Source organism: Mesorhizobium sp. M1329, assembly GCF_040318035.1.
GTDB lineage: Bacteria > Pseudomonadota > Alphaproteobacteria > Rhizobiales > Rhizobiaceae > Mesorhizobium.
Genome location: NZ_JAMYLN010000002.1, coordinates 57,226 through 112,027, shown reverse-complemented (window position 1 = coordinate 112,027; position 54,802 = coordinate 57,226). Strand labels below are relative to the sequence as shown.

General features: G+C 62.4%; 58 protein-coding genes and 1 pseudogene (3 of these 59 only partly in view). 35 read left to right on the top strand and 24 right to left on the bottom strand.

Annotation, left to right across the window (positions count from 1 at the left end; genetic code table 11):
- From NKH21_RS02340 to NKH21_RS02305, 8 genes are all read right to left on the bottom strand, one after another.
- Positions 1 to 71, bottom strand: partial view of a CaiB/BaiF CoA transferase family protein gene (locus tag NKH21_RS02340; protein ID WP_352517176.1) — the start only. 1,135 nt of this gene lie to the left of the window's left edge; only the first 71 of its 1,206 coding nucleotides appear in the window; its start codon is at positions 69 to 71; its stop codon lies off the left edge, out of view.
- A 17-nt stretch (positions 72 to 88) separates the two neighbouring features.
- Positions 89 to 874 (bottom strand): SDR family NAD(P)-dependent oxidoreductase, encoded by a 786-nt coding sequence (locus NKH21_RS02335; RefSeq protein ID WP_352862932.1) that lies wholly within the window; start codon positions 872 to 874, stop codon positions 89 to 91.
- Position 875: 1 nt separating this feature from the next.
- Entirely contained in the window at positions 876 to 1,871 is a 996-nt protein-coding gene (locus tag NKH21_RS02330; RefSeq protein WP_352862931.1) for an ABC transporter permease, read from the bottom strand.
- 30 nt (positions 1,872 to 1,901) lie between these two features.
- Positions 1,902 to 3,434 carry a sugar ABC transporter ATP-binding protein gene (locus tag NKH21_RS02325; protein ID WP_352862930.1) on the bottom strand — a complete coding sequence of 511 codons (1,533 nt, stop codon included), beginning with the start codon at positions 3,432 to 3,434 and terminating at the stop codon, positions 1,902 to 1,904.
- A complete protein-coding gene (locus tag NKH21_RS02320; protein ID WP_352862929.1) occupies positions 3,424 to 4,407 on the bottom strand; it encodes an ABC transporter permease in 984 nt (327 codons plus the stop codon). The genes NKH21_RS02325 and NKH21_RS02320 overlap by 11 nt, the downstream gene beginning before the upstream one ends.
- 140 nt (positions 4,408 to 4,547) lie before the next feature.
- Complete coding sequence (locus NKH21_RS02315; protein WP_352862928.1) at positions 4,548 to 5,579, bottom strand: sugar ABC transporter substrate-binding protein; 1,032 nt, start codon at positions 5,577 to 5,579, stop codon at positions 4,548 to 4,550.
- Between the two features lie 23 nt (positions 5,580 to 5,602).
- Entirely contained in the window at positions 5,603 to 6,454 is an 852-nt protein-coding gene (locus NKH21_RS02310) for an IclR family transcriptional regulator (RefSeq protein WP_352862927.1), read from the bottom strand.
- A complete protein-coding gene (locus NKH21_RS02305) occupies positions 6,454 to 7,590 on the bottom strand; it encodes an extracellular solute-binding protein (protein WP_352862926.1) in 1,137 nt (378 codons plus the stop codon). Before NKH21_RS02305 ends, NKH21_RS02310 begins: the two co-directional genes overlap by 1 nt.
- Before the next feature lie 613 nt (positions 7,591 to 8,203).
- Between NKH21_RS02305 and cyoA the strand changes: the two are divergent.
- The 5 genes and pseudogenes from cyoA to NKH21_RS02280 all read left to right on the top strand — a co-directional run.
- Positions 8,204 to 9,040: pseudogene (gene cyoA, locus NKH21_RS02300) on the top strand (ubiquinol oxidase subunit II); the annotation flags it as partial.
- A gap of 90 nt (positions 9,041 to 9,130) precedes the next feature.
- Positions 9,131 to 11,137: a cytochrome o ubiquinol oxidase subunit I gene (gene cyoB, locus NKH21_RS02295; RefSeq protein ID WP_352863089.1), complete on the top strand. Its 2,007-nt coding sequence runs from the start codon at positions 9,131 to 9,133 to the stop codon at positions 11,135 to 11,137.
- Complete coding sequence (cyoC, locus tag NKH21_RS02290; RefSeq protein ID WP_352663775.1) at positions 11,134 to 11,787, top strand: cytochrome o ubiquinol oxidase subunit III; 654 nt, start codon at positions 11,134 to 11,136, stop codon at positions 11,785 to 11,787. Before cyoB ends, cyoC begins: the two co-directional genes overlap by 4 nt.
- Positions 11,784 to 12,212 (top strand): cytochrome o ubiquinol oxidase subunit IV, encoded by a 429-nt coding sequence (gene cyoD, locus NKH21_RS02285; RefSeq protein WP_352862925.1) that lies wholly within the window; start codon positions 11,784 to 11,786, stop codon positions 12,210 to 12,212. The genes cyoC and cyoD overlap by 4 nt, the downstream gene beginning before the upstream one ends.
- Positions 12,213 to 12,485: 273 nt before the next feature.
- Entirely contained in the window at positions 12,486 to 13,679 is a 1,194-nt protein-coding gene (locus tag NKH21_RS02280) for a DUF3182 family protein (protein WP_352862924.1), read from the top strand.
- 147 nt (positions 13,680 to 13,826) lie between these two features.
- Here NKH21_RS02280 and NKH21_RS02275 read toward each other — a convergent pair whose 3' ends face one another.
- Positions 13,827 to 14,264, bottom strand: a complete 438-nt coding sequence (locus NKH21_RS02275; protein WP_292655471.1) for an Lrp/AsnC family transcriptional regulator — start codon at positions 14,262 to 14,264, stop codon at positions 13,827 to 13,829.
- A 128-nt stretch (positions 14,265 to 14,392) separates the two neighbouring features.
- Here NKH21_RS02275 and rocF point away from each other — a divergent pair, with 128 nt between their 5' ends.
- The gene (rocF, locus tag NKH21_RS02270; protein ID WP_352862923.1) at positions 14,393 to 15,313 is read left to right on the top strand and encodes an arginase; all 921 of its coding nucleotides are present in this window, start codon (positions 14,393 to 14,395) and stop codon (positions 15,311 to 15,313) included.
- Between the two features lie 3 nt (positions 15,314 to 15,316).
- A complete protein-coding gene (ocd, locus tag NKH21_RS02265; protein WP_352862922.1) occupies positions 15,317 to 16,384 on the top strand; it encodes an ornithine cyclodeaminase in 1,068 nt (355 codons plus the stop codon).
- Between the two features lie 16 nt (positions 16,385 to 16,400).
- Here ocd and NKH21_RS02260 read toward each other — a convergent pair whose 3' ends face one another.
- Positions 16,401 to 16,562 (bottom strand): hypothetical protein, encoded by a 162-nt coding sequence (locus NKH21_RS02260; RefSeq protein WP_352492153.1) that lies wholly within the window; start codon positions 16,560 to 16,562, stop codon positions 16,401 to 16,403.
- A 270-nt stretch (positions 16,563 to 16,832) separates the two neighbouring features.
- Here NKH21_RS02260 and NKH21_RS02255 point away from each other — a divergent pair, with 270 nt between their 5' ends.
- The 4 genes from NKH21_RS02255 (at position 16,833) to NKH21_RS02240 (ending at position 22,251) form a co-directional block, all read left to right on the top strand.
- A complete protein-coding gene (locus tag NKH21_RS02255) occupies positions 16,833 to 18,782 on the top strand; it encodes a PrkA family serine protein kinase (RefSeq protein ID WP_352449545.1) in 1,950 nt (649 codons plus the stop codon).
- Positions 18,783 to 18,801: 19 nt separating this feature from the next.
- Positions 18,802 to 20,124, top strand: coding sequence for a YeaH/YhbH family protein (locus NKH21_RS02250; protein WP_352663785.1), 1,323 nt, complete (start codon positions 18,802 to 18,804; stop codon positions 20,122 to 20,124).
- Positions 20,124 to 21,662, top strand: coding sequence for a SpoVR family protein (locus NKH21_RS02245; protein WP_352663787.1), 1,539 nt, complete (start codon positions 20,124 to 20,126; stop codon positions 21,660 to 21,662). The genes NKH21_RS02250 and NKH21_RS02245 overlap by 1 nt, the downstream gene beginning before the upstream one ends.
- Positions 21,663 to 21,759: 97 nt before the next feature.
- Positions 21,760 to 22,251 (top strand): DUF1772 domain-containing protein, encoded by a 492-nt coding sequence (locus tag NKH21_RS02240; protein WP_352663789.1) that lies wholly within the window; start codon positions 21,760 to 21,762, stop codon positions 22,249 to 22,251.
- A 115-nt stretch (positions 22,252 to 22,366) separates the two neighbouring features.
- On the opposite strand, the gene NKH21_RS02235 is transcribed toward NKH21_RS02240, so the two are convergent.
- Positions 22,367 to 22,612 carry a hypothetical protein gene (locus NKH21_RS02235; RefSeq protein ID WP_023720508.1) on the bottom strand — a complete coding sequence of 82 codons (246 nt, stop codon included), beginning with the start codon at positions 22,610 to 22,612 and terminating at the stop codon, positions 22,367 to 22,369.
- Positions 22,613 to 22,659: 47 nt separating this feature from the next.
- Positions 22,660 to 24,660: a protein-L-isoaspartate(D-aspartate) O-methyltransferase gene (locus NKH21_RS02230; RefSeq protein ID WP_352663793.1), complete on the bottom strand. Its 2,001-nt coding sequence runs from the start codon at positions 24,658 to 24,660 to the stop codon at positions 22,660 to 22,662.
- A 295-nt stretch (positions 24,661 to 24,955) separates the two neighbouring features.
- Here NKH21_RS02230 and NKH21_RS02225 point away from each other — a divergent pair, with 295 nt between their 5' ends.
- The gene (locus NKH21_RS02225; protein ID WP_352663795.1) at positions 24,956 to 27,367 is read left to right on the top strand and encodes a phosphoketolase family protein; all 2,412 of its coding nucleotides are present in this window, start codon (positions 24,956 to 24,958) and stop codon (positions 27,365 to 27,367) included.
- Positions 27,367 to 28,548 (top strand): acetate/propionate family kinase, encoded by a 1,182-nt coding sequence (locus tag NKH21_RS02220; protein WP_352663797.1) that lies wholly within the window; start codon positions 27,367 to 27,369, stop codon positions 28,546 to 28,548. Before NKH21_RS02225 ends, NKH21_RS02220 begins: the two co-directional genes overlap by 1 nt.
- 23 nt (positions 28,549 to 28,571) lie before the next feature.
- On the opposite strand, the gene NKH21_RS02215 is transcribed toward NKH21_RS02220, so the two are convergent.
- Together NKH21_RS02215 and NKH21_RS02210 are read right to left on the bottom strand one after the other, a co-directional pair.
- Positions 28,572 to 29,654: a sensor histidine kinase gene (locus tag NKH21_RS02215; protein WP_352663799.1), complete on the bottom strand. Its 1,083-nt coding sequence runs from the start codon at positions 29,652 to 29,654 to the stop codon at positions 28,572 to 28,574.
- Between the two features lie 114 nt (positions 29,655 to 29,768).
- Complete coding sequence (locus NKH21_RS02210) at positions 29,769 to 29,984, bottom strand: KTSC domain-containing protein (protein ID WP_352663801.1); 216 nt, start codon at positions 29,982 to 29,984, stop codon at positions 29,769 to 29,771.
- A gap of 129 nt (positions 29,985 to 30,113) precedes the next feature.
- Between NKH21_RS02210 and NKH21_RS02205 the strand changes: the two genes are divergently transcribed.
- A complete protein-coding gene (locus NKH21_RS02205; protein WP_352663803.1) occupies positions 30,114 to 30,719 on the top strand; it encodes an alpha-ketoglutarate-dependent dioxygenase AlkB in 606 nt (201 codons plus the stop codon).
- Between the two features lie 48 nt (positions 30,720 to 30,767).
- Here NKH21_RS02205 and NKH21_RS02200 read toward each other — a convergent pair whose 3' ends face one another.
- Complete coding sequence (locus NKH21_RS02200; RefSeq protein ID WP_352663805.1) at positions 30,768 to 31,232, bottom strand: NUDIX hydrolase; 465 nt, start codon at positions 31,230 to 31,232, stop codon at positions 30,768 to 30,770.
- Between the two features lie 127 nt (positions 31,233 to 31,359).
- Between NKH21_RS02200 and ku the strand changes: the two genes are divergently transcribed.
- From ku to NKH21_RS02180, 4 genes are all read left to right on the top strand, one after another.
- Positions 31,360 to 32,193 (top strand): non-homologous end joining protein Ku, encoded by an 834-nt coding sequence (gene ku, locus NKH21_RS02195; RefSeq protein WP_352663951.1) that lies wholly within the window; start codon positions 31,360 to 31,362, stop codon positions 32,191 to 32,193.
- Between the two features lie 93 nt (positions 32,194 to 32,286).
- Positions 32,287 to 33,687 (top strand): PAS domain-containing HWE histidine kinase family protein, encoded by a 1,401-nt coding sequence (locus tag NKH21_RS02190; RefSeq protein ID WP_352663807.1) that lies wholly within the window; start codon positions 32,287 to 32,289, stop codon positions 33,685 to 33,687.
- A 75-nt stretch (positions 33,688 to 33,762) separates the two neighbouring features.
- Complete coding sequence (locus NKH21_RS02185) at positions 33,763 to 34,134, top strand: avidin/streptavidin family protein (protein ID WP_352663809.1); 372 nt, start codon at positions 33,763 to 33,765, stop codon at positions 34,132 to 34,134.
- A 131-nt stretch (positions 34,135 to 34,265) separates the two neighbouring features.
- The gene (locus NKH21_RS02180) at positions 34,266 to 34,682 is read left to right on the top strand and encodes an HD domain-containing protein (RefSeq protein ID WP_352663811.1); all 417 of its coding nucleotides are present in this window, start codon (positions 34,266 to 34,268) and stop codon (positions 34,680 to 34,682) included.
- Positions 34,683 to 34,713: 31 nt separating this feature from the next.
- Here the strand turns inward: NKH21_RS02180 and NKH21_RS02175 are convergent, their stop codons facing one another.
- A complete protein-coding gene (locus NKH21_RS02175) occupies positions 34,714 to 35,124 on the bottom strand; it encodes a DUF427 domain-containing protein (RefSeq protein WP_352663813.1) in 411 nt (136 codons plus the stop codon).
- Positions 35,125 to 35,305: 181 nt separating this feature from the next.
- Here NKH21_RS02175 and NKH21_RS02170 point away from each other — a divergent pair, with 181 nt between their 5' ends.
- From NKH21_RS02170 to NKH21_RS02140, 7 genes are all read left to right on the top strand, one after another.
- Positions 35,306 to 36,121: an endonuclease/exonuclease/phosphatase family protein gene (locus NKH21_RS02170; RefSeq protein ID WP_473599676.1), complete on the top strand. Its 816-nt coding sequence runs from the start codon at positions 35,306 to 35,308 to the stop codon at positions 36,119 to 36,121.
- Positions 36,122 to 36,184: 63 nt separating this feature from the next.
- Positions 36,185 to 37,585 (top strand): phospholipase D family protein, encoded by a 1,401-nt coding sequence (locus NKH21_RS02165; protein WP_352663817.1) that lies wholly within the window; start codon positions 36,185 to 36,187, stop codon positions 37,583 to 37,585.
- Positions 37,586 to 38,073: 488 nt separating this feature from the next.
- Entirely contained in the window at positions 38,074 to 38,376 is a 303-nt protein-coding gene (locus NKH21_RS02160) for a hypothetical protein (protein ID WP_352663819.1), read from the top strand.
- A gap of 187 nt (positions 38,377 to 38,563) precedes the next feature.
- Positions 38,564 to 39,535 (top strand): SDR family oxidoreductase, encoded by a 972-nt coding sequence (locus NKH21_RS02155; protein ID WP_352663821.1) that lies wholly within the window; start codon positions 38,564 to 38,566, stop codon positions 39,533 to 39,535.
- A gap of 4 nt (positions 39,536 to 39,539) precedes the next feature.
- On the top strand, positions 39,540 to 41,255 hold the full coding sequence (locus NKH21_RS02150; RefSeq protein ID WP_352663823.1) for an HAD family hydrolase: 1,716 nt from the start codon (positions 39,540 to 39,542) through the stop codon (positions 41,253 to 41,255).
- Positions 41,256 to 41,363: 108 nt separating this feature from the next.
- Positions 41,364 to 41,516 carry a peptide ABC transporter permease gene (locus NKH21_RS02145; protein ID WP_352663825.1) on the top strand — a complete coding sequence of 51 codons (153 nt, stop codon included), beginning with the start codon at positions 41,364 to 41,366 and terminating at the stop codon, positions 41,514 to 41,516.
- A gap of 24 nt (positions 41,517 to 41,540) precedes the next feature.
- The gene (locus tag NKH21_RS02140) at positions 41,541 to 41,984 is read left to right on the top strand and encodes a PPC domain-containing DNA-binding protein (protein ID WP_352663827.1); all 444 of its coding nucleotides are present in this window, start codon (positions 41,541 to 41,543) and stop codon (positions 41,982 to 41,984) included.
- A gap of 10 nt (positions 41,985 to 41,994) precedes the next feature.
- Here the strand turns inward: NKH21_RS02140 and NKH21_RS02135 are convergent, their stop codons facing one another.
- On the bottom strand, positions 41,995 to 43,257 hold the full coding sequence (locus tag NKH21_RS02135) for a DUF763 domain-containing protein (RefSeq protein WP_352663829.1): 1,263 nt from the start codon (positions 43,255 to 43,257) through the stop codon (positions 41,995 to 41,997).
- 130 nt (positions 43,258 to 43,387) lie between these two features.
- Complete coding sequence (locus tag NKH21_RS02130; protein WP_352862921.1) at positions 43,388 to 44,092, bottom strand: MgtC/SapB family protein; 705 nt, start codon at positions 44,090 to 44,092, stop codon at positions 43,388 to 43,390.
- A gap of 226 nt (positions 44,093 to 44,318) precedes the next feature.
- Here NKH21_RS02130 and NKH21_RS02125 point away from each other — a divergent pair, with 226 nt between their 5' ends.
- Both NKH21_RS02125 and NKH21_RS02120 read left to right on the top strand, forming a co-directional pair.
- Positions 44,319 to 44,486, top strand: coding sequence for a hypothetical protein (locus NKH21_RS02125; protein WP_352663833.1), 168 nt, complete (start codon positions 44,319 to 44,321; stop codon positions 44,484 to 44,486).
- Between the two features lie 29 nt (positions 44,487 to 44,515).
- A complete protein-coding gene (locus NKH21_RS02120; protein WP_352663834.1) occupies positions 44,516 to 45,514 on the top strand; it encodes an ATP-dependent DNA ligase in 999 nt (332 codons plus the stop codon).
- A gap of 136 nt (positions 45,515 to 45,650) precedes the next feature.
- Here NKH21_RS02120 and NKH21_RS02115 read toward each other — a convergent pair whose 3' ends face one another.
- Complete coding sequence (locus NKH21_RS02115) at positions 45,651 to 46,178, bottom strand: YciE/YciF ferroxidase family protein (protein WP_292655403.1); 528 nt, start codon at positions 46,176 to 46,178, stop codon at positions 45,651 to 45,653.
- Positions 46,179 to 46,349: 171 nt separating this feature from the next.
- A complete protein-coding gene (locus NKH21_RS02110; RefSeq protein WP_352492201.1) occupies positions 46,350 to 47,024 on the bottom strand; it encodes a Crp/Fnr family transcriptional regulator in 675 nt (224 codons plus the stop codon).
- Positions 47,025 to 47,581: 557 nt separating this feature from the next.
- On the opposite strand from NKH21_RS02110, the gene NKH21_RS02105 reads away from it, so the two are divergent.
- Complete coding sequence (locus tag NKH21_RS02105; protein ID WP_292655400.1) at positions 47,582 to 47,779, top strand: hypothetical protein; 198 nt, start codon at positions 47,582 to 47,584, stop codon at positions 47,777 to 47,779.
- 292 nt (positions 47,780 to 48,071) lie between these two features.
- On the opposite strand, the gene NKH21_RS02100 is transcribed toward NKH21_RS02105, so the two are convergent.
- Entirely contained in the window at positions 48,072 to 48,236 is a 165-nt protein-coding gene (locus tag NKH21_RS02100; protein WP_023677107.1) for a DUF3309 family protein, read from the bottom strand.
- A gap of 324 nt (positions 48,237 to 48,560) precedes the next feature.
- Between NKH21_RS02100 and NKH21_RS02095 the strand changes: the two genes are divergently transcribed.
- Positions 48,561 to 48,872 carry a hypothetical protein gene (locus tag NKH21_RS02095; protein WP_023720549.1) on the top strand — a complete coding sequence of 104 codons (312 nt, stop codon included), beginning with the start codon at positions 48,561 to 48,563 and terminating at the stop codon, positions 48,870 to 48,872.
- A gap of 64 nt (positions 48,873 to 48,936) precedes the next feature.
- Here the strand turns inward: NKH21_RS02095 and NKH21_RS02090 are convergent, their stop codons facing one another.
- Positions 48,937 to 49,167: a hypothetical protein gene (locus NKH21_RS02090; protein ID WP_352663837.1), complete on the bottom strand. Its 231-nt coding sequence runs from the start codon at positions 49,165 to 49,167 to the stop codon at positions 48,937 to 48,939.
- Between the two features lie 245 nt (positions 49,168 to 49,412).
- Between NKH21_RS02090 and NKH21_RS02085 the strand changes: the two genes are divergently transcribed.
- Positions 49,413 to 49,967, top strand: a complete 555-nt coding sequence (locus NKH21_RS02085) for a DUF4142 domain-containing protein (RefSeq protein WP_352663839.1) — start codon at positions 49,413 to 49,415, stop codon at positions 49,965 to 49,967.
- Positions 49,968 to 50,201: 234 nt separating this feature from the next.
- Positions 50,202 to 50,444: a polymerase gene (locus NKH21_RS02080; protein WP_352663841.1), complete on the top strand. Its 243-nt coding sequence runs from the start codon at positions 50,202 to 50,204 to the stop codon at positions 50,442 to 50,444.
- 104 nt (positions 50,445 to 50,548) lie between these two features.
- Here the strand turns inward: NKH21_RS02080 and NKH21_RS02075 are convergent, their stop codons facing one another.
- On the bottom strand, positions 50,549 to 51,337 hold the full coding sequence (locus tag NKH21_RS02075) for a DUF1236 domain-containing protein (RefSeq protein ID WP_352663843.1): 789 nt from the start codon (positions 51,335 to 51,337) through the stop codon (positions 50,549 to 50,551).
- Positions 51,338 to 51,540: 203 nt separating this feature from the next.
- Here NKH21_RS02075 and NKH21_RS02070 point away from each other — a divergent pair, with 203 nt between their 5' ends.
- The 4 genes from NKH21_RS02070 to NKH21_RS02055 all read left to right on the top strand — a co-directional run.
- Positions 51,541 to 51,840, top strand: a complete 300-nt coding sequence (locus NKH21_RS02070) for a DUF1236 domain-containing protein (protein ID WP_352663845.1) — start codon at positions 51,541 to 51,543, stop codon at positions 51,838 to 51,840.
- Positions 51,841 to 52,191: 351 nt separating this feature from the next.
- A complete protein-coding gene (locus NKH21_RS02065; RefSeq protein ID WP_352663847.1) occupies positions 52,192 to 53,040 on the top strand; it encodes a MetQ/NlpA family lipoprotein in 849 nt (282 codons plus the stop codon).
- Positions 53,041 to 53,172: 132 nt separating this feature from the next.
- Complete coding sequence (locus NKH21_RS02060; protein WP_352663953.1) at positions 53,173 to 54,237, top strand: methionine ABC transporter ATP-binding protein; 1,065 nt, start codon at positions 53,173 to 53,175, stop codon at positions 54,235 to 54,237.
- Positions 54,218 to 54,802, top strand: partial view of a methionine ABC transporter permease gene (locus NKH21_RS02055; protein WP_352663849.1) — the 5' portion only. Its footprint extends 72 nt past the window's final position; the window shows 585 of its 657 coding nt (coding positions 1-585); the start codon lies at positions 54,218 to 54,220; its stop codon lies off the right edge, out of view. Before NKH21_RS02060 ends, NKH21_RS02055 begins: the two co-directional genes overlap by 20 nt.
- Positions 54,776 to 54,802 carry the 3' portion of a hydantoinase B/oxoprolinase family protein gene (locus NKH21_RS02050; protein ID WP_352862920.1) on the bottom strand. Its footprint extends 1,848 nt past the window's final position, so only the last 27 of its 1,875 coding nucleotides appear in the window; its start codon lies off the right edge, out of view; it ends in the stop codon at positions 54,776 to 54,778. The genes NKH21_RS02055 and NKH21_RS02050 overlap by 99 nt on opposite strands.

The following is a 54,802-nucleotide window of genomic DNA, read 5'->3' as shown; positions in this document are numbered from 1 at the left end:
TGTGTGGCGAACGGCCCTTGCAGCAGATGGCTGAAATCGAGAATGCGGACGCCTTCGAGGGCCTTGTTCATTTTTGTCTCGTTGGTTGTCAAAGCAGATCGGGTACGTAGCGGGGTGCTGCGGTGAGGCCGCCGTCGACGCGCAGGTCGGTGCCGGTGGTGAAACCGGCGGCGTCGGAGGCGAGATAGACGGCGGCTTCGGCCACTTCGGACGGTTTGCCGATGCGGCCGAGCGGATGCATCTTCACCCAGGCCTTGGCGAGATTGCCGCCGATCTGCTTGACCAATTTGTCGTTCATCGGCGTGTTGATGGTGCCGGGCGAGATCGAGTTGACGCGGATGTTGAGCGGGCCGAACTCGACCGCCATCTGGCGCGTCATCGCCATCACCGCACCCTTGGCGCCGGCATAGGCGGTCCAGCCGTCGAGCCCGATATGCCCTTGTGCCGAGGCCATGTTGATGATCGAGCCCGATTTCTGCGCGATCATATGCGGCAGCGCATATTTGCAGCCGCGGAAGACGCTGGTCAGGTTGACCGCGATCAGCCGGTGCCACTGCTCGTCGGTCATTTCGTGAACCGGCATGCCGCCGATGGCGATGGCGGCATTGTTGACGAGAATATCGAGATGGCCGGTCTTGGCGACGGCGCCGTCGATCAGGGCGGCGATGTCGGCCTCCTCCGCCACGTCGCAATGGATGTAGTCGGCGCGGTGGCCGGCGGCGCGCAGCTCGGCCGCGAATTGTTCACCCTTCTCGTCGGCGATGTCGCCGAGGAAGACGTGCGCGCCTTCCCTTGCCATCGCCTCGCTGATCGCATGGCCGATGCCGTCGGCGGCGCCGGTGACGATTGCGGTTTTCCCTTTGAGACGATCCATATCAGCCTCCAATGGCGCGCCGGCGCTTTGCTTCGTCGAAGGCGACGGCGGCAATGATGATCATGCCGGTGATGACCAGTTGCCACTCGGTCGGCAGGCCGAGACCACGCAGCCCGTTGGACAGGAACTGCAGGATCAGCACGCCGAGCGCCATGCCGGTCAGGCTGCCGATGCCGCCGGCAAGGCTCACGCCGCCGAGCACGGTGGCGGCGACGACCTGGAACTCGAAATTCAGCCCGGCCGTATGCTGCGCCGAGCCGACACGGGCGGCCAGAATGATGCCTGCGACCGTTGCCAGCAGCGCGCTGATGATGAAACAGATGAACTTGACGCGGCGCACATCGTAGCCTGCCAGCCGTGCCACTTCCGGATTGCCGCCGACGGCATAGATCTGCCGTCCAAACGGCCGGTGCTGCATCACGTAGGCGAAGACGACGAGCAGGACGATGGCGATAACCGCCGAATAGGGAATGACATTGAACAGGCGGCCGTCCGACAGCGCGATGAAGCTGTCGAGCGCGGCATCGTCGGGGATGGCGCGCTGGCCCGTATAGAGATAAACGCTGCCGCGCATGATAAACATCGTGCCCAGGGTCACGATGAGCGAGTTGATGCCGGCATAGGCCGTGAGATAGCCGTTCACAACGCCGATGATCAGCCCGAACAGCAGCGCACCACTGATGCCGAGCACAAGCGAGTTGGTGTCGTTCATGATGATGATCAGCGGCAGCGCGATCGTCGCCAGCAGCGAGCCGATCGAGATGTCGACCTCGCCGGAGATGAAGACGATGGCGCAGCCGATGCCGGCGGTCAGCGCCAGCGAAGCCTGACCGAGCACATTGGTGATGTTGCGCACCGAGAAGAAATTCTCGGCGGTGAAGGAAAAGAACGCGATCACCAGGATGAGGCAGAGGAGCAATGCCAATTCCTGCCGCGCGACGAGCCGCGCCAGCATGGACGGCCCAGCTTTCATGGTGTCGGTGCTTGCCAGGCTCATCGCTTGCTCCCTTTGCGAAGTGCCATCGTCTTATCCGATCGCCGCATTGAGGATCTTCTCCTGCGTGGCCTCGTCGCGAGGCATGATCGCGGTGAGGCGGCCTTCGCACATCACCGCGATGCGGTCGGCAAGCCCCAGTAGTTCGGGCATTTCGGACGTCATCATGACGACCGCCAGGCCTTCGCCTGCGAGCCGGTCGATGAGCGCGAAAATCTCCGACTTGGCACCGACGTCGATGCCGCGGGTCGGTTCGTCAACGACGATCACCCTGAGACCGCGCATCAACCAGCGCGAGATCAGCACCTTCTGCTGATTGCCGCCGGACAGGTTCTTGACCTGCTGGAACAGGCTGGGCGTCCTGATGCGAAAACGGTCGACATAGTCCTGCACCGCCTTGCGTTCCCTGGCCTTGTCGACGAAGCCCATTCTGGCGAAGGCACCGAGCGAGGCGAGACTGGCGTTCTGGTAGACCGGCAGCTCTCCCATCAGCCCTTCGCTCTTGCGGTCCTCGGTGAGCAGGCCGATGCCGAGCCGGACGCCGGTGTGCGTGTCGTGCGGCAGGAGCGGGCTGCCATCGACCGAAATGGCGCCGGAAGTGATCGGGTCGTAGCCGACGATGGCCTTGGCGAGCTCGGTCCGGCCGGCTCCCATCAGGCCGAAGAAGCCGAGGACCTCGCCGGCATGCGCCTCGAACGACACATCCTTCAGCTTCTTGGCGGTGCTGAGCCCTTCAACGGAGAGCGCGACCTTGCTGCCCGGCGCGGCGCGCTTGCGGGGGAACAGGTTTTCGATCCGCCGGCCGATCATGTCGTGGATCAGCGTGTCGTTTGTGTGTTCGCCGATCGGCCTGGTCGAGACGTGGCGGCCGTCGCGCAGGACGGTCACGGTGTCGGCGATCTCGAAGACCTCGTCGAGCTTGTGGCTGACATAGAGCACGGCGATGCCGAGCGAGGCCAGCCGGCGAATGACGGTGAACAGCAGCGAGACCTCGTTCGGCGTCAGCGAGGATGTCGGCTCGTCCATCACCACGACGCGGGCCTCGTGGGCGAGCGCGCGGGCGATCTCGACCATCTGCTGCTGGCTGACCGGCAGCGATCCCGTGCGTGCCGCCGGGTCGACATTGAAGCCGATGCGCTTGAACAGAGCGGCCGCATCGGCACGGATCTTCTTCCAGTCGATCGAGCCGCCCTTGCCGGTCGGATAGCCTTCGAGGAAGATGTTTTCGGCGACGCTGAATTCGGCGATCAGCGCGATCTCCTGGAACACCACCTTGATGCCCTCTTTCAGGCTGTCGCGCGGCGACTTGATGTCGGCCTCGCGGCCGCGCAGGCGGATGGTGCCGGCATCCTTGCCGTAGACCCCGGCCATGATCTTGATCAGCGTCGACTTGCCGGCGCCGTTCTCGCCCATCAGGGCGTGGATTTTGCCGGGTTCCAGGGTGAGGTCGACATTGTCCAGCGCCACCACGCCGGGAAAGCGCTTGCCGATGCCGCGCATCTCCAGTGCCGGCACGCTTTTGTCGACAGCCACGGTTTCGCCGGGGTGGAGGAAATCAACCGACATTGGCTCTGTTCCGCACGATGTCGAGATAGGTCGCCAGGATGATGACGATGCCCGGCACCACCATCTGCAGATCCTGGTTCCAGCCGAGGATGATGATGCCGTTGTCGATGACCTTCAGCACCAGCACGCCCAGCAATGTGCCGAGCAGCGAGCCGCGGCCGCCAAGCAGGCTGGTGCCGCCGAGGATGACGGCGGCAATCACCGTCAGCTCGAAGCCGCGACCGGCGGTCGGCTGGCCGGCATTCATCAGCGACGACAGGATCATGCCGGCAATGCCGACGCACAGGCCGGTGACGACGAAGGCGAAGAGTTTCATGCGTTGCGAGCGCACGCCGGAGAGACGAACGGCGCGCTCGTTGGCGCCGACAGCATAGAGATAGCGGCCGAGCGTGGTGAAGCGCAGCGTCGCCGCGGCCAGCGCGAAAATCACCGCTGCAAGGACCACGGGCAGCGGGATCGCGCCGATATAGCCGGCGCCGAGATCGGTGAAGCTTGCAAGCCGGTGATGGTTCTGCACCGCTTCACGCGTGAACAGATAGACGCCGCCCTGCAGCATCATCATCGTGCCGATGGTGGCGATCAGCGAGTTCACCTTGAGCCTGGTGACGACGAGGCCGTTGAAAAGGCCGACGGCACCGGAAAAGGCGAGCGCCGCCAGCAGGCCGAGCGTCAGGCTGTGCGTCGAATTGAGCACGGCCATGCCGATGCAGCCGACAAAGGCGAGCGATGCACCGACCGACAGGTCGACTTCGGCGGTGATGATCAGCATCGTCATGCCGGAGGCAACGATCAGCACCAGCGCGCATTGGCGCAGGATGGCGATGATGTTGGCCTCGGAATAGAATTGCGGCGCCGCAATCGAAATGGCGATGCAGAGCACGGCCAGGATCACGCCGAGCACCAGCTGGCTGCTGCCCAGCAGCTGGCCGCCGATGAAACGCCTTGGCGCGGAGGATTGCGTAAGCTCGCTCATGTCCATTTCATTTCCGGGCCCGTATCGGTGCCGTCGCCGTTCGGAAACCTGCCGGGTCAAAACAGGACGGTTGACCTGTTTTGCCGTCGGCATCCGATCCGATGCCCTTCCCGCCGTGCGGGAAGGGCTAGCCGGAATCCTTACTTCTTCAGGTCAGCCGACGTTTTCATGCACTTTTCCGGCGGCTGGAGCGCATTGACGGCATCCCATTTGATCGTTCGTGTGGTGCCATCGTAGTCGTAGAACTTCTTCCAGTCGTCGCCGTTCATCGGCGCGGTCGGGCTGACGATGTGTTCCGGCACCTCTTCGCCGTTGAAGAGCTTAACCGCTGCATCGATGGCGGTGTAGCCTTCCTTTTCCGGGAACATCGCGGCTTCGATGCGGTAGGACGGCTCGTTCTGCATGGCATTGATGAAGGCGAGGCCTTCGCCGCCGGTGCCGACCGTCAACAGGCTGTCCTGCGACTTGCCGGCCGCTTTCCAGGCCTGAAGGCCGCCGAGCGACGAGGAATCGTTGATGCCGTAGATGATGTTGATGTCGGCGTTCTTGGCAAGGGCCGCCGAAGAGACTTCGAGCGCGCGATCCGGATTGCCGCCGCCGTCGAGGTCGTGGACCATGACCGCGTCGGGGATGATGGTCTTCAGGCCGTCCATAAAACCCTGCGACCGCAGGACGGTGGCGGAGAGCAGCGGCAGGCCGACATTCATCACCTTGGCTTTGCCTTCGAGCTTTTCCTTGGCGTATTTGCCGGCTTCGACGCCGGCGGTGTAGCCGGTGTCGTAGTCGCAGATCGCGACCATGGTGGTCATGCCCTTGACCGGATTGCCTTCGAGCACGACTGGAACATTGTTGGATTTCGCCTGGCGCAGCAGCGGCACGACGCCTTCCTCGTTGACGGGCGTGATGATCAGGACGTCGACGCCCTTGGCCATGAAATCTTCGGCGGCGGAGACCTCCTTGGCAACGTCCAGATTGGCGTCCTGCACCTCGAGCTCGATGCCGAGTTCCTTGGCGCGGGACTGCATGCCCTTGATGACGTTCTGATACCACTCATGCGTAGCGTAGTTGGTGACGTAGCCGATGCGCTTCGGCATGTTTTCGGCGTGTGCCGCGGCGGCGCTCAGAGCAAGCACCGCCGCCGAGGCAAACAGCATCGATTTGGACCAGTTCATGTTTCTTCTCCCTGTATTTCTTGTCAGTTGCTGAACGGATAGTCCCGCCGTTCCGGGTCGGCACGTGAAGAGGCGGCAGCTTCGCCCGCGCCCAGCGCCGCCGATATTGTCTCGGCAGCCGCCTTCGTCCGCTCGAAGACGGTCTTGCGATCGAAGCGCGCGGCCTTTTGCGGCAGGAACGGGACGGTGAGCGCGGCAATGACCGCACCGGTATGGTCGCGCACCGGCATCGAGATGTTGGTGCAGCCCTCGACAGCCAGCGAGGCGCGCATTTCATAGCCGAGCCTTGCGACTTCGTTCAGCCGCGCTTCGATTTCCGCCCGGCTGCCTTGGCCTTCGCCTGCAGCGACGATCCGCTCGACGATACGGTCGCGCTCGGCGCGGCTCGAATGCGCCAGCAGCACCGCGCCGGAGCTCGTCTCGAGGATCGGGAAATGCGAGCCAAGGGCAACCGAATACCGCATCGGCAAAGGCGAATCGATCTGCAGCACGACCAGTGCGCTCTCGCCTTCGCGCACGACCAGATGGCAGCTCTGGTCGGCGTTGGCGGCGAGGCCGCGCATCACCGGCAGCGCACATTCGACCAGGCGGTTCACCGGGGGATGCATATGCGCCAGTTCGAACAGCTTCAACGACAGGCGGAAGCGGTCCGATTGGGTCCGGAAAATGTAGCCGCGCTTCTCCAGCAGCAGCAGGATGCGGTAGATCTCGTGAATGGAGCGCCCCATTCCGGTGGCGATCTCGGTCTGGGTCAGCGGCTCGCCGCTGGCAGCCATGAATTCCAGGATGTCGAGCGCCTTCTCCACCGCCGGCACGCGGTAGCCGTTGCGGCCGCTTTCGCCTTCGTCGATGGTCTGGGCAATATCGGTGGCCATTACGCGACGCTCCGTTGCGGCTGCCTGGTTTCGCGATAGAGCCGGTTCAGCCGGTCCGCGAGCTCCGCCGCCGGCAATTCGCCGGCGATGGCCGCCGCGGCATGAGGGGCGCATTGGCGGAAGAAGCTGATGAAGCCCGGATGGGTCGGGCGCAGATAGGAGGCTTCGATCGTCGCCAGCGTCGAGGCGAAGAAGCCGCCTGAGAGAGCGTTGACCTCGGCATCCTGCCAGGCCGCCAGCGATCCCGGCTGTCCGCCGGATTTCACATAGTCGCCGCGCTGATAGCCGGGCGAGCACAGAAACAGCGCGTAATCGATGGCTGCCTGCTTGTGTTTCGATTGGGCGCTGATGCCGATGCCGGCGCCGCCGAGCAAGGCGCCGGCGGATCGCGACGTCGGCACGTCGGCGAAGCGCAGAAACGGCCTGTCTGCCTTGGAGGCATAGTTCACATAGCCGAAGGCGAACGGCACGTAGACCACGTCGTCATGCGCGATCATATGATCGTAGCAGCGGATCGGGTTCCATTTCGGCGAGTTCGGGTGCGACAGCGCGGCAAGCTGGCGCAATTGCCCAACGGCCCGTTCGATTTTTTCCCTGACGATGAACTCGTCGCCGTCTTCGCTGGGCTCACCCAGCGTCAAAAGCAGGCACATGGCGTCAGTCGGCACCAACGGCAGCCCAAGCCATTTGCCGTCCTTCAAGGCGCGCCGGCCGAGATCCAGCACCTCGTCAGGGCTGCGCGGCAGCGGTCCGTAGCGCTCCAGGAGATCGGGGCGATACGAGGCAACCTGGCAGGCAGCATCGATCGGCAACGCCCATTGGCGCCCGTCCCTTGCGTAGGATTGCCAGGATGCGCCAACTGAATCCTGTTCGAAACCGCGGCGCTGCTCAGCCGACAAATCAAACGGCACCATCAGCCCGCCTTCGGCAATATCGCCGATGAACGGATGGTCGAACACGACGAGATCATAGGCGTCGAGCACCGGACCAAGCGCGCCCTCGCCGAACTCGTAGAGGCTGCGGCGGTCCCATTCGATCTCAAGACCGGGATTTGCGGCACAATACGGCCCGATGCTGGCGTCGAGCGGACCCCAGCAGCGTCGGTGATCCCACGCGAGGCCGCGCAGCCTTGTCATGCCGAAATTCCTCCCAGAGCCGGCCATGCGCCGGCCCAGCCGATTAGTAGCAACTATTTTCACCTAGACAAGTAGTTTTTACATACGCAAAGCCCGACCCCACTTCCGTTTGGCAGGAAGCCGCCCAACCGTCCCTGGTGCGCATCGCGTTGCCGCCCGGCCCTACAACCAAAGGCTGCGATGGATCCGGTTTTTTGGGAACTTTCGCGAGGAACATTCGTTCGGTTGGCGCCGGTCATCTGGAGCAGCATCACTGAAATCAGCAGCCACGTCGCAGGGAGCAGGCCAAATGGACCAACTATGGGCGCGGCCATGAACCGGTTTACCGCCTTGGCATTCGCCACGTTTCTGGCGATAACTTCGATCTGGGTACTGTTTCTGGTTTCTTAGGATTTGGCTCTGGTTGCTCGGGATTTGCCGCTGGTTTTTAGGATTTGGAGGGGTTCTCGACAGGTCGACCGCTTAACGATGACATCCGCCGCATGCGGTTCTGCCAGCCGGAACCCCGTGCGTGAAGAAACTGTCGCCAGGAGCACACCGACGCGCACATTCGGGGTTGGCAGCCACGCTGCCTGCAACGTTCCAATCGGTTTTCAGAAAACGGCGAGATCTCATGTTGCTGAGGGCGATCGTTCGAAACTGTGCCGCCATCCGTCCTGGCCGCGTCGGCGCGACGATGCTTGTTGCCGGGCTGCTTGCCGGCTGCCAGGGCGGCGTGCTCGACCCGCAAGGGCCGGTCGGCGCCGCGCAACGCACGATCCTGCTCAATTCGGTTGCCATCATGCTGGCCATCGTCATCCCGACGATCGTGGCGACGCTCGGTTTTGCCTGGTGGTTCCGTGAGACCAACACAAGAGCGCAGTATTTGCCGGAATGGGCCTATTCCGGACGCATCGAACTGGTGGTCTGGTCGATCCCCATCCTCGTCATCCTGTTTTTGAGCGGCATTATCTGGATCGGGTCGCATGACCTCGATCCCATGAAGCCGCTGGATTCCCAGCAAAAGCCGCTTGAGGTGCAGGTTGTCTCGCTCGACTGGAAATGGCTGTTCATCTACCCCGAGCAGAATGTCGCGAGCATCAACCAGCTTGTGGTGCCGGCGGGCAGGCCGGTGCATTTCTTGCTCACCTCGGCAAGCGTCATGAACGCGTTCTTCGTGCCTCAGCTCGGCGGCATGATCTACACGATGAACGGCATGACGACACAGCTTCACCTGCAGGCGGATCAGCCGGGCGAATTCTATGGGCGGTCGGCCCATTTCAGCGGCGACGGTTTTCCAGGCATGCAATTCGTGCTGCATGCCGTCGCGGCGGACGCCTTCGATGCATTCGTCAATTCCGCGCGAAACCAGGGGCAGGCACTCGACAAGGCCAGCTACCAGGAACTGGCCAGACAGAGCCTGGACGTGCCGCCTTCGACCTATCGCTCGGTCGAGCCGGACCTTTTCCATGAAATCGCGACGCAGGGCGTTCCGCCCGCGCCCGGTCCCCAGGCCAGTCGCCCCGAGCCGGGCGTATCGCCCACGACAGGAGGGCTGACAATGCTCGGAAAATTGAGCTGGGACGTCATTCCGTTCGATCAGCCTCTGCCGATGATCGCCTCGGCGGTCGTCGCCCTGGCAATCCTCGGCGTGCTGGCCTGGGTCTTCCTGGCCGGCCATTTCCCCTATCTGTGGCGCGAATGGATCACCAGCGTCGATCACAAGCGGATTGGCGTGATGTACACGCTGCTGGCGCTGCTGATGCTGCTGCGCGGCTTCAGCGACGCCGTCATGATGCGGTCGCAGCAGGCCCTCGCCTTCCAGGCACCCGGCTATCTTCCGCCCGACCACTTCAACCAGGTCTTTTCCGCCCACGGCACCATCATGATCTTTTTCGGGGCGATGCCGTTCGTCATCGGCCTGATGAACCTGGTCGTGCCGCTGCAGCTCGGCGTCCGCGACGTTGCCTTTCCAACGCTCAATTCGGTGAGTTTCTGGCTCACCGCCACCGGTGCGCTGCTGGTCAACATCTCGCTGGTGATCGGCGAATTCGCGCGTACCGGATGGCTGCCCTATCCGCCGCTCAGCGAGACCGCCTACTCGCCGGGCGTCGGCGTCGATTATTATCTGTGGGCCGTGCAGATAGCGGGCGTCGGAACGCTGCTCACCGGCATCAATTTCGTCACCACGATCCTGAAGATGCGGGCGCCCGGCATGAATTACCTCAGGATGTCGATGTTCTGCTGGACCTCACTCGCCGCCAGCCTGCTCATCGTCGCCGCATTCCCGATCCTCACCGCCACGCTCGCGATGCTGACGCTCGACCGCTATTTCGGCTTTCATTTCTTCACCAACGAAGCCGGCGGCAACATGCTCATGTTCGTGAACCTGATCTGGGCCTGGGGCCATCCCGAGGTCTACATCCTCGTCCTGCCGGCGTTCGGCATCTTCTCGGAGGTCATCTCCACCTTCTCCAGCAAGCCGCTGTTCGGCTACCGCTCGATGGTGGCCGCGACGCTCTTCATCTGCATCGTCTCTTTCATGGTATGGCTGCACCACTTCTTCACCATGGGCGCCGGCGCCGACGTCAACGCCGCGTTCGGCATCGCCACCAGCATCATCGCTGTCGGTACCGGCGTGAAGATATACAACTGGATGTTCACCATGTATGGCGGCCGCATCCGCTTCGCGACGCCGATGCTGTGGTCGCTGGGCTTCATGGTGACGTTTGTCATCGGCGGCATGACGGGCGTGTTGCTGGCCGTGCCGCCGGCCGATTTCCTGCTCCACAACAGCCTGTTCCTGGTGGCGCATTTCCACAACGTCATCATCGGCGGTGTGCTGTTCGGGGCCTTCGCGGGATATACCTACTGGTTTCCCAAGGCATTCGGCTTCCGGCTGCACGAGGGCTGGGGCAAGCTGGCCTTCTGGCTGACGCTGACCGGCTTCTACGCCACCTTCGTGCCGCTCTACGCCGTCGGCCTGCTCGGCATGACCCGCCGCATGCAGCATTTCGACGTTCCGGCCTGGCATCCCTGGGTGCTGGTTGCCGGCGCCGGCATGTTAATCACCACCGCCGGCGTGGTCGCGCAGATCGTACAGCTCGTCGTCAGCATCCGGCAGCGCGCGGCACTTCGCGACGCCACCGGAGATCCCTGGGACGGTCGCTCGCTGGAATGGGCCACGCCCTCGCCGCCGCCGGTCTTCAACTTCGCCGCGCTTCCGCATGTCGAGGGCGAAGAGCCCTACTGGAGCATCAAGCAGCGGGCACGCGAGCAAAACCGGCTGCGCGACGAGCCTGAATACGAGCCGATCGAGATGCCGCGCAACAGTCCCACCGGGTTCATCTGCGCCTTCTTTGCGACCGTGATGGGCTTCGCCCTCATCTGGCACATCTGGTGGATGGTGGCGCTCGGCGCGCTCGGCGCTTTCGCCACCTTCGTCGTATTCGCGTGGCGCGACATCCCCGAATACGTCATTCCCGCCGCCGAAGTCGCCCGGATCGACCGCGCCAATCGAAGTGCCCGCCGCGAGGCGCTGGCCACCTACACGGGGCCAAGGCCATGACCGCGATCGACGTTCGAGAGCGTGATCCCTACCGCCTCGGCCATCGCGGGCACGGCCATGCACCCGGCCATGGCGACGGCGGCCCGGCACCGATCCGGATCGTCGTCGGCTACGGCTTCTGGATCTTCCTGCTGAGCGACATCGTGATGTTCTCCGCCTTCTTCGCGGCCTATGCCGTGCTGGCGGGCAAGACGGCGGGCGGACCAAGCGGAGCCGAGCTGTTCGACCTGCGCAACGTCGCGATCGAGACGTCCGCTTTGCTTTTGTCGAGCTTTACCTGCGGTCTCGCCAGCCTCGCCGTGACAGCACGGCGAAGCTCCTGGTTCTATGTCGCGATGGCTGTCACCTTCGTGCTCGGCGCCACCTTCATCCTGCTCGAGCTGCGCGAGTTCGCGCATATGGTTGCCGGCGGTGCCGGACCGACGCGCAGCGCTTTCCTGTCGGCGTTCTTCACGCTGGTTGGATGCCATGGCCTTCACGTCACGGCGGGGCTGCTGTGGCTGCTCACGATGATGGCGCAGATCTTCGCCAAGGGATTCCGCGACGATATTCTTCGGCGTTTCATGTGCTTCAGCCTGTTCTGGCACGCCCTCGACATCATCTGGGTCGCCCTGTTCACAGTGGTCTATCTCCTGGGAGCAAGTCGATGAGCAATGCGGATGATCGCCACGCGCAACGGCGCGACACCGATGGCCTGGAGCGCTACGACATCGATACCGCGCCGGGTGACGAATACCTCGGCGACGCCGAGGTCGGATCCGGGCTACGCGGCTATGTGATCGGCCTCGGGCTGGCAACGCTGCTGACCATCGCCTCATTCTGGTTGCCCGGAACGAACCTGATATGGGCACCCGGCATTCCGGTGGCGCTGGTCGTGCTGGCGATCGCCCAGATGGGCGTGCATCTCGTCTTCTTCCTGCACATCACGACGGGGCCGGACAACACCAACAACGCCCTGGCGCTTGCCTTCGGCGTGCTGATCGTCGTTCTGGTGATCGGCGGCTCGATCTGGATCATGGCCAATCTCGACCACAATTTGATGCCGATGAACGCTAACATGAACATGAACCGCTAGGGATTATTCCGGCCGTTGGCCGCAGTTCATGCGACAGCGAGCTCGGTCTCAAGCCCGTTCGAATGTGCCGACGACCTCGGCCTCTCCCAGGGCGCGCGGCGCGGCCTCCTTGAGCACATCCATCTCCCTGTCTGAGGCTCCCGCATAAAAACCATGAGCCGCCGATGTTCCGTTCGCCGCAACTCGGTCAAACCGGATAGCCCGCCATTGCCCGGAACATTCGCCGCGGAAACGGGTTTTTCGGTTCGGACGCATCGCCGCGGAATAACGGCAATGGGCTCGGCAATGGACGAAGGGCGCGACATGACCGGGCTAAGCGGTAAGCAACCAAGCGGGGCGAAAGGTGTTGTGGTCGTATTCTCCGCGCCGGGCGGCGAGACCATCTACGCGCACGAATGGGAAACCGTCGTTGCCGTCGCGCGCACGATTGCAGCGTTGAAGGGATTTTCCTTCCGCCAGGGCCTTCGTGACGGCGGCGGTGACAGCGGCGGGCTGTATTTCGTGCCGGACGACAGCCTGCTTGCCGCCGATGCGGCCCAACTGGGCATCAACGGGCCCGACGACCTCTTCGGCGGCGTGGTGCGCTGGCGCCTCGCAACCACCAAGGCCATAACCCACGAGCTGGTGGACGGATCGGCGGCACGGCCAAAAGAATGGCCCGCCGGCTTCGGCAGCGCCGTCGCCGCAGCCGTACTGCCCGGCTACACTGCATTTTCACGCCGTGACGCGCTGCGCGCAGCGCAACGTCTGCTGGAGCTCGGGCTGGTCCGGTTCAAGCCACCGCGCGCTTCGCGGGGCCGCGACCAGCACACCGCCGCGACGGTCGGCGATGTCGAAAGGCTGCTGGACCAATATCCATCCTCTGACCTAAGCGAATACGGCCTTGTTCTCGAAACGCAGCTTCGCGACATCGTTACGCTGAGCGTTGGCAGAACCACGATCGACGAATTGTCGGTCAGCTATTACGGCACCCAGCGGACGACGACCGACAACGACGGACAGCCCGTCTACGGCGGATCCGATCTGGTTGTCGTGCGCGGCGGATGGGAGGCGCTGGATGGGCTGGGACTATCTCCGGCGCTGGGTTTGGCCGTGGCGCAGGCGAGAACCTATGACGCAGCGATGGATGGTTATCCCGGATTCTTCGCCTCGCGACGCAACTACGACATCGGCCAAGGTGTCGATTCCTCGGGCATCTGGCGATCGGGTGTGCTGGAAGCCAGCTGGCGGATCGGTGGCAGCAGCAGCGCCGAGCTGGCAGCAATGGACGCCATGAAGCGCGACCCCGACATGCAGATCGTGCATGTCTCCGCCGTCAAGCAGTTCGGCAGCACTGCCCGGCTGCCGCTGAACGCAACAATCCATTTCCACGGGGAGGACCCCGAGGAGGGTCAAATCACGCGTTATACCGTCGTCACCCAGGCGATCCGAGAGCCGATCGGGGAGGCCGGCCGATCGTCATTCTAGCCATGTCAGGTCGGGCCGAAACACGCCGCCGGCCGGGAACATCCGCCAATGGTGTTCCACACTTTTCCTGGAATTGCTCTAACCGCGGCGGCAATTGAAGGTTCCGCGGCTTCGGATTTCGTTGCCGCTACAGGTCAAGGGCGAAGATCACAGCCGCGCCTTGGTGGTGCGTGGCGTCGCCAGGAGCAGGCTTGTTTCGCTGCCGGTAATTCCGGGGATCAGGCGGATGCGCCTCAGCACCGCGTCGAACTCGCTCAGGGTCTGGGTTCCGAGTTCTATCACCAGATCCCAGCGGCCATTGGTGGTGTGGATGGTCGAGACCTCGGAGAAGCCGCCCAGCGCCCGGATGACGCGATCGGCGGCGTGGCCTTCGATCTCGATCATCATGATGCCGCGCACGCGCTGATCGACCGCGTCGGCGCGCAGAATGACGGTGTAGCCGACGATGACGCCGTCTCGTTCAAGCCGCTCGATCCGCGACCTTACCGTTGCCCGAGAGACACCCAGGCTGATGGCAAGATCGGAAATGCTGCGCCGGGCGTCGTGCCGCAAAGAGGTGATGATCTGCTCGTCGAGCTGGTCCATGATTGCTCACTACGGAAGTAGATGATGCCACTATGGTAAGGCACTTCGACAAATTTGCCAATTTGACATGTTCATTCTGCCAGCGATGCCGGCTTCAATAAAGGCATCGTAATTGGTGGGGTATGAGCATGCATTGCACGATCGTTGGAGCGCCGATCCAGGCCGGCTCGGGCAGGATGGGCTGCGAGATGGGGCCCAGTGCGCTGCGCACCGCCGGCCTGGCCAGCGCGCTGACCGAACTCGGCCATACGTTGACCGACCTCGGAACCATCGTCCCTGCCGACATGCGTCCTGTCGCACATGGCAACGCGGCGGTTAAGGCGCTGCCGGAAATTGCCGCCTGGACAGCGGCAATCAGCGAAACGGCCTATGCCGCGAGCGCCGACGCGATGCCGATCTTTCTCGGCGGCGACCACAGCATTTCGGCCGGCACGCTCGCCGGCATTGCCCGCCGGGCGGCGAATGCCGGCCGGCCGCTCTTCGTGCTGTGGCTCGACGCCCACCCCGATTTTCATACGCTCGACACGACCACCAGCGGCAATTTGCATGGTGTGCCGCTGGCCTACGCCAGCGGGCAGCCCGGCTTCGAGGGCTATTTCCCCCGCCTTGCAGCGCAGGTGGATCCGGCTCGCATATGCGCGCTGGGGATCCGCAGCGTGGACCTGGCGGAACGGGAAGCGTTGCGCAGAGCCGGCGTGACGGTCCATGACATGCGTTCGATCGACGAGCACGGCATTGCGCAACTGCTTCGCGCCTTTCTCGAACGGGTGAGCGCCGCCAACGGGATGCTGCACGTCAGCCTCGACGTCGATTTTCTCGACCCGTCGATCGCCCCGGCGGTCGGCACCACCGTTCCAGGCGGCGCCACCTTCCGCGAGGCACATCTGGCGATGGAAATGCTGCATGACAGCGGCCTCGTCACCAGTCTCGACCTGGTCGAGCTCAATCCTTTTCTCGACGAGCGCGGCCGCACCGCCACGCTTTTGGTCGACCTGACCGCAAGCCTGATGGGCCGGCGGATCATGGATCGCCCGACGAGGGGGTTCTGAGCCATGACCGTCAATTTGAACATCGTCCCGTTCGTCAGCGTCGACCGCATGATGAAGCTGGTGCTTGCCATCGGCATCGAGCGCTTCCTGCTCGAGCTTGCCGCCTATATCGAAGAGGATTTCAGGCGCTGGGAGCTGTTCAACAAGACGCCGCGGGTCGCCTCGCACAGCGTTGACGGCGTCATCGAGCTGATGCCGACCAGCGACGGGCAGCTTTACGGGTTCAAATACGTCAACGGGCATCCGAAGAACACGCGTGACGGCCGCCAGACCGTGACCGCTTTCGGCGTGCTTGCCGATGTCGGCAACGGCTATCCGATGCTGCTTTCGGAAATGACCATCCTGACCGCGCTCAGAACCGCCGCAAGCTCGGCCGTCGCGGCGAAATACCTCGCTCCCGAGGCCGCCAGGTGCATGGCGATCATCGGCAATGGCGCGCAATCGGAATTCCAGGCGATTGCCTTCAAGGCGCTGCTTGGCGTCGACAGGCTGCGGCTCTACGATATCGACCCGGCGGCCTCGGCGAAATGCATGAAGAACCTTGCCGGCATGGGTTTCGACATCAAGCTCTGCGCGTCGGCGCAGGAAGCCGTTGAAGGTGCAGAGATCATCACCACGGTCACCGCTGACAAGCGGTCGGCAACAATCCTAACCGACAACATGGTCGGATCCGGCGTGCACATCAACGCCGTGGGCGGCGACTGCCCGGGCAAGACCGAGCTGCATCGCGACATTCTGCTGCGCTCGGACATTTTCGTTGAATATCCGCCGCAGACGCGCATCGAAGGCGAGAGCCAGCAGCTCGATGCGGATCATCCGGTTACCGAATTGTGGCAGGTGATGACAGGAAAGGCAGCAGGCCGGACGGATGCCCTACAGATCACATTATTTGATTCCGTCGGCTTTGCGATCGAGGATTTTTCCGCGTTGCGCTACGTCCGCGATCAGCTTCAGCGGACCGGTCTTTACGAGGAACTAGACCTTCTGGCCGATCCCGATGAGCCGCGCGACCTGTTCGGCATGCTGCTGCGGGCCGAAAAAGCGACCGGGCTGGCGGTTGCCGGCAGCTGAGCTGCGATCCTGTCGGTCAGTCCTTCTTTTCCCGATACAGGCGCTCGGTTGCGCGCTCGCTTTCCCTGCGCTCCGCCGGGCCGCGACGGCGCTGCGTGAGCAGGGCGTAGGCGATCAGAATTGCCAGCAGCAGTGGACCGCCTGCAACGACGAGCAACCACAAACTATTCCCAGACATCGACCGTCTCCTTTCCCTCACAACCGGGAAGGACCCGAACCGTTCCTCCGTCTTGTTGGGAATCGTCAGCGGGGCGTGGTGCAATTCAGGATTTTATGCCTCGGTCAGGACGTTGCACGCCTTGTCTGCACTCAGGATGTCCTTATCTAGACTCTTATCCTTCGATCACATGCACTCTCTGCGAAGTGAAGGGAACCACAAGCGCTTTCTGACATTTGGTTGTTCAAGAGACAAACGTGCAGCCACACCGGCTCCGGGGCTAGGAATACCATGCGTGAGAATCAATCCGACGTCTTCGATCTGTTTTCCGAGGTTTACAAGAATGCGGCTCAGGAGGAGATAAGCCTCCAGCAATATCTGCTTGCCTGCCGCGAGGACAAGTCGATGTACGCCTCGGCACCCGAACGGATGGTCGAGGCGATCGGCGAACCGACCTTTGTCGATACCAGCAAGGACGAGCGGCTCGGCCGTATTTTTTCGAACCGGACGATCAAGATCTATCCAACCTTCGCCGACTTTTACGGCATGGAGGATACGATCGAGCGTATCGCCGGTTATTTCCGCTATGCCTCGCAAGGGCTCGAGGAACGCAAGCAGATCCTCTATCTCCTCGGCCCGGTCGGCGGCGGCAAGTCCTCGCTTGCGGAGCAGCTGAAAAGGCTGATGGAGCAGCGTCCGATCTATACGCTGAAGGTCGGCGGCCAGGTCAGCCCGGTCTTCGAATCGCCGCTCGGGCTGTTCGATCCAGACCGCATGGGCGACCTTTTGGAGGACAAATACGGCATCGCCCGGCGGCGGCTGAACGGCCTGATCTCGCCCTGGGCGGCAAAGCGCCTCGACGAATTGTCCGGCGACATCTCCAAATTCAGCGTCGTCAAGCTGATGCCGTCCCGGCTGCGCCAGATCGGCATCGCCAAGACCGAGCCGGGCGACGAGAACAACCAGGACGTGTCGGCCCTGGTCGGCAAGGTCGACATCAGGCAGCTGGAAAACTTCAGCCAGTCCGATCCGGACGCCTACTCCTATAGCGGCGGGCTGAACCGGACGACGCAAGGGCTGCTCGAATTCGTCGAGATGTTCAAGGCGCCGATCAAGGTGCTGCATCCGCTGCTGACCGCGACCCAGGAAGGCAGCTACAACGGCACCGAGAATTTCGGCGCTTTCCCCTATCAGGGCATCATCGTTGCCCATTCCAACGAGTCGGAATGGCTGCAGTTCAAGAACAACAAGAACAACGAGGCGTTCCTCGACCGCATCCTGGTGGTCAAGGTGCCGTATTGCCTGCGCGTCACCGAAGAGCGGCAGATCTACGAGAAGCTGTTGCGCGAGAGCGAATTGGCTAACAGCCCCTGCGCTCCGGAAGTGCTCGATATCCTCAGCCGGTTCACCGTCTCGACCCGCCTGGCCGAACACGACAATTCGCCGCTCTACACCAAGATGCGCGTCTATGACGGCGAGAACCTCAAGGAAACCGATCCCAAGGCGAAGTCGGTCCAGGAATACCGAAACGCCGCCGGCGTCGACGAAGGCATGACCGGCGTCAGCACCCGCTTCGCCTTCAAGATCCTGTCGCAGACCTTCAATTACGACACCGAAGAGGTGGCGGCCGATCCGGTGCATCTGATGTACATCCTTGAAGAGGCGATCAAGCGCGAGCAGTTCCCGAAGGAGACCGAGGCGGACTATCTCGATTTCATCAAGTCGGAGCTGGCCACCCGTTATGCCGAGTTCATCGGCCACGAGATCCAGAAGGCCTATCTGGAATCCTACAGCGAATACGGCCAGAACCTGTTCGACCGCTATATCGCCTACGCCGATGCCTGGATCGAGGATCAGGACTACAAGGATACCGATACCGGCCAGATCCTCAATCGCGAGGTCTTGGACAACGAACTGTCGCAGGTCGAAAAGCCGGCCGGCATCGCCAATCCCAAGGACTTCCGCAACGAAGTGGTGAAGTTCACGCTGCGCGCGCGGGCCAGAAACCATGGCCGCAACCCGTCATGGACAAGCTACGAGAAGCTGCGCGAAGTCATCGAGAAGCGGATGTTCGGGCAGGTCGAGGACCTGCTGCCGGTGATCAGCTTCGGCTCCAAGCAGGACAGCGTGACGGAGAAGCGGCATACCGAATTCGTGCAGCGGATGATCCAGCGCGGCTACACCGAGCGCCAGGTCCGCCGGCTGGTGGACTGGTACATGCGGGTGAACAAGGCGGGTTGAAGCCAGCCCGGGGTAACATATGCCGATCTTCATCGATCGCCGACTGAACCCGAAGGACAAAAGCCTCGGCAATCGGCAGCGTTTCCTGCGGCGGGCGCGCGAAGAGTTGAAGCGCACCATCCGCGATCAGATCCGCGCCGGCAAGATCGCCGACGTGGACGCCGAGCATGCCGTTTCGATGCCGGCGCGGGGTACCGGCGAGCCGAGCTTCAACGATGCCAGGAACAGCGGCAGCCGCCAGCACGTCCTGCCCGGCAACAAGCATTTCACCCCAGGCGACCGGCTGCCCAAGCCCGGCCAGGGCGGCGGCATGGGGTCCGCCCCGGGGAGAACCGAATCGGAGGACGATTTCCGTTTCGTGCTGTCGCGCGAAGAGGTGCTCGATCTCTTTTTCGAAGACCTCGAACTGCCTGACATGGTCAAGCTCAACCTCAAGGAGATCCTCGCCTTCAAGCCGCGCCGGGCCGGCTTTGCTGCGACCGGCTCGCCGACCAACATCAATGTCGGGCGCACGATGCGCAACAGCCATGGCCGCCGCATAGCGCTCAGGCGCCCCAAGCAGGAGGAACTCGACGCAATCGAGCAGGAGGTCGCGTCGCTGGAGGCGAAGCCGCAAAACGCCGAGCTGCGCCAGCGCATCGTGGCGCTGCAGGAAGAGCTTGAGCGGCTGGAGCGCCGCCGCAAGCGGATCGCCTTTGTCGATCCGGTCGATATCCGCTTCAACCGCTTCGACGCCCAGCCGGTGCCGAACGCCAATGCGGTGATGTTCTGCCTGATGGACGTGTCCGGTTCGATGGGCGAACGCGAGAAGGATCTGGCCAAGCGCTTTTTCGTGCTGCTGCACCTGTTCCTGAAACGGCGCTATGACCGGACCGAGGTGGTCTTCATCCGCCACACGCACGAGGCGCAGGAGGTCGACGAGGAAACCTTCTTCTACAACACCCAGAGCGGCGGCACGGTGGTTTCCACGGCGCTTGAGGAGATGCACCGCATCGTCGAGCAACGCTATCCCAGCCGCGAATGGAACATCTATGTCGCCCAAGCTTCGGACGGCGACAATTTCGTCACCGATTCCGAGCGCTGCATCGCCCTGCTCGACGAACAGATCATGCGGCTCTGCCAGTATTTCGCCTATGTCGAGATCCTCGACGAGCGCGAGAGCCACATCTTCGGCGCTACCGACAACGGCACGTCGCTATGGCGTGCCTACAGTGCGGTCAAGCTGAGATGGTCAAATTTCCAGATGAGCCGCATCGCCACGGCGGCCGACATCTACCCGGTTTTCCGCCAGCTCTTCGCCAGACAGCCGGGTTATCAAAAGCGCGGCGAAAGAGGGGGCTGATGGCGAGCAGATCCGGGCTGCTATTTTCCGGTTCCGACTGGGATTTCAGGACGCTGTCGCGCGCCTACGAGACCATCGAGGCGATCGCCACCGAAGAGCTCCACCTCGACATCTATCCGGTGCAGATGGAGATCATCTCGTCCGAACAGATGCTCGACGCCTATTCCTCGGTCGGCATGCCGCTGATGTACCGGCACTGGTCCTTCGGCAAGCACTACCTCTACCAGGAACTGCTCTATCGCAAAGGCGGACGGGGGCTGGCCTATGAACTCGTCATCAATTCCAATCCCTGCATCGTCTATCTGATGGAAGAAAATACCATGGCCCTGCAGGCTCTGGTGACGGCGCACGCGGCACTTGGCCACAACCATTTCTTCAAGAACAATTATCTGTTCCGGCAGTGGACGGACGCCGGCGCCATCCTCAGCTATCTCGACTTCGCCAAGGGCTATATTGCCCGCTGCGAAGAGCGGCACGGCGTCGATGCGGTGGAAGAGATCCTCGATGCCGCACATGCGCTGATGGAACAGGGCGTGTTCAGATATCACCGACCGCCGAAGCTGTCGTCGGAAAAGCAGCGCGAGGGCCTTCGCGAGCGCCTGGAGTACGAGGAGCGTTCCTACAACGATCTGTGGCGCACGCTGCCGCCTTCCAAGGACGGCACCAAGGTCCGCGAGACGGATACCATGACAGAGCGCAAGAAATCGCTCAAGCTGCCCGAGGAGAACCTGCTCTATTTCCTGGAGAAGAACAGCCTGATCCTGGAACCATGGCAGCGTGAGGTCATCCGGATCGTCCGCGTCATCGCGCAGTATTTCTATCCCCAGCGGCAAACGCAGGTGATGAACGAGGGCTGCGCCACCTTCGTGCATTACACGCTGATGAACCTTTTGTTCGACCGCGGCCTGATCGGCGAAGGTGCCATGCTGGAGATCCTGCGCAACCATTCAAATGTGATCTTCCAGCCGGGGTTCGACGATCCGCGCTTTTCCGGTATCAACCCTTACGCGCTGGGCCTCGACATGATGCAGGACATCCAGCGCATCTCGACCGCGCCGACGGCCGAGGACCGCGACTGGTTCCCCGACATCGCCGGCAACGGCGACTGGCGCCAGACCTTGCTGGACGCCTGGGCCAACCATCGCGACGAGTCCTTCATCCGCCAATATCTGAGCCCTACCCTGATACGGAAATGGCGATTCTTTGTGCTTGCCGATGCTGCCAACGACCCCCATTACGAAGTCGCCTCGATACACAATGAGCGCGGCTACGAGAGCATCCGCGGCGCACTCGCCCACAGCTACGACATCGGCGCCAGCCGGCCCGACATCCAGGTGGTGGATGTGGACCTGCTCGGCGACCGGCATCTGCGCCTGCAGCACAAGGTCAAGGACGGCATCGTGCTGGAAGGCGGCAGCCGCGACGCCACGCTGCGCCACATCCGCAAGCTCTGGGGTTACGAGGTCAGCATGGTCGCGGTCGACGCGCAGACCGGCGCCACGCTCCACGAACGGTCTACCAGCCAGATCGGGGAATGACCCTACCGGCTTGCCGCCGACGTCGGGTGTCATCGCCTTTGCCGGATCACCAACGACCCTATCTACGGGCGCACCTTGGCATGGTCGGAGCAGGAACATGCGCGCATTGATGATCGCCGCCCTTCTTCTGGTCGCCGTCTCGATGGCGCTCTCGCTCGCGCACGCTTTGGAATTGCCCGGCAAGTTGCGCCTCAACGCGGCCGCCTACAGATCAGTGCAGGCGATCTACTATCCCGGCTTCACGATCGGCGGGTTCGCCGAGATCGGCGGCATCATTGCACTCGCCGTCCTGCTTTACCTGACGCCCTATCCAAGCGCCCGATTCTGGTGGACCTTGGCGGCGCTTGTCTTCTTGCTCGCGGAGCATGCGACCTATTGGTTGGTCACGCATCCCGTCAATAATTTCTGGGTGCAAGACGTTGCCATGCCGAAATCAGCCGGGACGTTTTTTTCAATGTTCTCTCGAAAGCAGGCCGGCGACTGGAGAGATTTGCGCAACGTCTGGGAGGCTTCGCATGTCGCCAGGGCAGGCCTGGCGATGCTGAGCCTCGTCTCAATTGCTGTCGCCGCGACATTTTTTGCCGAATAGCCCCGGGATCAAGACGGCGCCCTCGTCCGCCAATTTGCGGCCGCGGACGCTGCATCCGTCAGATCAGAGAACGAACCCGGCGCCGTATTGTCTTAACGTCAAGCGATCCGGCCGCTCAGCGGTCGGCGCGATGCTTGTTGTGAGCGCTTTCCTGGTGCTCGCCGCGGATGATGTTGCGATCGTCGGGATCGGCAATATCCTTCGGGTCCGATCTGAGCTCGGCACCGCGCCGGAACGCCTCGCGCTCTTGCCTGGTCTTTTTCAAATCCGCTTCGGCGTCGAAATCCTTGCCGGCGTTTTTCGTGTTCTCGCGCTCTTCGATGATGCGCAATTGCTGCTCATGGGTCTTTTTTCCGGCCATCGGTGACCTCCTTCTTTCTATTTTCCGCTTTCCCAGGGTCCAATTCGCTACAGCCCGAAAGGATAGGTCTCGGGAAGGCCTGTCCCCACATGTTCCGGCCCAAGCGGCGTCACGGCACTGGTTTCATCGAACCAGACGAAAGCATCGAACTGGCGGGCGAGCGAGGCGTCCGCATAATGGCTGTGGAGCTCGGTTTCGGGCCGGTAGATGACGCCGATAAAGCGTTCCAGCCGGCGCTCCAGAAGCCGTTCGCGCAGCGTGTCGTCGCGCTCGAAATCGAGCAGGAAAGGCGAGACGCCGCTGTCGTGGCAAAGCCGCTCATAGCTGTCGTTGTGGGAAGGCCGCACCGGTTTCACTTCCATGTCGCCGTCCCAGTCGGTGGCGGCTGCCACCGTCCCGGAATGAGTACTGAGCCCAATCAAGGCAACCTCGTCGCCAAAACGCTGGCGACAGAGCTGGCCGATGTTCAATTCGTCCCTGACGATCCCCATCTCGGTATAGCGGGCATCGCCGATATGGGAATTATGAGCCCAGACCACCGCCTTGGCGTCCGGGCCGCGGGCCTGAAGCAGGTGCTCCAGCGTTTCGAACATGTGGGTGTCGCGCAAGTTCCAGGACTGCGCGCCGCCGTAATACATGGTGCGGTAGTAGCGCTCGGCGGAGGCGACCAGGCGGGCGTTCTGGGTGGCGTCGAGGAAATCGATGCCGTCCTGCTGGGCATAGTCGAGCTCTCTGGAAAGCAGTTCCCGGCATTGCTCGAGCACGGCCTTCTCGCATTGCCGGTAGCCGGAGGTGAGTGCGACACGGCCATAGGTGGCCGGGTCGTTCTGCCACGGGGTCAGGCAGCCGTAGCGTTCGCGTGCGATCCTTGCCGCCCGCGGATCGACGCGGTCGAGATATTGCAGGACAGCCGCGATCGATCCGCCCATATTGTAGATGTCGAGGCCATAGAACCCGACCCGCCGGGAGGATATGCTGATCCGCCCATTATGCTGTCGCATCCAGTCGACGAACGCCGCGACGTCGGTGTTGCGCCACATCCAGGTGGGAAAGCGCTGGAACGGCGGCGCGGCGCCCGGCCGCGGCGACCGATGGCGGACGTAGCGGTCGATCGTCGCGGCATCGGGCCAGTCGGCCTCGACCGCGACGATGGTGAAGCCATGCTTCTCGATCAGCCTGCGAGTGATCGCGACGCGCGCACGATAGAACTCCGACGTGCCGTGGCTGGCTTCGCCGAGCAAAACGACGCGGCGGTCGGCAAACCGGTCGAACAGCGCACCGAAGGCCGGATCGTCGAAATCCGGAAGCGGTTCGGCGGCGGCCGCGATCATCTGCGGCAGGCTGCTCCTGCGCTGATGCCGGTGCGGAAGCTCGGCCGCTATCTGGCTGTCGCTGCCTGGCTCGCCCCAGCCTTGCTCGCCGATCAGCGGAACAAACCGCACGCCGCCGAAATCCTCCTCGGTGTAAGTTGCTGCGCCGGTCCGTGTGACCTTGAGCAGGCGCTGCGAGTCGAATTCGTCGCCGACCGGGATGACAAGCCGGCCGGCGACGTCGAGCTGTTCCTGCAGAGCGAGCGGTGCGCCGGGTCCGGCGGCCGCAACCAGGATCGCATCGAAGGGTGCCGCCTCTGGCCAGCCCTTGGTGCCGTCGCCGATGCGGACTTCGATATTGTCATAGCCGAGCTTTTTGAACCGCTGCCTCGCCGTTTCAGCCAACGCGGCGTGGCGCTCGATTGTGTAGACGCGTTCGACGATACGGCTCATTACGGCAGCCGCATAGCCTGATCCGGTGCCGACCTCGAGGACGTGGTCACCGGCTCCGACCTCCGCCATTTCGATCATGAACGCAACGATATAGGGCTGGGATATCGTCTGACCTTCGGCGATCGGCAGCGGCCCGTCCTCATAGGCGAATTCTTCGAAACCAGGCTCGACGAAAGCCTCGCGCGGGACCTCGCGCATCGCCTGAAGGACATTGCGGTCGCGAATGCCACGGCGGCTCAGGTGGATATCGACCATTTGGTTGCGGGCATGGGAGAGATCGAGCATCTTTCTGCTCCTCCTAGGGCTTCCGCCACCCAAGCTGCTCAGCGGCACTTTGGCCGGTCGTTATGCCGGGCCTCGGCAGTCCACTTGGATTTCATGCATACGGTGCATCTTCCTAACCGTTGGCGAGCCCTGAGGTTCCCCAAAAGAGAGACCCGCTTTCTGTCCGGCGAGGCGGGTTGCAGGATCGGCAAGCGGGCGCTGGCTGCACCGCCCAAACTTATTTCGAGGCAAATCCTTTCTCCGGCGCGACGCCACTCCAGATAACGACGGACGAGGGTATTCCGGAGGCATGTCCATGAACGACGAGGCTCGCACCGCTGCGCAAACAACCGGCCTTGACCAGGTCGATCTGTTGGACCGCTACTGGCGCGCCGCGAACTACATTTCGGTTGGCCAAATCTATCTGCTCGACAATCCGCTCTTGCGCGAGCCCTTACGGCCCGAGCACATCAAGCCGCGGCTGCTCGGCCATTGGGGCACAACGCCCGGCCTCAATTTCATCTATGTGCATCTGAACCGGATCATCCGTGAACGTGGTCTCGATGTTCTGTTCATCTGCGGGCCGGGTCATGGCGGCCCGGCAATGGTCGCGAACACCTGGCTCGAGGGCACCTACAGCGAGATCTATCCCGAGGTCGGCAGGGGCGAAGACGGCCTGCGAAAGCTGTTCCGGCAGTTCTCGTTTCCCGGCGGAGTGCCGAGCCACGCGGCTCCGGAGACGCCCGGCTCGATCCACGAAGGCGGAGAACTCGGCTATGCTCTGGTCCATGCGTTCGGCGCCGCCTTCGACAATCCGAACCTTGTCGTTGCCTGCGTCGTCGGCGATGGCGAAGCTGAGACAGGCCCGCTCGCCGCGGCCTGGCATTCCAACAAGTTCCTGAACCCGGCATCCGACGGTGCCGTCCTGCCGATCCTGCATCTCAACGGCTACAAGATCGCCGGCCCGACGATCCTCGGCCGCATGGAAGACGAGGCATTGCGCAGCCTGTTCCTCGGCTATGGCTACGAAACCTTCTTCGTGGAAGGTCATGATCCTGCCGCGATGCATCGCGAGATGGCGCGCACGCTCGATACCGTGCTCGACCGGATCCACTCCATCCAGGAGCCTGCACGAGCCGCGGGCTGGAAGGGAGAGCGGCCGCTGTGGCCGATGATCGTGCTGCGCAGCCCCAAGGGCTGGACCGGGCCGAAAGAGGTCGACGGCAAGAAGGTCGAGGATTTCTGGCGCTCGCACCAGGTACCGGTGTCGAACGCGCGTGGCGACGCGGCGCACCGCCAGATCCTCGAAGACTGGATGCGCAGCTACGAGCCGGAAAAACTGTTCGACAAAGGCGGGCATCTCCTGCCGGAGCTCGCAGCACTTGCGCCGACAGGGCCAAGACGCATGGGCGCAATCCCCTTCGCCAATGGCGGGTTGCTGAAACAAGACCTCGTGCTTCCCGATTGGAAAGGCCTGGCGCTCGACGTACCGCGTCCGGGCGGTACCGTCGGAGAGGCGACGCGGACCGTCGGAAGCTACCTTCGCGACGTGATACGCTTGAACGCCAAGGCCAGGAATTTCCGGCTGATGGGGCCGGACGAGACATCCTCCAACCGCCTCGACGACGTGTTCGAGGTTACGGACCGCGTCTGGATGGAGCGGATCGAGCCTTACGACGTCCATCTTTCCCGCGACGGCCGCGTCATGGAAGTGCTCAGCGAGCACCTTTGCCAAGGCTGGCTGGAGGGCTATCTGCTTACCGGCCGCCACGGCCTGTTCTCGTGCTACGAGGCGTTCGTCCACATCGTGGATTCCATGGTCAACCAGCACGCCAAATGGCTGAAGACCTCCGGCGAACTTGCCTGGCGCAAGCCGATCGCCTCGCTGAACTACCTGCTGACCTCGCATGTCTGGCGGCAGGATCACAACGGCTTCAGTCATCAGGACCCGGGCTTTGCCGATTTCGTCGCCAACAAGAAGGCCGACACGGTAAGGCTCTACTTCCCGCCGGATGCCAACACGCTGCTGTGGATCACCGACCATTGCCTGAAAACCTACAACCGCATCAACGTCATCGTCGCCGGCAAGCAGCCGGCGCCGCAATGGCTGTCCGTCGAAGACGCGGAAGCGCACTGCAAGGCCGGCGCCGGCATCTGGGAATGGGCCGGGACGGTGGCCAAGGGCGAAGACCCGGATGTGGTCCTGGCCTGCGCCGGCGACGTGCCGACACTGGAGACCCTTGCCGCAGCCGACCTCCTGCGCTCGGGCGTTCCGGACCTGAAGATCCGCGTCGTCAATGTCGTCGACCTGATGATTTTGCAGTCGAATTCCGAGCATCCGCATGGCTTTGCCGACGACAGATTCGACGCACTGTTCACCAGGGCCAAGCCGGTCATCTTCGCCTATCACGGCTACCCCTATCTCATTCACCGTCTGACCTACCGGCGCGCCAATCACGACAACATGCATGTGCATGGCTTTCGCGAGGAAGGCACGACGACGACGCCGTTCGACATGGTGGTGCTCAACCAGCTCGACCGCTATCATCTGGCGCTCGCCGCGATCGCGCGCGTGCCGGGGCTGGCCGAGCGGGCGAAGGAGCTTGCCGCGGCGCTGCATGCGAAATTGGCTGAGCACAAGGCCTATGTCCGCGAACAAGGCGAGGACATGCCCGAGATCCAGAAATGGTCCTGGCCACAGGACAGCGCGACGAGGGCCGACGATTGATGCGACGATCGATCCTTGCGTTGAATGCCGGCTCGTCGAGCATCAAGTTCAGACTTTACGACCTTGCGGCATCCGCCGAGCTGGATCTTGCCTCGCGCGGTTCGCTGGATCTGGGCGACGCGCCAAGGCTGACCGCAAAAGCTGCCGATGGGGAGCTGCAGTGCGATCGGCCGCTTGCCGCAGCCGCATCACGCGACATGGGCATCGGCCAGATGCTGCAATGGATCGAGAACGAACTTGGCGGACGGAAATTGATTGCCGCTGGCCATCGCATCGTCCATGGCGGACGCGAGTTCGTCGAACCTGTCCGCCTGACGCCGACAGTTATCGAGGCTCTCGACGGGCTGACCCCGCTTGCGCCACTGCACCAGCCACGCAGCCTCGCACCAATCCGGGCGCTTGCCGCGTTGCGGCCCGACCTGCCGCAGGTCGGATGTTTCGACACGGCCTTCCATCGGGCCATCGAGCCTCTGGTCAGCCGTTTCGCGCTGCCGCGCCGCTACGAGGCGGACGGCATCCACCGCTACGGCTTTCACGGGCTTTCCTACGAATATGTCGCCGGCTGGCTCAAGCAGATATCGCCCGAACTGGCGGCGAAAAGAACCATCGTCGCCCATCTCGGCAACGGGGCGAGCCTGTGCGCCATGCGCGACGGGCGAAGCGTCGATACGACGATGGGCTTTTCGGCGCTTGACGGCCTGGTCATGGGCACACGCTGCGGCGCCATCGATCCGGGCGTGCTTTTATACCTGCTGCTGGAAAGAGGCGTTTCGGGAGAAGCGCTGCAAGACATGCTGTACGAGGAATCCGGCTTGCTCGGCGTGTCCGGCATTTCCGGCGACATGCGCACGCTGGAAGCCAGCAACGACCGCCGGGCTCGCGAAGCGGTGGAGCTTTTCGCCTTCCGCGCCGCCAGGGAAGTTGCCGCCCTCGCCAACACGCTGGGCGGGCTGGAATGCCTAGTGTTCAGTGGGGGCATCGGCGAGCACTCTGCCCCGGCCCGCAAAGCGATTTGCGACAGACTTGGCTGGCTCGGCGTGGCGATAGACGAGGCCGCCAACAAATCCCATGAAGCGCTCATAAGCCAAGCGGACAGCAAGGTCGAAGCCCGCGTCATCGCAACCGACGAAGAAGGTGTCATCGCCCGCCACACCCGCAAGGTGATGGAGGGGCTCGGCTGATGCGGACGGCCTTGCTCGACCGGCTACGTCGCGAGCGCGGCCGATCTGTTGAAGACGATGGTCACCCGCGTTCCTTTGCCGGGGGCAGAATCCACCTCGAACCGGGCTTTGGCATTTTCGATCAGTGATTGAGCGATCAATGCTCCGAGCTTGCCGGGTTTCGGCCAGGTCTCGCCTTCGGGCAGGCCGATGCCGTCATCGGCGACCACGACGCGAAAACCATCGTCGTCGACAACACTCCGCAGCGTGATCGTCCCGCCTTCGCGATCCAGAAAGGCGTGTTTTAGCGCGTTCGTCAAAAGCTCATTGGCCACCAGACCCGTTGGCATCGCCACATTGATGGACACCGGATAGGTGTCGACCTTCATGTCCAGCCGGATGCCTTGCACGGCGTGCGAGGTCATCACGGCGGAAGCGATCTGGCTGAGATAGACGCCAAGGTCCACTTCGGCTTTCTGTTCGTCGACCGACAGCGTCTGGTAGAGAATTGCGAGCGCATCGACGCGGCCGGCGAGGCGCTCGAAACGTTTCTGATCGGGCGACGCCGCGCTGCGAGCCTCCAATCTGATGAGAGCTGTGATCATCTGGAGATTGTTCTTCATCCGATGCTGCAACTCGCGCAGCAGCATGTCCTTTTCCCGGATGCGTTGTTCGAAGGCTTCGCTGTCACTTGCCTTGTGCGCGGTAACATCGACAAGGGCGACCAGTCGAAAGGACGGTCGCCCGCGCTCGTCCTCGATCAGGTTCGAATACACATCGATGATGACCGGCGCTGTGTCGGCACGTTGCAGGCTAAAGGTTCCCGCCCGGTCGATGTCCTCGACGATGGCGCGGGCCAGCGACCGGTCCTTGTTCTCGCCCAAGCCTTCTCCGCTCAGTGCAGCCCAGTTGCGGCGCTCCAGTTCTGCGACGGAAACGCCCGACAATTTCTGGAACTCGGAATTGACATAGACAACACGTTCATCGCCGCTCAAATCGGAAATTGCGATCGCAATCGGCAGCTGGTCGAGGAACCGCTTGTAACCGTCACTGTCCAGGGCGCCCGCCAGATCGAGGTTGTCGAGCAATTGCTGGAGCTGCTCGGTTTTTTCAGCTTCGGCGGACATTCCAGGCTTTCGGTCTTCGGGTGGGACCATGATTAATATCAGGTCACTCGCCAACTGCGAAGTCCGCTCATTGTCGCGCGGAGCCGAGATCGTGGTTGAGAAGCGTCTGAAGGCTCAGCTCGAATGGCTCTGCTCGACCAGATGGTATTTGTACCGGTCGCGAATATGTTCGTTGAAGAACCGGCCCTTTGACAAGGCTTTGCGGAATGCCGCGTGGACCTGCGGCGGCACGTCCTCGTAGTCATAGCGGTTTCCGCTGGGGACGAACCATACCGAGAGTACCCTCGTCGCCGGCTGGTAATCGATGTTTCTGATCGCAGTTGAAGGCATCCTCGACAGGTCCAATGCTCGGCAGTGCTCCGTTCCATGCCGCCGTGTGAATAACCCTGCACGGAGGGCGAGGTTCCTTGCTGCCGAAGCAGCCTTGCCGCTACGGGCCGGCTTCACCAAATACGGTTGATGCCATCGCCCAAGACATCGGCTGCCCGCCAGGGCGATCTCTTTGCCGCCACCGACGACCTGCCGGAAGGATTTCACTACCAGCCTGAAATGATCACGCCGGAGGAAGAAGCAGCGTTGGCGAGCCAGCTGGCAAGCCTGCCTTTTCAGGCCTTCGACTTTCACGGCCATCTGGCAAACCGGCGGGTGGTCGGCTTCGGGCTGCGTTACGACTACGACCGGCGCGAAGTCGTCGAGGCACCGCCGATACCCGGCTTTCTGCTGCCGCTCAGGGAAAAGGTTGCAGCCTTTGCCCGCCTGCCGGCCGAGACCTTCGTGCAGGTGCTGATCAACGAATACCGGCCGGGCGCCGGTATCGGCTGGCACCGCGATAAGCCTCATTTCGAGGCGGTCGCCGGCGTTTCCCTGCTGGCCGCCTGCAGCTTCCGCCTGCGCCGGAAAAACGGCACGCGATGGGATCGCAAGACGGTCACCGTCGAGCCAAGGTCGGCCTATCTGATGACGGGCGCTGCGCGCAGCGAATGGGAGCACAGCATTCCGCCGGTTGCCGAGCATCGCTATTCGATCACGTTGCGCACACTGCGCGCTCAAATTCGCTTGGGATAGCACGGTGAGGCAAGCCGGCGCAGCCCTGAACTACCAAGCCGATACGGTTCATCGGTCGCCATGCCGACCGGCAAAATCCGCCAGCATGGCGCGCTGGCCTTTCAGAATCTTGAGGTTGGCTTCCGGCAGGGAGAACCAGCCCGCTCTGTCGACTTCGGCAAATTCCTTCATCGAGCCGGACCGTGGTGGCCATTCCATGACGAAGGTGTTGCTGCTTATGGCGTCGCTGTCGAAGTCTGCTTCGACGCACCATGCGACGACGAGCTTGCCGCCCGGCTGCCGATAGCTGCCAAGGTGTTCGAAAACTCCATCGATGGCGATGCCGAGCTCCTCTTCGGCTTCGCGTTTGGCCGCCGTCAGCTCGTCCTCGTTCTCGTCGACCAAGCCCTTCGGGATCGACCATGCGCCGTCGTCTTTCTTCGCCCAGAATGGGCCGCCCGGATGCACCAGCAACACCTGAAGTGAACCTCGGCTTTGGCGATAAATGAGCAACCCTGCGCTGCGTTTGGCCATTCCGCTATTCCCCTGACGAAAATCAAACGAACGTTCTCGTCCTGGCCGGCATGTGGAGCAGCCTCCCACGGCGGAACGATTTCTGCTCGCAGCCGTTCCGTCCGTTCGGCAAATGAGTGTGATTGACATGGCGACGCCGCGAGCTGCCTGGAAGGGCTTTATGAAAGTCGGATCGGTTTCCTGTGGCGTCAAGATTATCGGCGCCGTCAGCGAGTCCGAGAAAGTGCATTTCAGGATCCTGAACCGCAAGGACGGTCTCCCCGTCAAGAGCGCTTATATCGACGAGGAGACCGGCGACACGGTGGAGGCTGCCGACCAGGTAAAGGGCTATGAGGTCGAGAAGGGCGAATTCATCCGCATAGAGCCGGACGAAATCAAGAAACTAAAGATGGTGTCGCAGCACACGCTCGAGATCGGGGAGTTTGTGCCTACCGCCGAAATCGACGCACGCTACCTCGAAAAGCCCTATTATCTGGTCCCGGCCGATGTGCCCTCCACGGAGGCATTCGCGGTGATCCGGGACGCCATGGCCAGGAAGAAAGTGGCAGCCCGGTCCTGCGTCGTGCTGTACCAGCGTGGCCGAGAGGTGCTGATCCAGCCGCTGGGCAAGGGCATGGTGATGACGGAATTACGCAACCACAATGAAGTGGTCGCGGCGGACACGGTGTTCGAAGGGCTGAAGGCTCGCAAGGTCGATCCCGAGATGCTGGAAATCGCGCAATTGCTGATCGACAAGAAGCCGGCCAAATTCGACCCGTCGAAGTTCGAAGACACTTATGAACAGGCGCTGGTTGCGATGATCGAAGCCAAGCGCAAGGGCAAGAAACCGCCCAAGCCGGCACCCGAGCCGAGGACGAACGTCGTCAATCTCGCCGATGTTCTGCGCAAGAGCCTGGCGCAGGAGGGCGGCAAGGCTCCGAACAAAAGTCCGAGGGCGGCGGCGAAACGCAAATCGGCCTGAATGTCCGAAAGCAGATCGAACGGAACCGAAAACACTCGCACGCATTTAGATGACGTAGCAATCCGTCGGCAAGCTAAGCGGAGCGGGGGACTGGTGGACGTCGTTGAACTAAGGACTGGCGGAATCCCGCAAGTTTCTTCCGCCGACCTGATGCAGGCGTTGCCTGTGGCCGTCTACACCACCGACAGACAAGGCTACATCACCTTCTTCAACGAAGCCGCTGCCGATCTCTGGGGACATCGTCCGATGCTTGGCCAGGACCGCTGGTGCGGTTCATGGAAGCTTCGCCACCTTGACGGGCGACCGATGGCGCACGACGAATGTCCGATGGCCGTTGCCTTGCTGGAGGAGCGGGACGTTCGTGGGGGCCGGGCGATCGCCGAGCGGCCGGACGGCCAGTTCATCCCGTTCAGCGCGCACCCGGTCCTGCTTCGCAATGTACGCGGCGAGGTCGTCGGCGCCATCAACACCTTGCTCGACCTGCGCACCCAGGCGCTGGCTGACGACGCCGGCATAAGGCTCGCTGCCATCGTCGAATCCTCGATGGACGCGATCGTGTCGAAAGACCTGAACGGCATTATCACCAGTTGGAATGACGCGGCACAGCGCCTGTTCGGCTACACGCCCGCCGAGGCGATCGGGCGCCCGGTGACGATCCTCATCCCGCCCGACCACCTGGATGAGGAAGCCATGATCATCAGCCGCATTCGCGCCGGCGAACGGATTCCCTCATACGAGACGATCCGGCAGCGCAAGGACGGCACCCTGGTACCGGTTTCGCTCACCATCTCGCCGATACGCGACGGCATCGGTCGTATCATCGGCGCCTCCAAGATCGCGCGCGACATCAGCCCGCACAAGGAGAGCGAACGGCGCATCCGCACCCTCATGCGCGAAGTCAACCACCGCGTCAAAAACCAGTATTCGGTGATCGTCTCGATGATCCGCGAGACCAGCAAGCTGGCGGGGACGCCCGAGGCTTTCCTTTCACAGGTCCGGGAACGCATCATGGCGCTGTCGGAGTCGCACGATCTGCTGGTCGATGCCGAATGGCGTGGCGCGACTATCGGCGAATTGATCCATGCCCAGACCAAGGCCTTCGCGACACAGGCCCGTCTGACGATGAGCGGGCCGATGATCATGCTGCAGCCGAACGCGGTGCAATATCTCGGCATTGCCTTTCACGAGCTGGCCACCAATTCGGTAAAGCACGGAGCACTGTCGTACTATGACGGACGGGTCGAGGTCGAATGGACCGTGACGTCAGCCGCCGACGGCAGCGATGGCTTCCGCCTTGTCTGGCGGGAACTGGACGGACCATTGGTCGATGAAAACGCGCGACGCGGTTTCGGAACGGTTGTGCTCAAACGCGTCACGCCGCAGGCGCTCAGCGGCACGGGCCGCCTGGAATTCGCCAGGCACGGCATCACCTGGACGCTGGAAGCGCCGCTGCGCTTCGTTCAGATGTCGACGGCCGGCATCGCGGCTGATTAAAGGCCGCTACCTCGGCCGCGGCTTGGCGGCCGTCTGGCAGCGCAATCCCTATGGTAGCAATCAGGAGGAGCAGCGATGAGTTGGCTGGGCACCTGGCGGAACCAGTACGGGTCGGTCGTCGAACTGACCAGCGAAGAGGGCGGACGGATCAGCGGAACCTTCAGGACGGCGCTGGAGGACAGCGCCTTCTTCGGCATGACCGTGCCGCTGTTCGGAGCCTGCCATGGAGACGTCATCGGATTCACCTGCGCGGCCGAAGGGCGGGTCGGAGCCGCGGCGGTGAGCTATACCGGAATACTCAGGAACGGGAAGCTGGAGATGCTGTGGCACACCGTTGCAGATGCCGCTTTGTCGGCGGAAAAGGAAGGTGCCCCGGCCCGTGCCAGGAAACTCCCCGCCTGGCGCGCGTTTGGAACCAGCCTCGACAGTTTTGAACGCGTCGCCTGACTATCGCGCCCGCCACCGCGGCACTCAGCGCGCAGGCGAGGCAGTAGGGTCCCGCGGCGCGTAGGAACTCGCACTGACGATGGCGCGTTGGTGCGCCAGGACATGCGCTGTTCGTTACGGGGATCGACCCAATGAGCGTGCTTTATCGCGCAGCAAAAATCGCCGAACAGGCTCATGCCGGGCAGACGGACAAGACAGGGCGGCCTTATATCGAACATTGCCGCCGGGTCGTCGATGCCGTCGAAACGCTCGACCAGAAAGCCATTGCCTATCTTCACGATGTCATCGAAAAAGGCGACGGCTGGAACCGCGACCGGCTTGAGGCGGCCGGGTTCGGGCCGTCCATCGTGTCTGCCATCGACGCCATGACGCGGCTGCCGAACGAGGACGATGCCGCTTTCGTTCGCAGGGCCGCGGTCAATCCGTTGGCATTGCCGGTCAAGCGCGCCGATCTTGTCGACAATCTATGGCAGGCACGGCAGATCGGGGCGTCGACAGCGAAATACGAAGACGGCTTGCGTATTCTCAGAGAAGAGTTCTCGAGCTGACGGAAGGCTGGCGCCTGTCGCTGATTTGGATCTATTCGGTGACGTGCGGCGTATGCCGCTTGTCCTCCGCGGGATCGGCCTCGATCCGCGCCCTGCCGGGATCGAACGCGCCGTGGCGGGCGATCGCCAATGCCGGGGTGTCGGGCGTCTCGTAGGCCCACATGAAGTCTTCTGCCGACGAACCGACCGCATGAACACGCCAATAGCTTGCCGTGCCCTTCAGCGGGCTGTGGCTCGTTGTGTTCGCCTTCTCCAGAAGGTCGAAATAGATGTCCTCGAAGGGTATGTAGAAGACAGGATCATGGCCGTCTTCGTAGAGCAGCTTTGCCCGGTCGCTCGACGCAATAATCGCGTCGGAGAACCGAACGGTTACGGTTCCGTCGAACGGGACAATGCTGAGCGGGCCTGGCCGGGGGGCGGAATTTGCGGCTAAGGGCTGCATTCGACTTCTCCGTTGACTGCGCTGCCCTCCCGAAACGTGTTGTTGCCCGTCAGGGTTCCAGACGGCGGGCGCGCCGAGGCCGGTGGTGGAACGGTTTTGCAAGGTCGCCGTTGTTTCAGACCTCCGCACGCGCCATAATCGCAATGGCCGCCACTCACCGACTCAACAGCAAATGGATCACATGCTGGATCGATCGCCTACCCTTCCAAGGTCGCTTGGCGCTGCGCTGCGAAGGGAAGTGCCGCGGTTTGCCGCGCCCGGCAATGAAATTTCGTGCACCACGGTCGCATCCTACAATGTGCATAAATGCGTCGGCACCGACGGCAGGTTCGATCCGGAGCGGGTCGCAGCCGTGGTTAGGGAACTCGATGCCGATATCATTGCCTTGCAGGAGGCCGACGAAAGAACCGGAAGCAGGCAGGGATTGCTGGATCTCGCAGCGCTCGAGCGGGACAGCGATCTCGTCCCCACCCATGTCCCGGAAAACCGCCGCAGCCATGGCTGGCACGGAAATCTGATCCTGGCACGCCGTGGCGTGGTCGAAAGCGTGAACCAGCTCCGGCTGCCCGGCCTCGAGCCGCGCGGTGCGGTCATCGTGGACCTGGAACTGAAGGGCGTTTCGCTCAGGATCATAGCCGCACATTTTGGCTTGCTGCGGCGGTCGCGCTCGCAGCAGGCCAACGCGCTGGTCGAAGCCACGCACCCGGTTCTGCGGCCAACAATCCTGCTTGGCGACCTCAACGAATGGCGCGTCCGCAACAGGTCTTCGCTGCTGGCCCTGCTTCCGCATTTCGGTCCGATCGATGCGGTTCTGCCGAGCTTTCCGTCGCGCTTTCCGCTGTTTGCGCTCGACCGCATCCTGGCCAGGCCGCCGCACCTGATTTCCAGCATCGAGGTGCACAAGACGCCGCTGGCGCAACGGGCTTCCGATCATCTGCCGATCAAGGCCCGGCTGAACCTGGACGCGATACGTCAGCCGCGACTGCAACCAGAATGACCCTGAAGGGTTGTTAGTCAGATTTCAGACGGTTTGCTTCGCTGATGTTTGCCGGTGCACTTCATGGATACAGCCATTTCGCGGTTTGCCCGGGACAAGATCGCTGCCGGCAATAGCGGGCTGCTGCTGATCGCCGACAATTATGACGCGTTTGCCGCGCGAATCCTTGCTGCGCGCAGTGCCACAAGCAGCCTCGACCTGATGTACTATCTCTGGCACGACGACCATAGCGGCCGGCTGCTGATGCAGGAGGTCGTCAAGGCGGCGGAGCGCGGTGTCCGCGTCCGCATGCTGCTGGACGATATAAATCCGCGCAACAGCGACGCCGCTTACCTGGCGCTCAACAGCTACAAGAACATCGAGCTGAGGCTGTTCAACCCGAGCGGCATGAGGAACGGCAGCATCTTTCGCTCGCTGGAGATGGTCGCCCGGCTGTTTGCGATGACCCGCCGCATGCACAACAAGGCCTGGATCGCCGATGAGGGCTTGGCCATCGTCGGCGGAAGAAATATCGGCGATGCCTATTTCGACGCTGCGGAGACGAATTTTCGCGATCTCGACCTGTTGCTTCTCGGTCCTGCCGTAGGGCAGACGATGCAGATCTTCGAGGCGTTCTGGAATTGCGAGGCAGCAACGCCGATCCAGCTGCTCAGTCCAGCTGCGGCGGGCTCGCGCGCCGATTTCCTCGACAATCCCGACGCGACCGCGGACGGCCGGCTGTTGAACAGCCTCAGTGCCTGGCGCACGATCACGGAGTTCATTGCAGCACACAGCGACGTCTGCTGGACGAAAGGCGTTCGCGTCATTTCCGATCCGCCGGAAAAGGTGCGCGGCAAAAGGCGCAGGAACTGGCTGACCAAGGAGCTGCTTCCCGCTATCGCGGCCACCAGGCAGCGCCTCGAAATTGTCTCGCCCTATTTCATCCCCAGCCGCACCGGGTTGGCCATCCTGTCGAAGCTGGTGGGCCGTGGCGCCGAGGTTGCAGTACTGACCAACTCGCTCGCCGCGACGGACGTCGCCGCCGTGCACGGCGCCTATGCCAAATACCGCCGCAAGCTGCTTAAAAAGGGTATCCAGCTTTTCGAATTGCAGCCCTTCGACCGTCAGGCCAACATCTCCGTTTTCGGTTCAAAGGGAGCCAGCCTCCACACCAAGGCCTTCACGGTCGACGATACGCTGGGGTTTGTCGGTTCCTTCAATTTCGACCCACGTTCGGTGTCGTTGAATGCGGAAATGGGCGTGCTTTTCCACGATACCAATCTGGTGATGGAGTTGCGCCGGCTGTTCGAGCACGAAAAATCACCGCAGACGAGCTATCAGCTGGTCCTGGACAAAGGCGCCTTGCGGTGGCTCGGCATGGCGGATGGCGAGATGCGGCAATATTCGCGTGAACCCGAGGCCAGTCTCTATCGGCGCATCGTTGCAGCGCTGGTTGGATGCCTGCCGATCGAATCGCAATTGTAAAAGCGACGGATTTGCAACTCATTGTCGGAACGGAACGCTTTGTCGGAACGCAACTCGGGGATCACGAGTTGTAAGCCGTATCCGGAGCATGCCTATGAAGACCACCATATACAGTTTTCTTGCTGAGCTCTTGCCGTTCTGGATGGCGCATAAACGCAAAATGCGCGCCGACCGCGCCGCTGAGTGGCCGACGCGACCGGCTGCTGCGGACGACGATGGTCGGCTGTCTGGCGATCCTAGTCGAGCAACACCGGCGCGGCGGCGCAACACGTCCTAAGGGCGGGATGCCTTCAAATTAGATCCCGCTCCAACTGTCTGGCTAGCCGCATTTCCGCGACGCCAAGTGATCCCATTTGGCTGCAGAAGCTCTAGCCCTAGGCGATCACGCTATCGTCAAGTGTCGCTATTCGAAATCCGGCGTTACCAAGCATCCATTTTGCAGCACGTACGTTAATGTGCACTACAGGTTGCCGCTATAGGTGAGCGCCATGAGTGCTAGTGCGATAGAATTCTTGCAGGACTGGATCCACGAAAACGTTCATCTACCGCCGCCTTCGATCAAGCTTGAAAAGGAGGCGGAAATCCTCGCCAGGGAATGCAAGGAAGAGGCGGCCGACGCCGGCGTGCCCATAGAAGACATCGAGGAAGAGGTTGGCGACCTCAAGGACCTGCTCGTCGCCAAGCTTGAAGACGCAGCCGAGGACGAGGCCAGGCAGCTCAACGGCAAGGGGCGCGACATGAATAGGACGGATGGAGCCAACGGGCCGGCGACCCTGCAGAACAATCTGTGACTCAGGGCGGGTCGAACGAATGCGCCGCTGAGGGAGCCGCAATCTCCTAGGCTTTTCAGCGGGTCCGTACTGCAGCCGGTGCCGTGGGTTAGACTCCGCACGATCCGCCCGGGCTGAAGGAACGACCTGGTCGCATAAACCTTTTCGCCGGACACGCGTTGTTGGGTTTCAAGCCAGGGAGATGACCATGCAGATGAAATCGGAAATCGCCGGCGAGGCCGCCAAGCAACGGCACATCCAGCGCCGCATCGACGAGAGAGACAAGTCCAAGTCCAATGGCAAGCAAAAAGGCGCTATGCAGGCCGGTGCCCGCAAATATCCCGAGCCGCCCTTCCCCGAGCAGCACCAGCCGAAGCCGGGGCATGAATGGGCGATCGAGCCGGCACCGCTTTACGATGCGCCGTACTATATCGGATCGAAAAAGCTCGACGGTAAAGTGGCCGTCATTACCGGCGGCGACTCAGGCATCGGCCGTGCGGTGGCCGTGCTCTATGCGCGTGAAGGCGCCGATGTGGCGATCATCTATCTCTCGGAGGACAAGGACGCCGAAGAGACCAAAAGGGCCGTCGAAGCGGAAGGCCAGCGCTGCATCCTGATCAAGGCCGACGTCAGCGAACGCGACCACTGCCACAACGCGGTGGCTGAGATCGTACAGGAGTTTGGGCGGATCGACGTGCTGGTCAACAACGCCGCTTTCCAGATCCATTCCAGCGATTTCAGCGAGCTGACCGAGGAGCATTTCGACACGACGCTGAAGACCAACCTCTACGGCTATTTCCACATGGCGCAGGAGGCCGTGCCGCACATGAAAGCCGGTTCGGCGATCATCAATACCGGCTCCGTGACCGGCATCGAGGGCTCGAAGCAACTGGTCGATTACTCCATGACCAAGGGCGGCATTCATGCCTTCACCCGCGCGCTCTCGGGCAACCTTGTCGAGAAGGGCATAAGGGTCAACGCCGTGGCGCCAGGCCCGGTTTGGACGCCGCTCAACCCCTCGGACAAGGAAGCCGGCGATGTCTCGAAATTTGGCGCCGATACGCCGATGAAGCGGCCGGCGCAGCCGGAAGAGATCGCGCCGGCCTACGTGTTCCTCGCCTCGCCACACTGCTCGAGCTACATCACCGGCGAGATATTGCCGATCGTCGGCGGCTACTGACGGCATGTATTTCATTGCCCTGGCCACTGACTATGACGGCACGCTGGCGCATGAAGGGCTCGTTGCCGAGAAGACGCTTGCGGCGCTTGAACGCTTCAAGAAGAGCGGCCGCAAACTCATTCTCGTGACCGGGCGCGAGCTGCCCGACCTCAAACGCGTCTTTCCCGAAGTCGCGATCTTCGACAAGGTGGTCGCGGAAAACGGGGCGCTGATCTACACGCCGGCCAGCGAGGAGGAGCGGACGATATCTCCGCCGCCCGCCCCCGAGTTCATCGCCAAACTCAGGAAACGCGGTGTCAAACCGCTTTCGGTCGGACGCTCGATCGTCGCAACCTGGGAACCGCATCAGACTACCGCGCTCGAGGTCATCCAGAAATTGGGGCTGGAGCTGGAAATCATTTTCAACAAAGGCGCGGTGATGATCCTGCCCAGCGGCATCAACAAGGCGACGGGGCTGACAGCCGCGCTTCAGGACCTCAGATTGTCGCCGCACAACGTCGTCGGTGTCGGCGACGCCGAAAACGACCATGCCTTCCTGCGCGCCTGCGGCTTCAGCGTCGCCGTCGACAACGCACTGCCGGCAGTCAAGAGTACGGCGGATCTCGTGACACGCGGCGCGCGCGGAAAAGGCGTCGAGGAGCTGATCGCCAAGGTGGTCGAGCGCGACCGCGAGCTTGTGCCAAGCCGCGACGGCATTCTGCTTGGCTCGGAGGATGGCAAGGAGGTGTATCTATCGCCAACCGATACGGTGCTGATCGCCGGCAGCTCCGGCATCGGCAAATCGACCCTGGCGACCGCATTGACGGAGCGCTTCGTCGAGAGAAAGTTCCAGTTCTGCATCTTCGATCCGGAAGGCGACTATGACGGCCTCGAAGGCGCCGTCCGGCTGGGCGACGGCTCGAACGCGCCGACGAAGACGCAACTGCTCGATCTCCTGGAGAAGCCGGACAACAATCTGGTCGTCAATGGCCTGGCGCTGCGCGTCAACGAGCGGCCGGACTTCTTTGCCGACCTGCTGCCGGGCCTTGGCGGTGTTCGCTTCCGCACCGCACGACCACACTGGCTGATCATCGACGAGGCGCATCACCTGTTGCCGAAGCGGCGCGACGACACGCCAATGGTGCTGGCCATGGAATTGCCGGGCACGATCCTGATCACGGTTCATCCGGACGCGATCTCAACCGAGGCATTGCGGCTGGTCACCGCCGTCATCGCACTCGGTCCCAAGGCGAAAAAGGTCATCAAGACGTTCTGTCGCGAGACCGGCACCGAACCGCCAAAGGACAAGGACCTGAACTCTCCAAAAGACGAGCGCGTGCTGTTCTGGCGGCCGCAGGCGCGCAAGAAGCCTGCCATGGTCGAGCCGATCGAGCCGCGACAGTCGCTCAAGCGCCACAGCCGAAAATATGCCGAGGGTCAGCTCGACGAGAAGGGCAGCTTCTATTTCCGCGGCCCCGACAATGCGATGAACCTCCGCGCCCATAATCTGATGATTTTCGCCCAGATCGCCGAAGGCATCGACGACAAGACCTGGGAACATCATCTGCGCGCCGGCGACTATTCCGAATGGTTTCGCCACCAGATCAGGGACAAGGAACTGGCATGCGAAACGGCCGAAGCGGAGAAAGACGGCACACTTTCGGCGCAAGAGAGCCGCAACCACGTCCTCGACGCCGTGCGCCGCCGCTATACCGCGCCCGCAACCGCGCCAAAGGAATAGATGCAGACGCTGCCCAGCCGTGGAACCTCATCCGCCAAACGAGATTGTGTTCTATCGGGCGCCCGATCTATTCAATGCCGAACAAGTGCCCCCGGAAGGAGACGATGGATGAGCAACGACCGGGACAAGGATGGTCCTGTCTTTTCGGCGGAACAGGCGCGGCAGGGCGAGATCATCCTGCGGACGCGGGCGCGCCGGATCATTTTCATCGCCGGCCTGGTGGGTCTCGTCTTGCTGGCATGGCTGGTGTGGTGGATTTGAATTCCTGACGGCTGGAGCGAAATCATGAAATCACAGCTTGTTGCCGAAAGCGCCGGACAGAGAACGTTCGTCGTTGTGCTTGATCCCGGCGAAGAGGCGTTTGCGCAGCTGACGTCGTTTGCGGTCGACCGTGGCGTCGGCAGTGCGTCGCTGACCGCGCTTGGCGCTTTCGAAAGCGCAACCGTCGGCTGGTTCGACCCTGGCGAAAGGACCTACCGGAAAATCCCCGTCCGGGAACAGTGTGAAGTGCTGAGCGCGATCGGCGATGTTGCCATCGGCGACGACGGCAGGCCCAGCCTGCACGTCCACGCAGTCCTTGGATTGAGTGACGGCACCACGAGGGGCGGTCATCTGCTGGACGGCATCGTGCGGCCGACGCTCGAGGTCACATTGGTGGAGACGCCTGGCCATCTGCGCCGGAGGCACCGTCCCGAACTCGGCGTCGCCCTGATCGACTTGGAGGCTTGATCCGACCCGATCACTTCGCTGATTTAACTGCGGCTTTCTCGGGGGCGCCTTCCCAACCGAAAACGCTGCGGCCGCCGAGCAGATGCGATTGCTCGAACTCCCCGGCGACGATTTCCTTCAGGCTTGGACCGGTGACATAGCGCTCCACCTGCCGCGACTGGTCGTCCAGCCGCCGCAACGCGCCGATCTCTTCGTCACGGCCGAGCCTGGCCTTCTGCACTGCCGACTTCAGTACGCCGATCGTCTCGTCATAGACCTTCAGCGGCACCGGGAACGGGTGCCTGTCCTTGCCGCCATGCGCCAGCGAGAAACGTCCGGGATCGGAAAAGCGGCACGGCGCGCCATGCACGACTTCGGCGACCAGCGCCAGCGCCCGCACAGTGCGCGCGCCGACATTGGGCACCAGGAGAAGCCCGGCGAAATCTGTCGGGCCGCGCTCGGCCGCCGCCGCGATGTTGCCGTGCAGGCGGCGCATGACGACATCGCTTTCGCGTACATCGTGGTGCGCCGGCATCACCAGATGCGGCAGCAGCTTTTGTGCCGGCTCCGGCGCTGGCGCTGAACCCCGCTCCAAAGCGGCAAGTTCCCTCACGATGCGATCCGGTCCAAGGTCGCGCAGAAGGTCCAGTTGTCCCTGGCGCGACGCTTCGGCGCGGCGGTCGGTCAGGTTGACGATCTCGCCCTGGTTGGCGCCCTCGATGGCAGCATGCGGCTGGTCGACAAAGCTCGTCAGGCCCTCGGACAGCCAGTGATAGCGGCGTGCCACCTTGCTGTCGCCGTTCATGCCTTGCTGCACCACCACCCACTTGCCGTCGTCGGTGACGATAAAGCCGTGCAGATAGAGATCGAAACCGTCCTGGACCGCAGCGCTGTCCACCTTGGCGACAAGCCGGCTGGCGGTCGCGAGGCCTTGCCCGTCGAGGCCGACGCGCTCACCGATCAGGGCAAGCTCATGCGGGGTCTTGCGCGAATGCGCGCCGCGGCCGCCGCAAACGTGGATGCCGAGTTCGCCGGAAAGCGGCGACAGGCCGCGCTTCAACGCTCCGACGACGCTGGTGGTGATGCCGGAAGAGTGCCAGTCCATCCCCATCACGGCGCCAAAGGACTGGAACCAGAACGGATGCGCCAGCCGGCGCAGCAGTTCATCGCGGCCGTAATGGTGGATGATCGCTTCGCACATGACCGCGCCAAGCCGCGTCATGCGGTCGCCGAGCCATTTCGGTACGCGCCCGCCGTGAAGTGGAAGATCAGCACTTCCCGATCGCTGTGCCACGCTCTTTTGCTTGCTCCTTGAGTCCTGCCTCGACAGATAGATAGATATCGAAAGCGCCGCGAAGAAGCGATGGCCTGAATTCAGGCCGCGATCGTTGCAAGCCGGCGTTTCCGTGAAACGATGAACCGCTCTAGCGGGCAGGTTCGCTGAGGAGATCAAACTTCTGGATCTCGCAATGCTCGCCCACCGATGCCAGCAGATCCATTGGCGGTGCGCCAGTGTCCGGCCGCCTCCAACTGATCTCGAACGAGAATACGGGGTCCTTGATATCCGGGCGCCTCTCTATCGCGACGAGGCGTGCCCGGTAGCCAAGCGGCCCGATCATCGTATCGAGTTCCTGTCGGGCTGCGGCCTTCCACGTCACCGCCAACTGGGCGTGGTGTTCGCGCGACATTCGAAGATCCACCCATTTCAGGACCAGCAAGGTGGCCAGCGTCAGCGCCGTGCCGGCCGCGCCCAAGCCGTATTGGCCACCACCGAAAGCCAATCCGATTGCCGTCATCACCCACAACGTGGCCGCCGTGGTGACGCCGCTGACAAGATTGCCGCGGCGAAGAATGGCGCCACCGCCGATAAAGCCGACGCCGGTCAGCACGCCCAGCGGAAAGCGCAAGACGTCCATCGATGCAAACGAATCCGGGTGCTTGCCTACGGTCCCCAGCAGAATGCTGGCCTGGATCATTGCGATGGCAGCGGCTAACCCGACCAGCACGGTGGTGCGTAGCCCCGCCGCGTGCCCGCGCGCCTCGCGGTTGAGGCCTATCAACAGGCCGGCGAGCGCGGTCAGAAGCAACCGTGCCGCGATGTCCTGCCAGACCGGAACAACGAGGACCATCGCGGTCACCCGTCAGGCCAAGCGCGGCTGGCCAGGAATAGCGCCATGGTCAAAGCGAACAAGGGCAAGAGCGTCTTCATCGCAAATTCTTTTCGTCGATAAGCAACAAACGATGCGCCTGGATTTTGGTTGCGCCGCCGACGATTCACCCCGGCGATGGGCAGCGGCGGAACAAAACCTTCGGCCTGCGGGTTGGTGGGTTCACGCCAACGAAGGATTTGCAGTCATGGTCCGCTTGCTGCTTGCCGGAGCCGTCGCTTATCTGGCCTATCGCATCACCAAGGAGATCGGTGGGTTCGGCGAGGTCTATCCGCGGTCGCCTTCACCCGACCAAACCGGCCGCAAGGCGCCGAGGCGGCAAAGCGGGGCACAGGGGAATGGCCGACGGCGATAGCGAATGCCTCAGCGGGGCGCGGACCAGCCATGACCGCATTTCCGTTGCCGCTCGACCTTCGTCCGATGGAAGCCAAAGCCGCCGACGCAATTCCTGGCGGCGACGGGCTTTGGCAGTACGAACCGAAATGGGACGGCTTTCGCTGCCTCGTGTTCAAGGGCGACGATGCCGTCGATCTGCGTGCAAAATCGGGCAAGCCGCTTGGCCGCTATTTTCCCGAACTGGTCGCGGTGCTGCGGGACGTGAGCTCGCGACGGTTTGTTGCCGACGGCGAGATTGTCATCGAGGTCGACGGATCGTCCTCGTTCGAGGCCCTGCAAATGCGCCTTCATCCCGCCGAAAGCAGGATCCGCAAGTTGAGCCTGGAGACGCCTGCCATGCTGGTCCTGTTCGACATGCTGGCCGAACCCGGCGGCAGGATCATCATCGAAGAGCCTCTCACCACCAGGAGGCAGGCGATTGAGGCCTTTGTGGCGTCGGCGGCACGGCCCGCACTGCACCTGTCCAGATATACGCACGACGCCGCCACCGCCGAGCGCTGGCTGCAGGGCGCCGGCCACGGCTCGACCGACGGCGTCGTTGCAAAACTGATCGCCGAGCCATACCGGCCCGGCGAGCGCGCCATGGTCAAGGTCAAGCGGCTGCGCACCGCGGATTGCGTGGTCGGCGGCTTTCGCTATCTCGCCGGCAGCAACGAAGTCGGATCCCTGCTGCTCGGGCTCTACAACAATGAAGGCAGGCTGGACCATGTCGGCTTCACCTCGACCATCGGCAAGGACGACCGGGCGGCGCTGACCAGGCGGCTGGAAAAACTGCGGGCCAAACCGGGTTTCACCGGCAAGGCGCCGGGCGGACCAAGCCGCTGGAGCACGGAGCGCAGCGGGCAATGGGAGCCCATAAAACCCGAACTGGTGGTCGAGGTTCGTTTCGACCATGTGACAGGCGACCGGTTCCGGCACGGTACCAAGCTGTTGCGCTGGCGGCCGGACAAGGAACCCCGGCAATGTACGTTCGAGCAGATCGAGTAAGTCCGCTCCGAGGCACCGTTTCAAGGCTCTTGCTGCCCGCTCTACCGTTCATGACGGACCAATGCAGAATTCATCGGTTCGCCGCGGCCAACCGAGCCTTGGCAACCATTTCCGAGGCTCGGTTGTGGTTTTGAGATCAAGCGGCTTCTTGCATTGCTCGTTCGTTGACGCCGCTTTCGCCGAGCTTGGAAAGCGCTTCGTCGGTCGCGACCTCTTCCTTGAGGGTTGCCCTGAGCAGCTCGACAACGTCGCTCTTGCCAAGTTCTTCCGCCCACGCGATCAAAGTGCCGTAGCGAGCGATCTCGTAATGTTCGACAGCCTGCGCCGCGCCGACAAGCCCGGCGTCGAGCGCGGGAGCACCGTTATACTCCTCGAGCACTTCCGAGCCCTCTTCGATGATGCCGTCGATCGCCGGACAGGTCTTGCCGCGGGCCGGCTTGCCGAATTTCTCGAACACCTCCTCGAGGCGGTCGACATGTCCTTCGGTTTCCATGCGGTGTTTCTCAAAGGCGGCGGTCACTTCTTCCGACTCCGCGCCCTTGGCCATTTTGGGCAGCGTTTTCAGTATCTTCTTCTCGGCGTAGTAGAGGTCTTTGAGCCCGTCGAGGAACAGATCCTCAAGGCCCTTGCTTGCCGCCTTCGCGGCCTTTTTCGTGGTCGCCATGATCCTCTCCCGAATGGTTCGTGCCGCCTCGCAAAGTAGAGGCGTCCCATAACCCTCCGACGGGAAACAAGTTCCCTGACGGTCCGGGAGCTTCGAAAATTTTTTCGGACCCCGCTGTCTAGTGTCGCAAGGGGTCTCGACCTGCGGCAGCAATCGGCGAGGAAAGTGCCGTCAGCGCTCGCCGATATGCTCGACCAGGCGGGTATATTCGGCCTCCGCCAGGCCGTAGCCGCCATCGGCCAGTGCGACGAGACCATCGCGATCGCGGATGATAATTTCGCCGCGGCGGGACCGGATGAGCCCTCGCCCCTCAAGCAGCTGCAGCGCGACCGTGACGCCCGGGCGCCTTACGCCAAGCATGATCGACAGGAATTCGTGAGTGATCGTCAGCCGGCCGCCGTCCACCCGATCGTCACACATGAGCAGCCAGCGCGCCAGCCGGTCTTCAAGTTTCGATCGTGCGTTGACCAGCGCGGTATAGCCAGTCTGGACATGCAGATATTGCACGTAGCGCAGCAAGAACAGCCGCAGCGTCGGGCTTTGCGTCAGCGCCGCCTTGAACGGCTCGGCGTCGATCCTGGCGGCCTCTCCGGCCAGCTGCACATAGCAATCATGGACCGTACGGTCGTCGCCCATTATCAGGGCCGAGCCGGTCATACCTTCCAAGCCGACAAGGCCAACTTCCGCATCGCTGCCGTTCGGCATTTTCGCAACCACCGAACCGATGCCGTCCTCGAGGAAATAAATGGCCTCGATCGGCGATCCGGACACTTCGAGCGATTGCCGTAACTCCAGCGAACAGCGCTCGATGTGCGGCTCGAGAGAGGCGAAATCGTCGGCGCTCATCCGGCGCAACAGCTTGTTTCTGTATAGAGTTCTATCGGAAATTGCTGGATCAGACATAGCTAGCCCCAAAACAGGGCAAGAGCTTTCTTATCTCCCAGCCGTCCGCGCCCGGTATAACCTGCGGACGATAGCGCTTATATATGGACTCAAAGGTATGGAGCCTACTAAATAAAAAAATGAATCGATGCACGGCAGTTTCTCCTGCCGCTTGCCTACGAAAACATCCGACTGAAAGTTAGAGTTGGAAACGTACCAAAGACCGTTTGGTACGAAAACGACAATTGAGGTCACCGGATGCGAAAGAGCCCGTCGCGAGGGATGCAACGGGCTCCATTCGGGCGTCGTGGGCTACGCCCAATGATCCAAATGAGGGGTGGGTTGGATCGCAGCAACAATGCAGGTGCAAGGCAGTCGTTCCCAAACTGTCTGCTTGGTAATTTCCGTACATTGAGTTTGGACGAAAGCGGCGCTAATTGAATTGGTGTCGTCCACAAGACATGGCGAGTGGACGCTTGAAAGACGCTTCGCGCTTTCGCCCTTTTTCAAGGGAGGATGGCATGTCGATGCAAGGTGCAGCAACTCCAGCCGAACTGAGCGTGCTGAAAAAAGCGCTCGACGACTGCTGCCGCGAGTTGGGTGTTGCGGACGACAGTCCTGTCCGCGAGCGGTTGGCCGCACGTATCATGTCGCTGTTCAACGAGGGTGTGCTCAGCGCCGATCTGAAAGAAGCGCTGGCCGCCGATCGCCAACACTAAGCTGCTGCTATGGTGGTGTCCTCGGTGCCGAAAGGTTCGGCACCGAGTCACCCTTTTTAGCCAAGGTCCTGGTTGGCCAAGGATCGTGGAAATCTTGTCTTTTCACGACAAAACGCCCGGCGCTTGTTGCCAAGCGGCAGGCGTTTTTGTCGCGAGCGTGACACTAAGGCCCGTCGCGTTCGACTGGCCTCATGCGATGTGCTTTAGGTTCCTGTTTTATGCACGTCGCTATCACAAAACCGCTGCACACCCTCGGTTCAAGCCCGAGGGCATGCTTTTGCGCGACATGCATTCAAATGCGCCCAAGCAGGACCAGGATAATGACGATAAGCAGCACCAGGCCTAGGCCGCCACCACCGTAATAGCCGGTGCCATAGAACGGTCCGCCGCCCAAGCCGCTGAAGCCGCCAAGCAAGGCAAGGACCAAGATTATGATGAGAATGGTTCCAAGGCCCATGATGTCTGCTCTCCTTGTTTGCGCTGCCGCCATTCGCATCAGCGCGTCGCATTGTACAAAGGTATGAACGTACAAAGGTATGAACTCACAAGGAGCATTCCTGTTCCGGCGGGACGTAAGGCGTACGCTTATGCGGCGAGCAAAATACCGGGCTGTGCCGTTAGAAAAGTCCACAGAAGCATGCCAGCCGAGAATGGCATGGCGGCCGCCTTGAACACCTGAGAACATGCTGAATTTCATGGGGAATTTGTCGGAACCTTCGCCCGCCCGAACGGTTGTTTTCGTAGTCGCAACGCGACGACCCTCGTAAAAAGGAGAAGCATCATGCTCACGAAAATACTCGCAGCTTCGGCGCTTACGATCGGTCTGGCCACGTCAGCGATGGCCCAGAACGTCGGCGATCCCTCCGGAGCCGCTGCCGACGGGAGCGGGCGGACGGTCGTAGTGCCGGATAATGGCGGCCCTGATACCGGCACGGATTCGACCATCACCAACAGCATTCGCGATTTCTCAACGACGAATTCGAATGCCGACCGGAATTGCCCGCCTGGCCCGCAAGGGGCTCTGCCCGATGCGACCGGCAAGGCTCCGGGCACGATGGCGCCGACGGTGAACGACAACCACTGCGGCAAGTAAGCGCCACAGCCTGACGAGGCCGCGGAGCATAGGCTCCGCGGCCGGTTGCCGTAAGATCAGCCGCCTAACGGCCGCGGTGGTCGAAGCTGACCGCGATCTCCCGACCGTCCAGCGCCCGAACGATGAAGCCAACCAGCTCCTCGTCGGTTTGCCGGAAGCAGGGAAAGCGCTTGCGCAAATCGGCTATGACGACGGTGGTCGAGAGAATATCGCCCGGATGGTAGTCGGCCATGACGGTATGGACGGCTTTGTCGGTATCAATACCGATTCCAAGCGGCGACTTGATCTGCCCCACGGAAGCCTCCACCCATCTCTCCCAGCCAACGATAGCAAGACTGCGGTAAAGCGAAAGAGCTTGTACGATTCCGTACGATCTCGTGGCTTGCGTTGCACTTTGCCGGACGCAGCCGGCGTCTTTTGTTTTGCGTTTCCAAACCATTGTTTGGCGTCGCGGGGGCTGTGGCCCCCACGACCAGGCAACCTCGCCGCAGCTTCCGCGTTGAGCCATCGGAGGGATGACATCAGCCTCGGAGAATCCCCATGAAAACCCTTCTATCCATCACTGCGGCAGCGATGATGGCTGGCGCATCTTTGGCTGCTTTCGCCCAATCGGCGACGCTGACGCCTCTGACGACCGACACCATGAGCAAGGTTGACACCGCGACGTTCATCAAGACCGTGCCCATTGCCAATACATTTGAAATCGAATCGAGCCGGCTTGCGCAGACCCAGGCGAAGGCCGACGACGTGAAGGCATTCGCGGCGCAAATGATCACGGACCACACCAAGGCCGGCGAGGACTTCAAGGCGGCGCTCAGCAAGGGTCAGACGACTTCGGCCACCCAGCCAGCCGGCCCGCCGCTGGACACCAAGCACCAGGCGCTGCTCGACCAACTCAAGGAGACCAGCGGGGACAGCTTCCAATCGAAATATATCGACATGCAGACCCAGGCGCATAAGGAAGCGGTGGCGCTGTTTTCCGCCTACGCAAATTCCGGCGACGATCCGGCGATGAAGGAGTTTGCCAAGAAGACGCTGCCGGTGCTGCAAATGCACGAACGTCACGTGAAGGATCTCGCTGCCGCGCATCAATGAGAGCGAACACCGTGCGGCTTCGCCAACGGAAACGCCCCGGCATGAATGAAGCGGCTGTCGTCGGGCCGGGAACAAAGCACCGAGAGTGCCGTTATTCACCCGCCCTATTCCGCGGAATATCCAATGGAAGGCGGCATTCGCGAGGCCTCAAGGATAGTAGCGCCGGCTTTCGGCGCCGTCCTGGTCGCCGCTGTCACAGGCTGAATCGCCTTCCGGCCAGCACAGGTTACCTCAATGCGCTACGGCGAGATATTTGCAAACGCAACGGCACTCTTGTTGCTGGCGCTAATGGTTGGCGGCGTCTTCGTCCTGTTTGGAGAACCGCTGTGGCCGCGGCACTACGCGCGAATGGTGCTGGTCACCGATATCGATGCCATTACCACCGCGTCAGTCCGAACAAGCTGCGTGCCCGGTCCCTGCCTGCCCGACACCATCGATCACACCGTGCTCGCTCCTCGCCCCGAGGACGGACCTTGATTTGCGATTTGCAGACGCTGGAGCCGGGTACGGAAAAGCCCGCCGCCCGAGCTGCGCGGCGGGCTTTTTGGTGCATCAACCCACGGTAGACCGTCTGGCCACGACTAGGTCAGGATAATCACGATCTTGTAGGTATTCGGGTCGACGATGACGATCCGGCCGTCGGCGAGCACGAAATACTCATAGCTTTCGTAAGCCGGAACGATCTTGACGATGCGCGCCGGCAGGCGATGCAGCCGGACCTTCTTTCGCGGAACCTCGACACCGACAGAGATGTCGAAATCGACGCTGGAAACCGGTTGGACGTTGGTCTCCTTGATGACCTGCGTGATCTCCGTCTTCTGTTCAACGGTCACATTGTTGATGGAAGCGGTCGAACTCTGGTCTTGCGTCTGCGTCGAGGCATTGCCCTGAGTCTGCTCGGTGGTCGTGGTCCCAGTCTTGCCCTGAGCCTGCTCCTCGGTCTTCATTTTCGTGTTGCCTTGGGCCTGCTCGGTGGTGGTGGTTCCAGCCTTGCCTTGAGCCTGCTCGTCGGTCTTCATCTTGGTGGTGCCCGTGGCCTGCTGCTCAGTCGTAGGGCCAGTCTTGCCCTGAGCCTGCTCGTCGGTCTTCATCTTGGTGGTGCCCGTCGCCTGCTGTTCAGTCGTGGCACCGGCCTTGCCCTGGGCTTGCTCGTCGGTCTTCAGCTTCGGTTTGCCCTGCGCCTGTTGATCAGTCGTGGCGCCGGCCTTGCCCTGGGCCTGCTCGCCCATCTTGGCGCCATTTGGGCAGTTGGCGGTGCCGGTTGCACAATTGGCGCCGGACTGGTCATCGGTCGACTGCTGCGTCTGGGCAAGTGCAGCCCCGCAGCTGACGCTGATTGCTAGCATGCTGGTGATCAGAACGCCTTTCATGAGAGATCTCCTTGGAAAATGCGTCCCTTCACCGCGTAAAACTGCGGCTAAAAAACTTTGTTCCAAACAATGGAGGGAAACGGCAAGCGATCCGAGTGGCGGAACAAGCTCCACCTGATGACGTTACCGGCCTATAGCGACCCCGCTGCGAACAGCATGACGCGACGCAGCGCAGAGGTGGCTCACGACGAAAGGAGACGATCATGAGAATGCATCTTTCGGCAGCCGCGGGTGGGTTCTTGCTGCTTGCGGGTGTTGGCGCCGCTGCCGCTCAGGACGTGGTCATCGAACCGCAGCAGGAGACGATCGTACGCGAATATGTGAAAAAGCAGCCCCTGGCGTCCGTCCAGCTTCCCGGCGTGGAGCTCAATGTCGGCTCGACCCTGCCCGATACCGTCGAGCTTCATGAAGTTCCCAACGTCAAATACCGCTACGTCGTCGTCGACAACCAGACCGTCCTGGTCGATCCGGGCACACGCAGGATCGTGAAGGTCATCCAGTGAGCAATGCGCGTCGTTTTTTGAAGGGACATGCGGCGCGCCCTGCATTGTCGACATCCCAAACTGCTGCCCGTGCTGGGCAATTCGAATGCAGAAAGGCCCGCCGTTCCGATGCATGGCGGGCCTCGTAGCGGAGACGACGCCTGGACAATTTCTGAACCAGCATTGGCTTATAACGCATGATCCCAGCACGCGCCCTGTGCTCGCCAGGCCCGAAACTTTGAGAGAATATTCCTGGCTTCGCATTTCGCGGGAAATTCGGTGCTTTGATCCGACGGTCAGCATTCCCGATGATGCCGGGAAGGCTTGGCACTCCGCCTGGCCGCAACAACTTCAGAACCGATGGGATAGATCATGTCTGGGAACACCAACACTTTGCGCTCATTTCTCTCCGCAAGTATAAACCGGCGCGCCGGTCTGGCTGTACTTTTCGCGTCGGCGGTTGCGATTGTCGGCCTTGCTGCGCCGTCCTTCGCCGAAGACAAGACGGCGGTCAAGGTCGGCATCATGAGCGGCGAGGACGAGGATGTGTGGCGGGTCGTCACCGCCCAGGCGGCAGAGAGGGGACTGACGATCGAGACCGTGGTGTTCAACGACTACACCCAGCCGAATGAAGCGCTCGAACGCGGCGAAATCGACGCCAACGCCTTCCAGCACAAGCCCTATCTCGACAATCAGATCAAGACGCAGGGCTATCACATCGTGCCGGTCGGCTATACCGGGGTTTGGCCGATCGGCCTCTATTCCAAGAAATACACAAGGATTGCCGACCTGCCCGAAGGCGCGGTCATTGGCGTACCGAACGACCCGTCCAATGAGGGCCGCGCACTGCGCGTTCTGCAGAGCGAAGGTCTGATCAAGCTCAGGGAAGGCACCGGCATTCTGGCGACGACCACCGACATTGCCGAAAACCCGAAGAAATTGGTCGTCAAGGAGCTTGACGCCGGCATTGTCGGGCGCTCGGTGGAAGACCTCGACGGGGCCGTGGTCAACACGGATTGGGCGCTTAAGAGCGGGCTCACGCCGGAGAACCGCATCGCCCAGGAGGCGGTGGCCGACAATCCCTACCGCAACTTCATCGCGGTCGGGGCCGGCAATGAAAACCAGCCCTGGGTAAAGACATTGGTCGCCTCCTATCAGAACGAAAAGGTGAAGGCCGAATTCGACCTGGTCTACAAGGGAACCGGCATCAGCGCCTATTGATGCCGAGCTCGACTGGGCGCTGAAGCCCGGCGTGATAAAGCGGTCCGCGCTTCAACGCGGACCGCGATCGCGTTTGCGGGACACTAAACAGGAACTTTCATGAACCAGCATTTCGCCCCGGTTGCCGAAGTCATGCATTCCGCCGGCAACCGTGCCGCGGGACCGGACGATGTCGTACGCCTAATCGAGCTGAAGCGCCGCTTTGGCGCGACAGCGGCGCTGGACGGCGTATCGCTCAGCGTGCGCCAGGGCGAGATCCTCGGCATCATCGGCCGCAGCGGCGCCGGCAAGTCGACGCTGATACGCTGCCTGAACGGCCTGGAACGGCCGGATACAGGACAGGTCTTCATCGAAGGTCGCGACATCAGCCGGCTCGGCGAGCGCGAATTGCAGCCGCTGCGCCGGCGCATCGGCATGATCTTCCAGCATTTCAACCTGCTGTCCGCCAAGACGGTCGAAGACAATGTAGCGCTGCCGCTCAAAATCGAAGGCCGGCCCAAGGCCGAACGCCTGGCGCGCGCCGCCGAGTTGCTCGAGCTCGTCGGCCTGTCGGAGAAGGCGAAAGCCTATCCGGCCTCGCTGTCGGGCGGGCAGAAGCAGCGCGTCGGCATTGCCCGGGCGCTTGCGGCGCGCCCGGCGCTGCTGCTGTCGGACGAAGCGACCTCGGCATTGGACCCGGAGACGACGCGCTCCATCCTTGCCTTGCTCAGAGACATCAACCGGCAGCTCGGCCTGACCATCCTGCTCATCACCCATGAGATGGAGGTGATCCGTTCGATCGCCGACCGCGTCGCGGTGATCGACGCCGGGCGGATCGTCGAGCAAGGGCCGGTCTGGTCGGTGTTTGCCGATCCGAAGTCGGCGATCACGCAAAGCCTGCTCGGCGGCATCAGGCCGCAATTGCCGGCGGAGATCGCAACCCGGCTAACGCAGAACGCCGGCGTGGAAGCGATCCTCAGGATCGACGTGGCGGGTGAGGCCGCGCGAAGCCCGCTTTTGTCCGATCTTGCCTCGGCAGTTCCCGGCTCGTTCCGCCTCGTGCATGGCGGCATCGATCACGTCCAGCAGCAGCCTGTCGGGACGCTGTTCGTGGCCATCGCCGGCAGCAATGAAGCTCACCTGGCAGAGGTGATCGCGTTCTTGAAAGCCCGCAATGCGCGGGTGGAGGTGCTTGGCCATGTCGCCGGTTCTGTTTGAGCTTCTCGTCCGTTCGATCTGGGAAACGATCCTGATGACGGCCGCCTCCGGCCTAATCTCGCTGGTTTTCGGGCTGCCGCTCGGCCTGGCGCTGGTCGCCACCGACCGCGGCGGCATCGCCGAAAACCTGTGGGTGAACCGCGCGCTTGGCGCGGTCATCAACGGTTTCCGCTCGGTGCCTTTCATCATCCTGCTGGTTGCGCTGATCCCGGTGACGCGGCTGATCGTCGGCACCTCGATCGGCACCTGGGCAGCGATCGTGCCGCTGTCGATCGCGGCGACGCCCTACTATGCCCGCATCGCCGAAGTGTCGCTGCGCGAGGTCGACCACGGGTTGATCGAAGCGGCGCGCGCCATGGGCGGCAACCGCTGGACGATCATTCGCGAGGTGCTGGTGCCGGAAGCGTTGCCCGGCATCGTCGCCGGCTTCACGGTGACGCTGGTGACGCTTATCGGCGCCTCGGCCATGGCCGGCGCCATCGGCGCCGGCGGGCTCGGCGACCTCGCCATCCGCTACGGTTACCAACGCTTCGAAACGTCAGTCATGATCGCCGTTGTCATCGTC

What these genes read in the sequence shown, in the direction of transcription:
- NKH21_RS02260 (WP_352492153.1), bottom strand. Translation starts at nt 16,562, where the DNA reads ATGTCTGGGAATAGTTTGTGGTTGCTCGTCGTTGCAGGCGGTCCACTG.
- NKH21_RS02280 (WP_352862924.1), top strand. Translation starts at nt 12,486, where the DNA reads ATGGGCTCGGCAATGGACGAAGGGCGCGACATGACCGGGCTAAGCGGT.
- NKH21_RS02255 (WP_352449545.1), top strand. Translation starts at nt 16,833, where the DNA reads ATGCGTGAGAATCAATCCGACGTCTTCGATCTGTTTTCCGAGGTTTAC.
- NKH21_RS02080 (WP_352663841.1), top strand. Translation starts at nt 50,202, where the DNA reads ATGCGCTACGGCGAGATATTTGCAAACGCAACGGCACTCTTGTTGCTG.
- NKH21_RS02240 (WP_352663789.1), top strand. Translation starts at nt 21,760, where the DNA reads ATGCGCGCATTGATGATCGCCGCCCTTCTTCTGGTCGCCGTCTCGATG.
- NKH21_RS02185 (WP_352663809.1), top strand. Translation starts at nt 33,763, where the DNA reads ATGAGTTGGCTGGGCACCTGGCGGAACCAGTACGGGTCGGTCGTCGAA.
- NKH21_RS02110 (WP_352492201.1), bottom strand. Translation starts at nt 47,024, where the DNA reads ATGAGCGCCGACGATTTCGCCTCTCTCGAGCCGCACATCGAGCGCTGT.
- NKH21_RS02210 (WP_352663801.1), bottom strand. Translation starts at nt 29,984, where the DNA reads ATGCCTTCAACTGCGATCAGAAACATCGATTACCAGCCGGCGACGAGG.
- NKH21_RS02130 (WP_352862921.1), bottom strand. Translation starts at nt 44,092, where the DNA reads ATGGTCCTCGTTGTTCCGGTCTGGCAGGACATCGCGGCACGGTTGCTT.
- NKH21_RS02305 (WP_352862926.1), bottom strand. Translation starts at nt 7,590, where the DNA reads ATGACAAGGCTGCGCGGCCTCGCGTGGGATCACCGACGCTGCTGGGGT.
- NKH21_RS02180 (WP_352663811.1), top strand. Translation starts at nt 34,266, where the DNA reads ATGAGCGTGCTTTATCGCGCAGCAAAAATCGCCGAACAGGCTCATGCC.
- NKH21_RS02320 (WP_352862929.1), bottom strand. Translation starts at nt 4,407, where the DNA reads ATGAGCGAGCTTACGCAATCCTCCGCGCCAAGGCGTTTCATCGGCGGC.
- NKH21_RS02095 (WP_023720549.1), top strand. Translation starts at nt 48,561, where the DNA reads ATGCTCACGAAAATACTCGCAGCTTCGGCGCTTACGATCGGTCTGGCC.
- NKH21_RS02200 (WP_352663805.1), bottom strand. Translation starts at nt 31,232, where the DNA reads ATGGCCAAACGCAGCGCAGGGTTGCTCATTTATCGCCAAAGCCGAGGT.
- NKH21_RS02245 (WP_352663787.1), top strand. Translation starts at nt 20,124, where the DNA reads ATGGCGAGCAGATCCGGGCTGCTATTTTCCGGTTCCGACTGGGATTTC.
- cyoD (WP_352862925.1), top strand. Translation starts at nt 11,784, where the DNA reads ATGAGCAATGCGGATGATCGCCACGCGCAACGGCGCGACACCGATGGC.
- NKH21_RS02335 (WP_352862932.1), bottom strand. Translation starts at nt 874, where the DNA reads ATGGATCGTCTCAAAGGGAAAACCGCAATCGTCACCGGCGCCGCCGAC.
- NKH21_RS02215 (WP_352663799.1), bottom strand. Translation starts at nt 29,654, where the DNA reads ATGTCCGCCGAAGCTGAAAAAACCGAGCAGCTCCAGCAATTGCTCGAC.
- NKH21_RS02115 (WP_292655403.1), bottom strand. Translation starts at nt 46,178, where the DNA reads ATGGCGACCACGAAAAAGGCCGCGAAGGCGGCAAGCAAGGGCCTTGAG.
- NKH21_RS02145 (WP_352663825.1), top strand. Translation starts at nt 41,364, where the DNA reads ATGAGCAACGACCGGGACAAGGATGGTCCTGTCTTTTCGGCGGAACAG.
- NKH21_RS02225 (WP_352663795.1), top strand. Translation starts at nt 24,956, where the DNA reads ATGAACGACGAGGCTCGCACCGCTGCGCAAACAACCGGCCTTGACCAG.
- NKH21_RS02220 (WP_352663797.1), top strand. Translation starts at nt 27,367, where the DNA reads ATGCGACGATCGATCCTTGCGTTGAATGCCGGCTCGTCGAGCATCAAG.
- cyoB (WP_352863089.1), top strand. Translation starts at nt 9,131, where the DNA reads ATGCTCGGAAAATTGAGCTGGGACGTCATTCCGTTCGATCAGCCTCTG.
- NKH21_RS02065 (WP_352663847.1), top strand. Translation starts at nt 52,192, where the DNA reads ATGTCTGGGAACACCAACACTTTGCGCTCATTTCTCTCCGCAAGTATA.
- ku (WP_352663951.1), top strand. Translation starts at nt 31,360, where the DNA reads ATGGCGACGCCGCGAGCTGCCTGGAAGGGCTTTATGAAAGTCGGATCG.
- NKH21_RS02085 (WP_352663839.1), top strand. Translation starts at nt 49,413, where the DNA reads ATGAAAACCCTTCTATCCATCACTGCGGCAGCGATGATGGCTGGCGCA.
- NKH21_RS02070 (WP_352663845.1), top strand. Translation starts at nt 51,541, where the DNA reads ATGAGAATGCATCTTTCGGCAGCCGCGGGTGGGTTCTTGCTGCTTGCG.
- NKH21_RS02250 (WP_352663785.1), top strand. Translation starts at nt 18,802, where the DNA reads ATGCCGATCTTCATCGATCGCCGACTGAACCCGAAGGACAAAAGCCTC.
- cyoC (WP_352663775.1), top strand. Translation starts at nt 11,134, where the DNA reads ATGACCGCGATCGACGTTCGAGAGCGTGATCCCTACCGCCTCGGCCAT.
- NKH21_RS02275 (WP_292655471.1), bottom strand. Translation starts at nt 14,264, where the DNA reads ATGGACCAGCTCGACGAGCAGATCATCACCTCTTTGCGGCACGACGCC.
- NKH21_RS02100 (WP_023677107.1), bottom strand. Translation starts at nt 48,236, where the DNA reads ATGGGCCTTGGAACCATTCTCATCATAATCTTGGTCCTTGCCTTGCTT.
- NKH21_RS02155 (WP_352663821.1), top strand. Translation starts at nt 38,564, where the DNA reads ATGCAGATGAAATCGGAAATCGCCGGCGAGGCCGCCAAGCAACGGCAC.
- NKH21_RS02140 (WP_352663827.1), top strand. Translation starts at nt 41,541, where the DNA reads ATGAAATCACAGCTTGTTGCCGAAAGCGCCGGACAGAGAACGTTCGTC.
- NKH21_RS02165 (WP_352663817.1), top strand. Translation starts at nt 36,185, where the DNA reads ATGGATACAGCCATTTCGCGGTTTGCCCGGGACAAGATCGCTGCCGGC.
- NKH21_RS02160 (WP_352663819.1), top strand. Translation starts at nt 38,074, where the DNA reads ATGAGTGCTAGTGCGATAGAATTCTTGCAGGACTGGATCCACGAAAAC.
- NKH21_RS02310 (WP_352862927.1), bottom strand. Translation starts at nt 6,454, where the DNA reads ATGGCCACCGATATTGCCCAGACCATCGACGAAGGCGAAAGCGGCCGC.
- ocd (WP_352862922.1), top strand. Translation starts at nt 15,317, where the DNA reads ATGACCGTCAATTTGAACATCGTCCCGTTCGTCAGCGTCGACCGCATG.
- NKH21_RS02330 (WP_352862931.1), bottom strand. Translation starts at nt 1,871, where the DNA reads ATGAGCCTGGCAAGCACCGACACCATGAAAGCTGGGCCGTCCATGCTG.
- NKH21_RS02120 (WP_352663834.1), top strand. Translation starts at nt 44,516, where the DNA reads ATGACCGCATTTCCGTTGCCGCTCGACCTTCGTCCGATGGAAGCCAAA.
- NKH21_RS02230 (WP_352663793.1), bottom strand. Translation starts at nt 24,660, where the DNA reads ATGCTCGATCTCTCCCATGCCCGCAACCAAATGGTCGATATCCACCTG.
- NKH21_RS02060 (WP_352663953.1), top strand. Translation starts at nt 53,173, where the DNA reads ATGCATTCCGCCGGCAACCGTGCCGCGGGACCGGACGATGTCGTACGC.
- NKH21_RS02205 (WP_352663803.1), top strand. Translation starts at nt 30,114, where the DNA reads ATGCCATCGCCCAAGACATCGGCTGCCCGCCAGGGCGATCTCTTTGCC.
- NKH21_RS02105 (WP_292655400.1), top strand. Translation starts at nt 47,582, where the DNA reads ATGTCGATGCAAGGTGCAGCAACTCCAGCCGAACTGAGCGTGCTGAAA.
- NKH21_RS02075 (WP_352663843.1), bottom strand. Translation starts at nt 51,337, where the DNA reads ATGAAAGGCGTTCTGATCACCAGCATGCTAGCAATCAGCGTCAGCTGC.
- NKH21_RS02315 (WP_352862928.1), bottom strand. Translation starts at nt 5,579, where the DNA reads ATGAACTGGTCCAAATCGATGCTGTTTGCCTCGGCGGCGGTGCTTGCT.
- NKH21_RS02175 (WP_352663813.1), bottom strand. Translation starts at nt 35,124, where the DNA reads ATGCAGCCCTTAGCCGCAAATTCCGCCCCCCGGCCAGGCCCGCTCAGC.
- NKH21_RS02325 (WP_352862930.1), bottom strand. Translation starts at nt 3,434, where the DNA reads ATGTCGGTTGATTTCCTCCACCCCGGCGAAACCGTGGCTGTCGACAAA.
- NKH21_RS02170 (WP_473599676.1), top strand. Translation starts at nt 35,306, where the DNA reads ATGCTGGATCGATCGCCTACCCTTCCAAGGTCGCTTGGCGCTGCGCTG.
- NKH21_RS02150 (WP_352663823.1), top strand. Translation starts at nt 39,540, where the DNA reads ATGTATTTCATTGCCCTGGCCACTGACTATGACGGCACGCTGGCGCAT.
- rocF (WP_352862923.1), top strand. Translation starts at nt 14,393, where the DNA reads ATGCATTGCACGATCGTTGGAGCGCCGATCCAGGCCGGCTCGGGCAGG.
- NKH21_RS02125 (WP_352663833.1), top strand. Translation starts at nt 44,319, where the DNA reads ATGGTCCGCTTGCTGCTTGCCGGAGCCGTCGCTTATCTGGCCTATCGC.
- NKH21_RS02235 (WP_023720508.1), bottom strand. Translation starts at nt 22,612, where the DNA reads ATGGCCGGAAAAAAGACCCATGAGCAGCAATTGCGCATCATCGAAGAG.